The sequence below is a fragment of the Agromyces sp. ISL-38 genome (assembly GCF_018613935.1).
Classification (GTDB): Bacteria; Actinomycetota; Actinomycetes; order Actinomycetales; family Microbacteriaceae; genus Agromyces.
In genome coordinates this window covers 55,676-111,778 of the sequence record NZ_JAGGPF010000001.1, presented here as the reverse complement: position 1 = coordinate 111,778, position 56,103 = coordinate 55,676, and the positions used below count along the sequence as shown (strand labels likewise).

Annotated in this window: 51 protein-coding genes and 1 pseudogene (2 of these 52 only partly in view); 23 read left to right on the top strand and 29 right to left on the bottom strand. The window is 69.3% G+C overall.

The genetic code is table 11. The features are described 5' to 3' along the window. A protein-coding gene (locus tag J7E25_RS00525; protein WP_214866940.1) for a hypothetical protein crosses the window boundary here: on the bottom strand, positions 1-564 show its 5' portion. It extends 147 nt beyond the left edge of the window; only the first 564 of its 711 coding nucleotides appear in the window; the start codon lies at positions 562-564; the stop codon falls past the left edge of the window. Positions 565-695: 131 nt separating this feature from the next. On the opposite strand from J7E25_RS00525, the gene J7E25_RS00520 reads away from it, so the two are divergent. From J7E25_RS00520 to J7E25_RS00510, 3 genes are all read left to right on the top strand, one after another. Next, positions 696-1,835 carry a class I SAM-dependent methyltransferase gene (locus J7E25_RS00520; protein ID WP_214866938.1) on the top strand — a complete coding sequence of 380 codons (1,140 nt, stop codon included), beginning with the start codon at positions 696-698 and terminating at the stop codon, positions 1,833-1,835. Between the two features lie 91 nt (positions 1,836-1,926). Next, a complete protein-coding gene (clpS, locus tag J7E25_RS00515) occupies positions 1,927-2,217 on the top strand; it encodes an ATP-dependent Clp protease adapter ClpS (protein WP_214866936.1) in 291 nt (96 codons plus the stop codon). Then, on the top strand, positions 2,214-2,705 hold the full coding sequence (locus J7E25_RS00510) for a DUF2017 family protein (RefSeq protein WP_214866934.1): 492 nt from the start codon (positions 2,214-2,216) through the stop codon (positions 2,703-2,705). The genes clpS and J7E25_RS00510 overlap by 4 nt, the downstream gene beginning before the upstream one ends. A 19-nt stretch (positions 2,706-2,724) precedes the next feature. On the opposite strand, the gene J7E25_RS00505 is transcribed toward J7E25_RS00510, so the two are convergent. The 6 genes from J7E25_RS00505 to J7E25_RS00480 are packed head-to-tail and all read right to left on the bottom strand — an operon-like array spanning position 2,725 to position 10,775. After that, entirely contained in the window at positions 2,725-3,438 is a 714-nt protein-coding gene (locus J7E25_RS00505) for a M48 family metallopeptidase (RefSeq protein ID WP_214866932.1), read from the bottom strand. Further along, positions 3,435-6,659, bottom strand: a complete 3,225-nt coding sequence (locus J7E25_RS00500; RefSeq protein ID WP_214866929.1) for a type I restriction endonuclease subunit R — start codon at positions 6,657-6,659, stop codon at positions 3,435-3,437. Before J7E25_RS00500 ends, J7E25_RS00505 begins: the two co-directional genes overlap by 4 nt. Continuing rightward, positions 6,652-7,869, bottom strand: a complete 1,218-nt coding sequence (locus J7E25_RS00495) for a restriction endonuclease subunit S (protein ID WP_214866927.1) — start codon at positions 7,867-7,869, stop codon at positions 6,652-6,654. Before J7E25_RS00495 ends, J7E25_RS00500 begins: the two co-directional genes overlap by 8 nt. Continuing rightward, positions 7,866-8,894, bottom strand: coding sequence for a virulence RhuM family protein (locus tag J7E25_RS00490; protein ID WP_214866925.1), 1,029 nt, complete (start codon positions 8,892-8,894; stop codon positions 7,866-7,868). The genes J7E25_RS00495 and J7E25_RS00490 overlap by 4 nt, the downstream gene beginning before the upstream one ends. Next, entirely contained in the window at positions 8,887-10,404 is a 1,518-nt protein-coding gene (locus J7E25_RS00485) for a type I restriction-modification system subunit M (RefSeq protein ID WP_214866923.1), read from the bottom strand. Before J7E25_RS00485 ends, J7E25_RS00490 begins: the two co-directional genes overlap by 8 nt. Then, a complete protein-coding gene (locus J7E25_RS00480; RefSeq protein ID WP_214866921.1) occupies positions 10,401-10,775 on the bottom strand; it encodes a hypothetical protein in 375 nt (124 codons plus the stop codon). The genes J7E25_RS00485 and J7E25_RS00480 overlap by 4 nt, the downstream gene beginning before the upstream one ends. Positions 10,776-11,244: 469 nt before the next feature. On the opposite strand from J7E25_RS00480, the gene J7E25_RS00475 reads away from it, so the two are divergent. The 8 genes from J7E25_RS00475 (at position 11,245) to J7E25_RS00440 (ending at position 19,864) form a co-directional block, all read left to right on the top strand. Then, complete coding sequence (locus J7E25_RS00475; RefSeq protein ID WP_214866919.1) at positions 11,245-12,387, top strand: type III polyketide synthase; 1,143 nt, start codon at positions 11,245-11,247, stop codon at positions 12,385-12,387. Positions 12,388-12,391: 4 nt separating this feature from the next. Beyond that, positions 12,392-13,123 carry a methyltransferase domain-containing protein gene (locus tag J7E25_RS00470; RefSeq protein ID WP_214866917.1) on the top strand — a complete coding sequence of 244 codons (732 nt, stop codon included), beginning with the start codon at positions 12,392-12,394 and terminating at the stop codon, positions 13,121-13,123. After that, the gene (locus J7E25_RS00465; RefSeq protein WP_214866916.1) at positions 13,110-14,306 is read left to right on the top strand and encodes an NAD(P)/FAD-dependent oxidoreductase; all 1,197 of its coding nucleotides are present in this window, start codon (positions 13,110-13,112) and stop codon (positions 14,304-14,306) included. Before J7E25_RS00470 ends, J7E25_RS00465 begins: the two co-directional genes overlap by 14 nt. Before the next feature lie 163 nt (positions 14,307-14,469). Next, positions 14,470-15,525 (top strand): LacI family DNA-binding transcriptional regulator, encoded by a 1,056-nt coding sequence (locus tag J7E25_RS00460; RefSeq protein WP_214866914.1) that lies wholly within the window; start codon positions 14,470-14,472, stop codon positions 15,523-15,525. 78 nt (positions 15,526-15,603) lie between these two features. Then, positions 15,604-16,896 (top strand): extracellular solute-binding protein, encoded by a 1,293-nt coding sequence (locus tag J7E25_RS00455; RefSeq protein WP_214866912.1) that lies wholly within the window; start codon positions 15,604-15,606, stop codon positions 16,894-16,896. Positions 16,897-16,960: 64 nt separating this feature from the next. After that, the gene (locus J7E25_RS00450; protein WP_215007306.1) at positions 16,961-17,941 is read left to right on the top strand and encodes a carbohydrate ABC transporter permease; all 981 of its coding nucleotides are present in this window, start codon (positions 16,961-16,963) and stop codon (positions 17,939-17,941) included. A 3-nt stretch (positions 17,942-17,944) separates the two neighbouring features. Continuing rightward, complete coding sequence (locus J7E25_RS00445) at positions 17,945-18,883, top strand: carbohydrate ABC transporter permease (RefSeq protein ID WP_214866910.1); 939 nt, start codon at positions 17,945-17,947, stop codon at positions 18,881-18,883. Positions 18,884-18,886: 3 nt separating this feature from the next. After that, positions 18,887-19,864, top strand: a complete 978-nt coding sequence (locus J7E25_RS00440) for a glycoside hydrolase family 68 protein (RefSeq protein ID WP_214866908.1) — start codon at positions 18,887-18,889, stop codon at positions 19,862-19,864. Positions 19,865-19,900: 36 nt separating this feature from the next. Here J7E25_RS00440 and J7E25_RS00435 read toward each other — a convergent pair whose 3' ends face one another. The 3 genes from J7E25_RS00435 to J7E25_RS00425 form a co-directional block, all read right to left on the bottom strand. Then, a complete protein-coding gene (locus J7E25_RS00435) occupies positions 19,901-20,341 on the bottom strand; it encodes a nitroreductase family deazaflavin-dependent oxidoreductase (protein WP_214866906.1) in 441 nt (146 codons plus the stop codon). Between the two features lie 88 nt (positions 20,342-20,429). Beyond that, positions 20,430-21,125 (bottom strand): YceI family protein, encoded by a 696-nt coding sequence (locus J7E25_RS00430; RefSeq protein ID WP_214866904.1) that lies wholly within the window; start codon positions 21,123-21,125, stop codon positions 20,430-20,432. A gap of 220 nt (positions 21,126-21,345) precedes the next feature. Continuing rightward, positions 21,346-21,813: a helix-turn-helix domain-containing protein gene (locus J7E25_RS00425; RefSeq protein ID WP_215007312.1), complete on the bottom strand. Its 468-nt coding sequence runs from the start codon at positions 21,811-21,813 to the stop codon at positions 21,346-21,348. 88 nt (positions 21,814-21,901) lie between these two features. Here J7E25_RS00425 and J7E25_RS00420 point away from each other — a divergent pair, with 88 nt between their 5' ends. Both J7E25_RS00420 and J7E25_RS00415 read left to right on the top strand, forming a co-directional pair. Next, complete coding sequence (locus tag J7E25_RS00420; RefSeq protein ID WP_214866902.1) at positions 21,902-23,092, top strand: MFS transporter; 1,191 nt, start codon at positions 21,902-21,904, stop codon at positions 23,090-23,092. A 116-nt stretch (positions 23,093-23,208) separates the two neighbouring features. Continuing rightward, complete coding sequence (locus J7E25_RS00415) at positions 23,209-25,431, top strand: ATP-dependent Clp protease ATP-binding subunit (RefSeq protein ID WP_214867768.1); 2,223 nt, start codon at positions 23,209-23,211, stop codon at positions 25,429-25,431. A gap of 12 nt (positions 25,432-25,443) precedes the next feature. Here the strand turns inward: J7E25_RS00415 and J7E25_RS00410 are convergent, their stop codons facing one another. After that, positions 25,444-26,706 carry an MFS transporter gene (locus J7E25_RS00410; protein ID WP_308164275.1) on the bottom strand — a complete coding sequence of 421 codons (1,263 nt, stop codon included), beginning with the start codon at positions 26,704-26,706 and terminating at the stop codon, positions 25,444-25,446. Positions 26,707-26,796: 90 nt separating this feature from the next. Here J7E25_RS00410 and J7E25_RS00405 point away from each other — a divergent pair, with 90 nt between their 5' ends. Then, on the top strand, positions 26,797-28,179 hold the full coding sequence (locus J7E25_RS00405) for an NAD(P)-binding protein (protein WP_214866898.1): 1,383 nt from the start codon (positions 26,797-26,799) through the stop codon (positions 28,177-28,179). 114 nt (positions 28,180-28,293) lie between these two features. Here the strand turns inward: J7E25_RS00405 and J7E25_RS00400 are convergent, their stop codons facing one another. Further along, the gene (locus J7E25_RS00400) at positions 28,294-28,881 is read right to left on the bottom strand and encodes a hypothetical protein (RefSeq protein WP_214866896.1); all 588 of its coding nucleotides are present in this window, start codon (positions 28,879-28,881) and stop codon (positions 28,294-28,296) included. A gap of 114 nt (positions 28,882-28,995) precedes the next feature. On the opposite strand from J7E25_RS00400, the gene J7E25_RS00395 reads away from it, so the two are divergent. Continuing rightward, entirely contained in the window at positions 28,996-30,561 is a 1,566-nt protein-coding gene (locus J7E25_RS00395) for a carboxylesterase/lipase family protein (protein ID WP_214866894.1), read from the top strand. Between the two features lie 35 nt (positions 30,562-30,596). Here J7E25_RS00395 and J7E25_RS00390 read toward each other — a convergent pair whose 3' ends face one another. Further along, on the bottom strand, positions 30,597-31,184 hold the full coding sequence (locus J7E25_RS00390) for a hypothetical protein (protein ID WP_214866892.1): 588 nt from the start codon (positions 31,182-31,184) through the stop codon (positions 30,597-30,599). Positions 31,185-31,341: 157 nt separating this feature from the next. Here J7E25_RS00390 and J7E25_RS00385 point away from each other — a divergent pair, with 157 nt between their 5' ends. Then, on the top strand, positions 31,342-32,391 hold the full coding sequence (locus tag J7E25_RS00385) for a zinc-dependent alcohol dehydrogenase family protein (protein ID WP_214866890.1): 1,050 nt from the start codon (positions 31,342-31,344) through the stop codon (positions 32,389-32,391). A 185-nt stretch (positions 32,392-32,576) separates the two neighbouring features. Then, positions 32,577-34,340: a S8 family serine peptidase gene (locus J7E25_RS00380; RefSeq protein WP_214866888.1), complete on the top strand. Its 1,764-nt coding sequence runs from the start codon at positions 32,577-32,579 to the stop codon at positions 34,338-34,340. Between the two features lie 225 nt (positions 34,341-34,565). On the opposite strand, the gene J7E25_RS00375 is transcribed toward J7E25_RS00380, so the two are convergent. From J7E25_RS00375 to J7E25_RS00360, 4 genes are all read right to left on the bottom strand, one after another. Then, positions 34,566-35,159 (bottom strand): nitroreductase family protein, encoded by a 594-nt coding sequence (locus J7E25_RS00375; RefSeq protein ID WP_214866886.1) that lies wholly within the window; start codon positions 35,157-35,159, stop codon positions 34,566-34,568. Positions 35,160-35,300: 141 nt separating this feature from the next. Further along, positions 35,301-36,377 (bottom strand): low specificity L-threonine aldolase, encoded by a 1,077-nt coding sequence (locus tag J7E25_RS00370; RefSeq protein ID WP_214866884.1) that lies wholly within the window; start codon positions 36,375-36,377, stop codon positions 35,301-35,303. A 19-nt stretch (positions 36,378-36,396) separates the two neighbouring features. Then, entirely contained in the window at positions 36,397-37,041 is a 645-nt protein-coding gene (locus J7E25_RS00365; RefSeq protein ID WP_214866882.1) for a response regulator transcription factor, read from the bottom strand. Beyond that, on the bottom strand, positions 37,029-38,696 hold the full coding sequence (locus J7E25_RS00360) for a sensor histidine kinase (RefSeq protein ID WP_214866880.1): 1,668 nt from the start codon (positions 38,694-38,696) through the stop codon (positions 37,029-37,031). The genes J7E25_RS00365 and J7E25_RS00360 overlap by 13 nt, the downstream gene beginning before the upstream one ends. A gap of 139 nt (positions 38,697-38,835) precedes the next feature. Here J7E25_RS00360 and J7E25_RS00355 point away from each other — a divergent pair, with 139 nt between their 5' ends. Then, positions 38,836-40,359 (top strand): TRAP transporter substrate-binding protein, encoded by a 1,524-nt coding sequence (locus tag J7E25_RS00355; RefSeq protein ID WP_214866878.1) that lies wholly within the window; start codon positions 38,836-38,838, stop codon positions 40,357-40,359. Here J7E25_RS00355 and J7E25_RS00350 read toward each other — a convergent pair. Then, on the bottom strand, positions 40,331-41,926 hold the full coding sequence (locus tag J7E25_RS00350) for a sensor histidine kinase (protein ID WP_214866876.1): 1,596 nt from the start codon (positions 41,924-41,926) through the stop codon (positions 40,331-40,333). The genes J7E25_RS00355 and J7E25_RS00350 overlap by 29 nt on opposite strands. A gap of 237 nt (positions 41,927-42,163) precedes the next feature. Continuing rightward, a pseudogene (locus tag J7E25_RS00345) lies at positions 42,164-42,280 on the bottom strand (ABC transporter ATP-binding protein); the annotation flags it as partial. A gap of 205 nt (positions 42,281-42,485) precedes the next feature. Here J7E25_RS00345 and J7E25_RS00340 point away from each other — a divergent pair. Further along, entirely contained in the window at positions 42,486-43,910 is a 1,425-nt protein-coding gene (locus tag J7E25_RS00340) for an MFS transporter (RefSeq protein WP_214867766.1), read from the top strand. Here J7E25_RS00340 and J7E25_RS00335 read toward each other — a convergent pair. Genes J7E25_RS00335 through J7E25_RS00325 form a run of 3 tightly spaced genes read right to left on the bottom strand, consistent with a single transcriptional unit; the run spans position 43,895 to position 45,274 of the window. Then, on the bottom strand, positions 43,895-44,473 hold the full coding sequence (locus tag J7E25_RS00335; RefSeq protein WP_214866874.1) for a dihydrofolate reductase family protein: 579 nt from the start codon (positions 44,471-44,473) through the stop codon (positions 43,895-43,897). The genes J7E25_RS00340 and J7E25_RS00335 overlap by 16 nt on opposite strands. Beyond that, positions 44,473-44,940, bottom strand: coding sequence for an SRPBCC domain-containing protein (locus tag J7E25_RS00330; RefSeq protein ID WP_214866872.1), 468 nt, complete (start codon positions 44,938-44,940; stop codon positions 44,473-44,475). Before J7E25_RS00330 ends, J7E25_RS00335 begins: the two co-directional genes overlap by 1 nt. Beyond that, the gene (locus J7E25_RS00325; RefSeq protein ID WP_214866870.1) at positions 44,933-45,274 is read right to left on the bottom strand and encodes a helix-turn-helix transcriptional regulator; all 342 of its coding nucleotides are present in this window, start codon (positions 45,272-45,274) and stop codon (positions 44,933-44,935) included. The genes J7E25_RS00330 and J7E25_RS00325 overlap by 8 nt, the downstream gene beginning before the upstream one ends. Before the next feature lie 95 nt (positions 45,275-45,369). Between J7E25_RS00325 and J7E25_RS00320 the strand changes: the two genes are divergently transcribed. Beyond that, on the top strand, positions 45,370-45,741 hold the full coding sequence (locus J7E25_RS00320) for a cupin domain-containing protein (protein WP_214866868.1): 372 nt from the start codon (positions 45,370-45,372) through the stop codon (positions 45,739-45,741). Positions 45,742-45,920: 179 nt separating this feature from the next. Here the strand turns inward: J7E25_RS00320 and J7E25_RS00315 are convergent, their stop codons facing one another. Next, positions 45,921-46,316 (bottom strand): phage holin family protein, encoded by a 396-nt coding sequence (locus J7E25_RS00315; protein WP_214866866.1) that lies wholly within the window; start codon positions 46,314-46,316, stop codon positions 45,921-45,923. Positions 46,317-46,447: 131 nt separating this feature from the next. Between J7E25_RS00315 and J7E25_RS00310 the strand changes: the two genes are divergently transcribed. After that, complete coding sequence (locus J7E25_RS00310) at positions 46,448-47,821, top strand: MFS transporter (RefSeq protein WP_214866864.1); 1,374 nt, start codon at positions 46,448-46,450, stop codon at positions 47,819-47,821. 120 nt (positions 47,822-47,941) lie between these two features. Further along, on the top strand, positions 47,942-48,613 hold the full coding sequence (locus J7E25_RS00305) for a hypothetical protein (RefSeq protein WP_214866862.1): 672 nt from the start codon (positions 47,942-47,944) through the stop codon (positions 48,611-48,613). A 21-nt stretch (positions 48,614-48,634) separates the two neighbouring features. Here J7E25_RS00305 and J7E25_RS00300 read toward each other — a convergent pair whose 3' ends face one another. Both J7E25_RS00300 and J7E25_RS00295 read right to left on the bottom strand, forming a co-directional pair. Continuing rightward, the gene (locus tag J7E25_RS00300) at positions 48,635-49,306 is read right to left on the bottom strand and encodes an SDR family NAD(P)-dependent oxidoreductase (protein WP_214866860.1); all 672 of its coding nucleotides are present in this window, start codon (positions 49,304-49,306) and stop codon (positions 48,635-48,637) included. Further along, positions 49,299-50,756, bottom strand: coding sequence for a DUF6421 family protein (locus J7E25_RS00295; RefSeq protein ID WP_214866858.1), 1,458 nt, complete (start codon positions 50,754-50,756; stop codon positions 49,299-49,301). The genes J7E25_RS00300 and J7E25_RS00295 overlap by 8 nt, the downstream gene beginning before the upstream one ends. Before the next feature lie 341 nt (positions 50,757-51,097). On the opposite strand from J7E25_RS00295, the gene J7E25_RS00290 reads away from it, so the two are divergent. Beyond that, complete coding sequence (locus tag J7E25_RS00290; protein ID WP_214866856.1) at positions 51,098-51,718, top strand: hypothetical protein; 621 nt, start codon at positions 51,098-51,100, stop codon at positions 51,716-51,718. 111 nt (positions 51,719-51,829) lie between these two features. Here the strand turns inward: J7E25_RS00290 and J7E25_RS00285 are convergent, their stop codons facing one another. The 4 genes in view from J7E25_RS00285 to J7E25_RS00270 are tightly spaced (each overlapping or abutting the next) and all read right to left on the bottom strand, a layout consistent with a single transcriptional unit that may run on beyond the window. After that, positions 51,830-52,459, bottom strand: a complete 630-nt coding sequence (locus J7E25_RS00285; RefSeq protein ID WP_214866854.1) for a histidine phosphatase family protein — start codon at positions 52,457-52,459, stop codon at positions 51,830-51,832. After that, the gene (locus tag J7E25_RS00280) at positions 52,456-53,964 is read right to left on the bottom strand and encodes an FGGY-family carbohydrate kinase (RefSeq protein WP_214866852.1); all 1,509 of its coding nucleotides are present in this window, start codon (positions 53,962-53,964) and stop codon (positions 52,456-52,458) included. The genes J7E25_RS00285 and J7E25_RS00280 overlap by 4 nt, the downstream gene beginning before the upstream one ends. Continuing rightward, a complete protein-coding gene (locus J7E25_RS00275) occupies positions 53,961-55,463 on the bottom strand; it encodes an FGGY family carbohydrate kinase (protein WP_214866850.1) in 1,503 nt (500 codons plus the stop codon). The genes J7E25_RS00280 and J7E25_RS00275 overlap by 4 nt, the downstream gene beginning before the upstream one ends. Next, a protein-coding gene (locus J7E25_RS00270; protein WP_214866848.1) for a 2-hydroxyacid dehydrogenase crosses the window boundary here: on the bottom strand, positions 55,460-56,103 show its 3' portion. 424 nt of this gene lie beyond the right edge of the window; the window shows 644 of its 1,068 coding nt (coding positions 425-1,068); the start codon falls outside the window, past its right edge — the gene reads right to left on this strand; its stop codon occupies positions 55,460-55,462. The genes J7E25_RS00275 and J7E25_RS00270 overlap by 4 nt, the downstream gene beginning before the upstream one ends.

Here is a 56,103-nt window from a genome sequence, read left to right as displayed (position 1 = left end):
GATCGCGGTGTAGAACGAGCGCTTGAGCAGGTTGTCGGCGGCGTAGAACGCGGCGGTGTCGAGGCTGTCGTAGCTGCCGAGCCCGCTGCCGCCGCCCGATCCGTGGCCGTTGTTCAACGGGTTGTTGCGGTTCCACCAGTTGTCGGGGCCGTTCTCCTCGCGCATCCACTGCATGATCACGGCGACGTTCTCGTCGGTCACCGGCCAGTCGCCGTAGATGAGCACGAGCTTCGCCCAGTCCTCGTTGGTGCCGTTGGCGATGAGCGTCTCGGGGCCGGTCGCCGCGGTGTACGACTCGTGCGAGATCGGCGGCGCCGTGACATCCGGAGCGACGGTCACCGTCTGTGCCGTACCCCCGGCGATGCTGGTCTCAGCGGCCGATATCTCGATGCCGGCCGGCGTCACCGGCGCAAGCGCGAGCGTTGCGACGATCGCGATCACGGCGATCGCGGCGGCGGGGGCGGTCGAGCGGTGCTTCGAGGTGCGGGCTCGACCGCCGCGCGCTGCGGCCGAGTGCCTGGCCGCGCGCGATTCCGCTGGTTGTCGTTCGATTGCGCCCCGCATGCGGACCCGAGGGTAGCAAACGCGCCGGAGAAACGCATGCATTCGTACTCAGTTTCATCGTCACGAAGCTCGCAGCCGTCGCCCCGCCAACTCGGCCGGCCAGAACAGCCCGGCCCCGTACCCTTGGGGGCATGGCCTTCGACTTCGGCGCCCTGCGGCGTCATCCCGATGTCGAGGGCCACGGACTCGAGGCGTCGGATGCCGCAGACCGCCTGATCCTCGACGAAGCCGCCGCGCGCATCCGCGCAGCCGGCCCGGGCGAGCTCGTCATCATCGACGACGCGTTCGGCGCACTCGCGCTCGCCGCCGCGGCGGCCGGAGCCCGCGGCATCCGCTCGCATCAAGACCCGATCACCGGCGAACGCGCGCTCGCCGAGAACGCCGAACGCATCGGCCTCGCGGGCGCCGTGCGATCGATGCCGCTCGACCCCGAGCTCGTCGCGGGCGCACGACTCGTGCTGCTGCGCCTGCCGCGGTCGCTCGACCGGCTCGACGAGGTGGCGGGCCTCATCGCCGCGCACGCGGCCTCCGACGTCGCCGTGGTCGCCGGCGGGCGCATCAAGCACATGTCGCTCGCGATGAACGACGTGCTCGGCGCGTGGTTCGAGCGGCTCGACGTGAGCCACGCCAGGCAGAAGTCGCGCGTGCTCACCTCCACGGGGCCGCGCGCGTCGCGGCACCCGGCGGCCGAGCCATGGCCCCGCAGCGAGTGGCACGACGATCTCGACCTCGCGGTCGTCGCGCACGGCGGCGTGTTCGCGGGCACGGGCGTCGACATCGGCACGCGATTCCTGCTCGAGCAGCTCGGCGACGCGGTTCCGGATGCCGCAAGCGCCGTCGACCTCGCGTGCGGAACCGGGATCGTGGCCGCGTGGCTCGCGCGCGCGAGGTCGGCGCTTTCGGTGACGGCGAGCGATCGCTCGGCGGCGGCCGCGGCATCCGCTCGCCTGACGGCGGAGGCGAACGGCGTCGCCGATCGCGTGCACGTGCACCGGGCCGACGGACTCGAGCCGCTCGCCGACGCGAGTGAGCCGCTCGTCGTGCTGAATCCGCCATTCCACAGCGACGCCGCCGTGCACGCGGGAATCGCCGCCCATCTCTTCACGGATGCCGCGCGGGTGCTCGCCCCCGGCGGCGAACTGTGGTGCGTGTGGAACTCGCACCTGCGGTACCGGCCGCTGCTCGAGCGGCTCGTCGGCCCCACGCGCCAGGTCGCCCGCAATGCGAAGTTCACCGTGACGGCGTCGACGAAGCGCGACGACGCACCCTGACGTGCGCGGCGACACGCCGCGACACGCGGGTTTGCACGATCGCAACGACATCCGGGTTCCCTCGCGAGAGCGGTCGTGTCAGGCTTGTGGGATGACGGACACACTCGAGCAACTCGACACGGAAGGCCTCGCGCACACGGCGACCGACGTGCCGTGGAGCACGATCGTGTGGGACGACCCGGTCAACCTCATGACCTACGTGAGCTACGTGTTCCGCAGCTACTTCGGCTACCCGCGCGAGGAGGCCGAGCGGCTCATGTTGCGTGTGCACCAAGAGGGCCGTGCCATCGTCGCCACTGGCAGCCGCGAGGCGATGGAGCGGCACGCTGAGGCGATGCACGGCTACGGCCTGCAGGCGACGGTGTCGAAGGCCGCGCCATGATCGTCGCGGGCCGCGACGGCGGCGAGGGGGTGCGGCTCGTGCTCGAGACCGAGGAGGCGATGCTCCTCTCCGAGCTCGCCGACCAGGTCGACTCGGTGCTCCTGCTCGGCGAGGTCGACGACCCGGCGCTCGGCCGGCTGCTCCCGAACGCGTATCCCGACGACGTCACAGCTGCTCAGGACTTCACTCGCTACACGCGCGACAGCCTCGTCGACGGCAAGCGGCAGGCCGCCCAGCAGGTGCGCGACGCCACGGCCGTCGAAGACGACACCGGCCTCGTGCAGATCGAGCTCGACCAGGCCGAGGCGTGGAGCTGGCTCACCTTCCTCACCGACTTGCGGCTGATCCTCGCCGAGCGGGTCGGCATCGTCGAGGAGGGTAGCGACGAATCCGACGAGACCCGCGACGACTATCTCCGGGCCGCCTACGAGTGGGCGGGATTCGTGCAGGGGTCGATGCTCGAGGTGCTCGACCCCATCAAGGGCTGACCGCAGCGCCCCGACGCCGCTACGCCAAAGCTCGCTCGAGGCGTTGTTTGCGAGGCTCCCAGTCGGGCATGATCCGGCCGAGCAGTTCGAAGAATGCCCGCCCATGATGGGGCTCGATCATGTGGCAGAGCTCGTGCGTGATGACGTAGTCGATTGCGTCGACCGGGGCGTGCACCAGTTCGGGGTTCAGCGTGAGGCATCCGCCTGGCGACATGGATCCCCAGCGTGCCGGCATCGCGCGAAGCCGGATGCTCGTTGGCGTCGGGCGGGATGCCTCGGGGAACCGCGCGGCGCAGGCCTCGAGTCTGCGACGGAACTGCACGTCTGCGTGCTGGCGATACCACGTGCGAACTACCCGTTCGATGCTGTCGCGGTCGTCGAATGCGCAGCCGTCGATGAGGAGGAAACCGCGGATCAGTCGCACCCGCCGAACCTGCGCAGCTCGTTCGCCGATGCGCAGGCGATATTGCCGCCCGAGATAGAGATGCGTCTCCCCGGGCACCCATTCGCGCGGCGGAGTGCGCGGGAGGAACTGCACGAAGTAGCGCTGTTGCCGCAAGATCCACCGCGCTCGCCGCCTCACCCGTGCTTCGACGGCGTCGATGTGGGCATCGACAGGCGCGACGACCTCGACCACACCGTGGGGCGTGACGGTGATCTCGAGGGTGGCTCGTTCGCGTCGCTCGAGCGAGTACTCGATCGTGTGCTCGCCGTACGTGACGGCTGGATTCATCGGTGCCTGGCTTTGGTGATTCGGATGACCTCACCTCTGATCACGTCTTCATCGTCGGGCGTGAGGGAGAGGCCTCGTCGCCCTTCGAGCTCGTCCCAGAGGTAGTCGTCGATCGTGTTGAGTAGTTCGTTCTGTGCTTGGTCGTTCTGCCAGATGCCGACGATGAGGTGGGGCCGCACCAAATCGACGAGGGTCCGGGCGACTTCGGCGACCTGATCGTCGGGCAGGGCGTCTCCGTTCGCCGCGTGCACGAAGCGGGCGAGGATGGCTTCGAAGACGGATGCCGCGTGCTCGTCGTGTGCCACCGCGGCGGGCACTTCGCGCCGTCGTTCTCGCCCGGCCACTCCCTCGGCGATCGACACGATGTGCTTGAGGTACTCCAGCTCAGACATCCGATGGGCGCGGAACTCGTCGATCGTCTGCTGGAGCAGTTCTGAGAACCGGGCGTAGAGCGCCGGGTCTTGGTCCATTCGCTCGGTGATGCGATGCCGGGTCGCGGTCGCGATGCGGTCGGCTCGGGATGCGGCGGTGACGCCGGTTTCCTCGACGACTGCCTTCAAAGCGGCCGGGTCGTTCAGGTTGAGAGGGTCGATGATGACCTCGGCCGGGAGGGCCGAGAGGTGATCATCGAGGAGTTTCTGGATCTTCGGCTCGTAGTCACGCAGGTCGACTCGCTCCTGGTATCGGAGCTGCGCTGAGCGCCGGAGATTCGAGAAGAATTTCCAGTCGCTGCGGTAGCGCACGAGTCGTTCTCGCGGCACGATGTCGTCGACCTTGTCGCTCGAGAGTGCGATGTGCAGCGTGCGCGAGAAGTCAGCGAGCCGTTCGTAGAACTCGTGTCGCACCGGCTCGTCGATGAGGAACTGTTCGAGCGCCTCCATGTCGCGCGGTACGCCCTTGAAGAGATCCCACACCGCCGACCAGCGGGATGGAAGCAGCCGGATCTGCTCGCGGATGTCGATGACGGCGCCGATGAGCTCGTCGTCGTCGAACCCGTCGAGAGCCGAGTAGGTGGTGAGCGCAGCATCCAGTTCGCCGAGTAGGCCTTCGTAGTCGATGACGTAGCCGAACTCTTTGCGATCGGTCTCGTCGCCGTCGTCGAAGAGGCGGTTGACTCGGGCGATGGCTTGCAGCAGCGTGTGCTCGCGCAGGTTTCGGCAGAGGTAGAGCACGGTGTTTCGCGGTGCATCGAACCCGGTGAGGAGCTTCGAGACGACGATGAGGATCTCTGGGTGGCCGACACCCTTGAACCCGGCGATGATCTGCTTGTTGTACTCCGCTTCGCTACCCCACCGCTGCATCGCAGCTTCCCAGAACCGTTGCACGAGGTCGCGTGAGTCGCGGTCGACGGCTTCTCGGCCTTCGTCGTCTCCGGGCGCGGAGATCATCACCTCGCTGGTGACGTGACCGATTTCGTCGAGTTCTTGCTTGAAGCGGATCGCCGCCGCCTTGTTCGGCGCGACGAGCTGCGCCTTGAGCCCGGTGCCCTGCCAGTTCTGGCGGTAATGCTCGGAGATGTCGTACGCCTTGGCGCGCACCACCTGGCCGGCGCCGGCGAGCGCGTCGGCTCGCGAGAACTTGCGTTTGAGGTCGCGCTGCTGCTCGACCGTGAGCCCCTGACTGATCTTGTCGAACCAGGTATCGATCACGTTCTCGGCGATCTGTTGTTCGACCATGCGACCCTCGTAGAGCAGCGGGAGCACGGCCTCGTCATCGACGGCGTCGGCGATCGTGTAGCGGTGGATGAGTCCGCCGAACGTTCGGAAGGTGCTCTTCTCCCGTTTCAGCAGGGGAGTGCCAGTGAATCCGATGTAGTTCGCGCGAGGCAGCATCCGTCGCATCGCTTTCGCGAATGCGCCGTACTCGCCGACGCTCGCCGAGTGGCTGCGGTGGCTCTCATCGACGAGCACGAACACGTCGGGATCGTCGTCGCGGATGTCGCCCTGCTTCACTGCGTTCTCGAACTTGTTCACGATCGTGGTGATGAGACCAGCCCGCTCTGCGATGAGTTCGGCGAGGTGCTTGCCGCTCCGCGCGCGTTTGGGGTCTTGTTTGCACGCGCGGAACGTGTCGCGAATCTGCACATCGAGATCATCGCGATCGGTCACGAGGATGAGTCGAGGGTTCGTGATGCTCGCTTCGAACTCGAGTGCCTTGCCGAGCATCACCATCGTCAGCGACTTACCCGACCCCTGGGTGTGCCACACGACACCACCGGGGCGCTCTTCACCGGCGGCTCCCGATGTCACGCGCTCGAGAGCCCGCTTCACCGCAAAGAACTGCTGGTGGCGCGCAATCTTGCGCTTGCCCTCGTCGAACACCGTGAAGGTGCGCACGAGCTCCAGCAGGCGCTCAGGCCGGCAGAGGGCGTGCAGCATCCGGTCCTGTTCGCTCACCGCGCGCGGGCCGGCCCCCGCGAGTTCGTCGAAGTAGGCTCTCGCGCCGGCGAACTCGCCGCTGAAGAGCGCGTCGCGGGTCGCGTGATCGAGCGGATGGTTCGCCGCGTCGATGACGGATGCGTCGTCGTCGTCTTCTTCGCGCCAGGCGTGCCAGTATCGGCGGGGGGTACCGATGGTTGCGTATCGCGCGTCGCGTCGGTTGGTGGAGATCAGCAGCTGGGCGAAATGGAACAGCTGTGGAATCTCGCCGGCCCCCTGGTACTTGATGAGTTGGCTGTCGGCCTTCTTCACCTCGTCGGAGGGGCGCTTGTTCTCGATGACGATGAACGGGATTCCGTTGACGAACGCCACGATGTCGCAGCGCCGGGTCGCGCTGCTGCCCGTGCGCTCGACGCGGTACTCGGCGGTGACATGGAACACGTTGTTCGCCGGCACAGCCCAGTCGATGTAGCGCACCGAGTGGCTCTTGGTGTCGCCGTCGATCGCCTTGGCGAGGGTCGCGCCGCCGACGAGCTTGTTGAACACGTCGAGGCTCGTCGCCTGCAGCCCGCGCTGCTGCTCAGGCTCGGGCAGCAGTTTGCGAATGACCTCGCGCGCGTCTGCCGGGTCGAGCGGGTACTCCTTGCCGCGGAACTCGATCGTGTTGAGCCTGACGAGTTGCTCGGCCAGCACGTCTTCGAGCACAGCATTGCGTCGTCGGCCACCGCGAAGGGCGAGCGCTTCGGATGCCGCGAGCGGACGATACCCGAGCCCCGCGAGTAGTTGCAGCGCGGGCACTTGCGATTGGTATCGCTCGCTCGGGTCGATCGGCCCGTCAGTCATTGCCGGCCTCCTCGTTGCTGTTCACACGGATCTCGCCGGTCAGGAGCTTCTGCATGAGGCCGCGCTTCTGGGTGCGCAGCAGCTCGATCTCGCGGTCGAGCAGCGCGAGTTCGCGAGCACGTTCATCGAGTGCCGAAGCAATTTGCCGCTGTACGCGGATTGGTGGGAGTGGAGCCGTGAGCTCGAAGAAGTCGTCCTTGGCAATGTTCAGCAGACCGTGATTTCGCGCGCCTTCGTGCGTTATCAGGGCAAGCTGACGATCAAGGTACCCGCTTCGGAGGAGATGGTCCAAAAAATCCGCGTCCGCGAGTTCGTCGTTCGTGTGTCGAAAACATATGTAAAGCGTCGAGATGACGCCATGCGAATACTCGTTGAGTCGTCGAATCGCACCAAATGGTGAGTTGATCGATGAACTCCGGTTGTACGCGAAATCTCCGCGCTCGAGCAGGTAGTACCCAGAGAGGTCGACGCTCGCGATCCCCTTCTTGAAGTAGGCGCGCTGATCGACAAGACCTCGCGCTGCCGACGACGTCAAAACGCGCGTCTCGCTGATGGTGTTCTTCGCGGTGATCGGGCGCACAAACCGCGCGAGTGGTGTCGAGTGCGCATCATGTCCGGCGGCAATGAGTCGCGTAATGAGCGAGCGATTCCTCTCGCCCTTATGGTGCCGATGCCTCTCTGCCTTCTCGATCGCGTCGTCCCAGGAGCGGAGGATCTCGACAATCTTGCGTTGCTCGGACAGTGGCGGGAGCGGGACTCGGAACCCCTGAACGTCCGAGCGGGTGATATTAGGGTCCTTGCGACTACTCGCCGCGAATCGCTTCCAGTCCTCGACCGCGTGATTCAGATACTGCTGCACGAAGGCGGGAACCGCGATTGCAATGTCGAGCTGGACGGCGGAGATCGCCTGATTGACTGCGGCAGGGCTCGCGAGGAGACCAGTTCTGCCGATTTGCTTGTAACCGCCGTACATCGCGACGAGAAGCGTGCCTGCGGGGTAGAGGGTGCAATTCGCCTCGTACACGGCAGCATCCGTGATCTTCTCATTGGTCGTAAGAATGACCGAATTGTTGAGATCACCAGTCTTGACCCAAGCATGGCCCGCTTCACTGAAATAACGCGAAGCCTTCGCCCGAGCAGGCGTCGTTCCGGACCCGATTACTGCAATGTCCCCAATACGCCTGACGTCGAACCTGACCGACCCACTCACTCTGTCTCCCCCGAAAGGCGCTCGAGGGCTGCGAAGTCGGCGGCGTCGGCCGCCGCGGCATCCACTCGCTTGCGGTTCGCGTCGAACTCGGCGTAGCGGGTTTCGGCGAGGCGCTTTGCGACGGCCGACTGCACCTGGCCCGCATTCGTGAGCAGATCGCGCCCGTTGAACTGCAGGAACGCGTCGAGCTTGTCGCTCCATTCGGCCATCGCCACGACCTGGCGGCGTTTCGCCTGATCCTCTGCGAAGTCAAGGTACATCGTGACGATTCGGTTGAGCTCGGTGACCTCGTCGGCGGAGAGGTAGTTCTTGCCGGTCGTCACATCGCCCTTGCGCACGATCGGCCCGGCCCAGCTGGTCAGACCCATGTTCGGGGCATCCGCATCACTCCGCATCGCGATGAGTTCCGCCGCGGTACGACCGGTTACTGCCCAGAGCATCTTGTTCTGCACCTTCGCGAAGAACACCTGCGCCGCGTCGGACTTCGGGTCATAGTCGACTGCGGTCGTGTAGAGATCGCGCACCTTCTGGTAGAACCGCTTCTCTGAGGCGCGGATGTCGCGGATGCGCTCGAGCCACTCGTCGAAGTAGTCCCACTGCGGCGAATCCTTGAGCTTCGCGTCGTCCATCGCGAAGCCCTTGACGAGGTACTCGCGCAGCACGGTCGTCGCCCAACGGCGGAACTGGACGCCGCGGGGCGAACGCACGCGGTAGCCGATGGCGAGCATCATGTCGAGGTTGTAGAACGTGAGCTTGCGCCGCACCTCGCGATCGCCCTCGATCTGAACTGTCAAGGAATCCTTGACAGTTGATGCCTCGTCGACCTCGCGCTCGTCGAGGATATTCCGAATGTGGAGGCTGATGTTCTGCTTGGTCGAGTCGAACAGCTCAGCGATCTCGAGCTGTGTGAGCCACACCGTGCCGTCGATCGCCCGCAGTTGTACTGCTGCGAGCCCGTCGTCGGTCGTGTAGAGGATCACCTCGCCCGATGCGCCTGCGCCCGAGGCATCCGCTGGTTCAGTCATCGAGACCCAGCTCCTTCAGGTAGCCCTTCATGCGGGCGCGTACCTCGACGAGCTCGGCTTCGATCTGCTCGATCTCACGCTGCACCGCTGCGACATCGATCTCGGCCTCGGGCTCGAACGTGTCGACGTAGCGGGGGATGTTGAGGTTGTACTCGTTGTCGACGATCTCGTCGTGGGTGGCGAGGTGCGAGTAGCGTTCGAGCTCGGCGCGCAGCTCGTAGGTCTCGACGATCTTCGCGATGTGCGCCGCCTCGAGGAGGTTCTGCGACTTCGCCGGCGTGAACTCACGGCTCGCATCGATGAAGAGCACCTCGGTGCGGGACTCGTTCGCGCCACCGGCCTCTCGTGAGCGGTCGAAGACGAGAATCGCGACCGGGATGCCCGTAGTCGTGAAGAGGTTCGCGGGCAGCCCGATCACCGCGTCGAGCAGGTTCTCTTCGATGAGGGCCGAGCGGATGCGCCCCTCTGCAGCGCCTCGGAACAGCACGCCGTGCGGCACGACCACCGCGACGCGACCGGTCTGCCGCTTCGCCGTCTCGATCATGTGGGTGATGAAGGCGTAGTCGCCCTTGCTCTTCGGTGGCACGCCGCGCCAGAAGCGCTTGTGCTCGTCGCTCGCCGCCTCGTCGGCGCCCCACTTGTCGAGCGAGAACGGCGGGTTCGCCACCACGACGTCGAAGGTCTTGAGTCGGTCGTGTTCGAGCAGGGTCGGGCTCGTGAGTGTATTGCCCCACTGGATGTCGGCGGAGTCGATGGCGTGCATGAACATGTTCATGTTGGCGAGTGCCCAGGTCGCACCGTTCACCTCTTGACCGAAGAGCGCGAAGTCGCGCGAGCCGACCTCGTCGGCGGCTTGGATCAGCAACGAGCCCGAGCCGCAGGCCGGGTCGAAGATCGTGTTGCCCGCCTTGGGCTTCGCGAGTTTCGCGAGCAGGGTCGAGACCGACCGGGGCGTGTAGAACTCCCCGGCCTTCTTTCCAGCATCTGACGCGAAACGCCCGATGAGGTACATGTAGGTCTCACCGATGATGTCGCCGCTCACGCGAGAGGGGCGCAGGTCGAGGTCGGGCTTGTGGAAGTCCTCGAGGAGCAACTTGAGACGGCGGTTGCGTTCTTTCACCTCGCCGAGGTTCGCCTCGGAGTTGAAGTCGATGTTGCGGAAGACCCGGTCGAGCTTCGAACGGTTCGTGTCTTCGATCGCTTCGAGCGCCTTGTTTATGAGTTCGCCGATGTTGTCGGCCTTGCGGCTCTCATAGAGGTCGTAGAAGCCCGCCCCCTCAGGCAGGGGGAACCTCTCTCGTGCGAGACGTGCCTGGATCTTGCGGTCGTCGCCCTCGAAGCGCGCTTCGAGCTCTCGCGCGTGATCGACCCAGATGTCGGAGACGTACTTCAGGAACAGCATGACGAGGATGTAGTCCTTGTACTGCGTCGCGTCGACGACCCCCCGGAATGTGTCGCACGCCTCCCACGCGGCCCTGTTGATGCGTTCTTGGGTGACGGTGTGGTTCATCTGGGGTTCCTGTCGTACTGCTCGGTCGAGTGGGGAGAGGCTTCACTGGCTAGACCAACGAGTCGAATGTCATTGAGCGCATGGCGGAGTTCCGCGACGCGCACGACAAGGCTCTGTTCATGCGATGCGAGCCGAGCCGCCTCGGCAATGCGCCGCTGCAGCTGGATCGGTGGAACAGCCACGTCAAGTGTTTCGAGCACGGATTTCGTGATCATGCGGACGTTGCTGCCCATCGACTCCGTGGAGAAGTACCACTGGGCGGAGGACTGCATGAGGTACCAAGCGAGATACCCGGAGTCGAGAATGTCGGGGGTCGGACGCAGGATGAAGACCGGGGCAACTACCAGCAACGGCTCGCCGAGATCCGTCACTTCCCAAGCGGACCAGAAGGGTCCGCGCGAGCGGAACAGCACATCGGCCGGGGTGGCGACGTGGCGAGGAGAGAAAGTTGGAGCAGTGATGCGGAGTGCCCGATCCGGATCGTAGGTCCCTTCGGGAGAGAGGTCTCCCTGCTGCGCTGTCAGCAAACCTCGATCGCCCCCCGCTACAAGACCGCCTCGGGGAGTATGCCCCGAATGAACGCTGCAGATATCACCTAGCTTCATCGGCAAAATATCCAATTCCTCATACTGTCCACATTAGCACGAAGCAGCAATAAATAGGATATTGCAATGTCGGTGACTTTGGAGGGGTAGTGCGTGTACCCAAACACGACTGGTTCGACCTCGCGGCCCTCGCCATCGCGCACGGCGGGAGTTTCGACGCCATCGAGCCGTGAGTCGGCTGAAACGGGTGCCGACGGGGCTGTCGGTGCACGGCACGTCGTGTCTAGGGTGAGGCATGGCCATCGCGCTGAGGGGTATCTCGACCGCCGTTCCGTCCACCGTGCTCGTTCAGGAGGAGGTGCGAGACGTCTTCGCGGCGCAGCCGGGCCTCAATCGCCTCGCCCAGCGCATCGTCGCCACGTCGTTCAACGTGTCGGGCATCGAGACCCGGTACACCGTGCTCGACGAGCTGAGCTGGGACGCGCATCCCGAGGAGCCCGTGTTCTTCGACATCGCGAGTGGCGAGCTCCTGATGCCGGGCACGAAGGCGCGGAACGAGGTCTACGCGGCCGAAGCCACCAAGCTCTACGTCGAAGCCGGTCGCGCTGCACTCGATGAGGCCCAGGGCATCGAGGCATCCGATGTCACGCACGTCATCACGGTCTCGTGCACGGGCTTCTACGCGCCGGGCCCCGACTTCATGCTCGTGCGCGAGCTCGGGCTCGGCCCGGCCGTGCAGCGCTACCACCTCGGATTCATGGGCTGCTACGCGGCGATGCCCGCGCTGCGCACCGCGAAGCAGTTCTGCGAGGCCGACCCGAACGCCGTGGTGCTCGTGGTCAGCGTCGAGCTCTGCACGCTGCACTTGCGCTCGTCGAACGACCCCGACACGATCGTCGCCTCGTCGCTGTTCGCCGACGGTGCTGCCGCTGGCATCGTCTCGTCCCGACCGCTCGCGGCGGATGAGCGCGCACTCGACCTCGACCGGTTCGAGACCCGCATCACGCCCGTCGGCGAAGGCGACATGGCCTGGAAGATCGGCGACCACGGCTTCGAGATGGTGCTCTCAAACGCGGTGCCCGCGATCATCGACGAGCACATCACGGGCGCGATCGAGCCGCTCGTCGACCACGATCCCGAGCTTGCCGAGGCGCTCGCCACCGATGCCGCGGGCGACGCGATCGAGCACTGGGCGATCCACCCAGGCGGGCGCAGCATCCTCGACAAGGTCGAGTCCCGCCTGCGGCTCTCGGAGGCACAGCTCGTGCCCGCCCGCGAGACGCTCCGCGACTTCGGCAACATGTCGAGTGCGACGGTGCTCTTCGTGCTGAAGAACATCCTCGAGTCGGATGCCGCGGGCGACGGTGATCGCGTCGTGGCCATGGCGTTCGGGCCGGGCCTCACCGTCGAGTCCGCACTCATGACGGTTCGCACCTGACGTGATGACCCACCGCTCACGCTCCCTTCGGGAACGCGACGCCGAGGCGGCCGAGCTCATGGACGACCCGGCCGCCGATCCCGTGGCGCTCGAGCGCACCTACGATCGGTTCCGTCTCGTGAACGTCGTCGTCTCGAACATGCGCGCCGTCTACCGCCGCTGGATCCGGCCGCGGTTGTCGCCGACGCGCACCTGCCGGGTGCTCGACATCGGAACGGGCGCTGCCGACGTGCCGCGCGCGCTGCTCGCCTGGGCGCGGGCCGATGGGGTTCGGCTCGAGGTCGTGGCGATCGATCCCGATCCGCGCGCCCTCGATTGGGCGCTCCGCCAGCGCGCCGATCCCGGCCTCTCGCTGCGTCGCGTCTCGAGCCGCGAGCTCGCCGTCGCGGGCGAGCGCTTCGACGTCGTGATGTCGAACCACGTGCTGCACCACCTCGACGGACGCGAGTTCGGCGAGCTGCTCGCCGACTCCGAACGCCTCACGGCAGAGGGCGGCGTGGCGGTGCACTGCGACATCGAGCGCTCCCGGCTCGGGTATGCCGCGTTCGCCCTCGGCACGTGGCCGCTCGCCGGCAACCTGCTGGCGGGTTCGTATATCCGGGCCGACGGGCTGACCTCGATCCGGCGCAGCCACACCGCGGCCGAGCTCGCGGCGTCGCTGCCGCCCGGCTGGCGAGTGCGTCGCGGCTTCCCCTCGCGCCTCGAAGTGTTCTGGAGCGCGGATGCCGCCGGCTGACGCGCGCCGCGAGGCTGAAACCGAACCCGGCACGCCGAGTCCCTCTGCTGCGCAGCCACTCCACGACGTCGTCATCGTCGGCGCGGGCGCAGTCGGACTCCTGCTCGGATGCCTGCTCGCCCGCCGCGGGCTCGACGTCGTCGTGCTCGAGCGCCGCACCGAGCGCGGCGGGCGTTCGCGCGCGATCGGCATCCACCCGCCGGGGCTCCGTGCCCTCGGGCTCGTTGGACTCGAGTCGGCGGTGCGGTCGTACGCCGCGGAGATCCGCTTCGGCCGGGTCATGTGCGGCGGCCGTGTGCTCGGCGCCCTGTCGTTCGCGCGTGCCGGCTCGGTGCTGTCGCTGCCGCAGCTCCAGACGGAGGACCTGCTCGAGCGTCGCCTCGAGGAGCTGCGGCCCGGGAGTCTGCGCCGCGGCGTCGAGGTGATCGGGCTCCGCGACCGGGGCACGCACGTCGAGGTCTCGGGCACGGCCGGCGGCGAGCCGGTGCGCGTGAGTGCGCGCTACGCGGTCGGGGCCGACGGGGTGCGCAGCGGCATCCGGGACCTGCTCGGACTCGGCTGGACGCAGCGGCGCGGACGCGCGCATTACGTGATGTGCGACACGCGTGACGACACCGGCGAGCCGTCGACGGCGTTGCTGCACTTCGAGCCCGCCGGCGTGGTCGAGTCGTTCCCGCTGCCGGGCGGCGGGCGTCGATGGGTCGCGTGGGTGCGCCGGCCGCCGGCCGAGCCGTCGGCGCAGGAGCTCGAGACGATCGTGCGCTCGCGCACCGGCGCCGACTTCGACGTCGACGAAGCGGGGGTCGCGAGCGCCTTCGAGGCGCGCCAGCACCTCGCCGAGCGGATGTCGCGCGGCCGGGTCGCGCTCGCCGGCGACGCCGCGCACGAGATCAGCCCCATCGGCGGCCAGGGCATGAACCTCGGCTGGCTCGACGCGGTTCGCCTCGACCACGAGCTCGCCGCCGCGCTCTCGGCGGGCGCCCCGTTCGAGGCGTTCGAAGCCTACGACGTGGTGCGTCGGCGGGCCGCCACGCGCGCCATCCGGCAGGCCGCGTTCAACATGGCGATGGGGGCGCCGGCGCATGGCCTGCGTCTCACCGCACGCAATGCCGCGGTGCGCGTGCTCGCGATGCCGCCGTTGCGCGCCCTGCTCGCCAACGCGTTCACCATGCGCTGGCTCTGAGACGCCGCGCCTCCGCGCTCGTTGCCGGGGCGGATGTCGCCCCTGCATCCGCGGGCGAATCAAGGGATTTTCCGATCGGCTCTTGACAACGATGTCAGCGCGTGGTCAGAATGAGTCCGCTCAATCGTTTTAGCAACCACGACGTAGTGGAGGTGCCGTCGAAATGCCACGAGTTCGAATCTCGGATGTCGCTGCTGCAGCGGGCGTCTCCAACTCCACCGTGTCGCTCGTCATGAACGATCGCGACGCCCGGATCCCAGTCGAGACGCAAGAGCGCGTGCGGGCGGCCGCGGCGGCCACCGGGTATACGCCGAACTCCGTCGCCCGAGGCCTGCGGATGCAGACCACCCGCACCATCGGCCTCGTCTCCGACACGATCGCCACCACGCCCTATGCCGGTCGCATGCTCGCGGGCGCCCAGGATGTCGCACGGCAGCACGGCCACCTGGTGATCCTCGTCGACACCGGCGACGACCCCGAGGTCGAACGCGACGCGATCCGCGCCCTCGCCGACCACCAGATCGACGCGCTCATCTACGCGTGCATGTGGCACCGGGTCGTCGACGCGCCCGCTCACCTTCCGGCCCGCACGGTGTTCCTCGACTGCCGTCCGGTCGACGGCGGCCACCCCGCAGTCGTGCCCGACGACCGCGCGGGCGGCGCCACCGCCGTGCGAGAGCTCGTCGCGGCCGGCCACCGACGCATCGCCTTCGTCGACGTCGACGAGCCCAACCCGCCGATCGCCTCGGCGCTCCGCTTCGCGGGCTATCTCGAGGTGCTCCGCGAGGCGGGCATCGAACCCGACCCCGAGCTGCACGTGCACGGCGCCACCACCACCGCGGCCGGCGGCCGCAGTGCTACGGAGCTCCTGCTCGACCTGCCCGAGGCGAGCCGCCCGACGGCGTTGTTCTGCTTCAACGACCGCATGGCCGCGGGCGCGTACGTCGCCGCGCGCCACCGAGGTCTCGAGATCCCGCGCGACCTCTCGATCGTCGGCTTCGACGACCAGCAGCTCGTCGCGGCCGAACTCGACCCGCCGCTCACGACCGTTGCCCTGCCCCACTACGAGATGGGGCGATGGGCGACCGAGGTCGCGCTCGGCGTACGGACACCGGATGACCCCGGTGCCGTGCACCTCATGGAGTGCCCGATCATCCGACGGGGCTCCGTGAGCCCGCCGCCGGCAGCAGGTGGTGACCCCGACCGACGGCGGACCTGACGAAACCCAGAGACCGCAGAAGGCGGTCGCCGAGTGGTACCCGACCTGGACGTCGGGCACCGTGAAAGGAATCCAGCAATGAAGCGCAGATCCCTCCCCGTGATGGTATCGCTGTGCGCCGCGTCAGCCCTCGCGCTGACCGGGTGCGGCCAGGCCGGCCAGGGCGGCGGGTCCGGAGACGGGCCCATCGAACTGACGATGTGGACGCACTCGGCGGGCAACCCCGCCGAGCTCGAGGTCTACGAGAAGATCATCACCGAGTTCAACGCGTCGCAAGACGAGTACAAGGTCGTCGAGGAGTCGTTCCCGCAGGGTGCGTACAACGACGCGATCACCGCGGCCGCCGCCGCGGACGACCTGCCGTGCCTCCTCGACATGGACGGCCCGATCATGCCGAACTGGGCGTGGGCCGGATACCTGCAGCCGCTCGACCTGCCCACGAGCATCACCGACGAGCTCCTCCCGACCGCGGTGGGCACCTACGAGGGCGAGATCTACTCGGCCGGATACTGGGATGCCGCGCTGTCGATCTTCGCCCGCAAGTCGGTGCTCGACGCGAACGGGATCCGCATCCCGACCGTCGACGAGCCGTGGACGATCGACGAGTTCGACGCGGCGCTCGCCACCCTCCAGTCGGCCGGTTATGCCACGCCTCTCGACATCGGAGCCGAGGACGCGGGCGAGTGGTGGTCGTACGCATACTCGCCGATGCTGCAGAGCGCCGGCGGCGACGAGATCGACCGCGACACGATGCTCACCGCTGACGGAGCCCTGAACGGTCCCGAGGCCGTCGACTTCTTCACCTGGTTCCAGGAAGCCTTCGAGAAGGGCTGGGCGAGCAACGCCGGCACGATCGGCAACCAGGAGTTCGTCGACGATAAGGTCGCGCTGAGTTACACCGGTGTCTGGAATGCGCTGGCTTCGATCGAGGCGGTCGGCGACGACCTGCTGATCCTTCCCCCGCCGGACTTCGGCACCGGACCGAAGATCGGCGGCGGCTCCTGGCAATGGGGCATCTCGTCGAACTGCTCCGAGGAGCAGACCGAAGGTGCGCGCCAATACCTGGAGTTCAGCTTCCAAGACGAGTACATCGCCGAGTTCGCCGACAAGCAGGTCGTGATTCCCGCGACGGCGGGCGCCGAGGCGCTGACGGAGCACTTCAGCGAAGACGGCGCTCTCCGCCCCTTCGTCGAGCTCTCGCAGCAGTTCGCGCTGGCACGCCCGGAGACCCCGGCGTACCCGGTCATCTCGAGCACCTTCGAGAAGGCCGCGAAGGACATCATGAACGGCGCCGACGTCAAGTCGACGCTCGACGGTGCCGTCAAGGAGATCGACGCGAACATCGAATCGAACGACGGGTACGGCTTCTAACCGTCCGTCCTGAGCGGTGGGGGTGGCGCGAGCCGCCGCCCCCACCGGATCGGAATTATCAGCCATGCTCGACAACTCGACGCCGGCAACGGAGATCTCCGCCCTCCCGGCAACGAAACCCCCGAAGGCGACCGCACGTGCACAGCGTGGGAGCGGCCGCCGCAACAGCCTGGCCCGGCGACGCGAGTTCCGCGCCGGTCTGGCGATGTCGACGCCCGCGATCCTCCTGCTCACGTTCTTCCTCGTGATCCCGGTGCTGCTCGCGTTCGGGCTGTCGTTCACCAACGCCAGGCTCATCTCCCCGAACCCGCCGCGCCTCGTCGGCTTCGACAACTTCTTCCGCGCGTTCGAGGACCCGGTGTTCCTGCAGTCGCTCTGGAACACCTTCGCGTTCGCGCTCGTCATCGTGCCCGTGCAGTCCGGCCTCGGACTGCTGCTTGCCGTGCTCGTCAATCAGCGGATCCGCGGCGTCTTCCTCTTCCGGGTCATCTACTTCATCCCCGTCGTCACCTCGATCGTCGTGGTCTCCATCCTCTGGAAGCTCATGTACAGCGAGGACGGGCTCATCAACTCGTTCATCAACACGGTCACGTTCGGGGCTTGGAACGGTATCGACTGGCTCGGCGAGCAGAGCACCGCGATGCCGGCGATCATCGTGCTCTCGATCTGGCAGGCCGTCGGCTTCCACATGGTCATCTGGCTCTCGGGTTTGCAGACGATTCCCGGAGAGCTCTACGAGGCGGCGCGCGTGGACGGCGCGAGCACGTGGCGGCAGTTCACCAACGTCACCTGGCCCGGGCTGCGCCCGACGATGATCTTCGTGCTCATCACGATCACGATCGATGCACTCCGGCTGTTCGTCCAGGTCGACGTGATGACCCAGGGCGGGCCGAGAGACGCGACGACCACGCTCGTCTACCACGCGGTGCGTGCCGGCTACCGCCAGCAGGAAGTGGGCTACGGCGCGACGATCTCGCTCATCTTCTTCGTGCTGGTGCTCATCATCGCGCTCGTGCAGCGCCGGCTCACTCGAGAGAAGGACTGAACCATGGCCCTCACCACCACCAAGCCCGAGGTCCGGCCCGCGGGTCGCGACCGCGAGCCCGGCGAGGGGCGGCTGCGCCGCCGCCGCAAGCTCTGGGCGTACCTCGCCATGTCGGGCATCGGGATCTTCTTCCTCTTCCCGCTCGTGTTCATGTTCGTGTCGAGCCTCAAGCCATCCGGGCAGATCCTTTCCGACTCGGGGTCGCTCAACGCCTTCCTTCCCGTCGGCGACATCAGCCTCGACAACTACTTCGGCGTCTTCGAGCGGGTGCCGGTCGCGCAGTTCCTGGTCAACTCGGTATTCGTCACGGTCGCGACCGTCGCCCTCGGGCTCGTCGTGAACTCGATGGCCGGGTTCGCGCTCTCCCGCCTGGAGTGGCGCGGCCGCGGGCTGCTGCTCAGCGTCGTGATCGCGGCCCTCATCGTGCCGTTCGAGACGATCGCGGTGCCGATGGTCTACTGGGTCTCGAAGCTGCCGACGCTCGTCTTCGAGGGCGGCGTGCTGAAGTACGACTTCGGATGGCTCAACTCCTACCAGGTGCAGATCATCCCGTTCATCGCGCACGCGTTCTCGATCTTCCTGTTCACGCAGTACTTCTCGACGATCCCGAAGTCGCTCGACGAAGCCGCCCGCATCGACGGCGCCGGGTGGTTCACGATCTACCGCCGCATCATCGTGCCGCTGTCGGGACCGGCGTTCGCGACGGTCGCGATCCTCACCTTCCTGCCCGCTTGGAACCAGTACCTCTGGCCGCTCATGGTCGTCCAGCAGGAGGAGCTGCGCCCCGTCATGGTCGGCATGCAGTACTTCTTCCAGCTCAATCCGGCGTGGGGCGAGGTCATGGCGTACACGACGCTCATCACCCTGCCCGTGCTGATCGTGTTCCTGTCGTTCCAACGTGCGTTCGTCTCGAGCGTCGCCGCGAGCGGCGTGAAGGGCTAGCGGATGTTCGCGCTTCCCGACTCCTGGGTGTGGGACTTCTGGTTCGCCGACGACGGCGAGCGGTACCACCTGTTCTTCCTCTACGCGTCACGTGCGCTGCACGACCCCGACGCCCGGCACTACCGGGCGTCGATCGGACACGCGGTCTCCGACGATCTCAAGGAGTGGACCCGCGTCGCCGACGCGCTCGTGCGCGGCGACGCGCCCGCGTTCGACGACGTCGCGACGTGGACGGGCTCGGTGGTACGGCATCCCGACGGCACGTGGTTCATGTTCTACACGGGCACGAGCCTGACGCCCGACGGCAACATCCAGCGGGTCGGCTACGCGACCTCGGCCGATCTCATGGAGTGGCAGAAGTCGGCGGCGAACCCCGTGGCACAAGCCGACGCTCGCTGGTACGAGACGCTCGGCACGGGCGAGTGGCGCGAGGAGGCGTTCCGCGACCCATGGGTGTTCGCGGACCCGGCGGGCGACGGATGGCACATGCTCGTCACCGCGCGCGCGAACACCGGCCCCGCCGACGACCGCGGGGTCGTCGGCCATGCCTGGTCGCTGGACCTGCGGAACTGGGAGGTTCTTCCGCCGCTGAGCCAGCCGGGTCAGGGCTTCGGCCACCTCGAGGTGTTCCAGGTCGAGGTAGTCGATGGCCGGGCGGTGCTGCTCTTCTCGTGCACGGCGGCCGACTTCGCCGCGAGCCGGCTCGCGACGGGCACGACCGGCGGCGTCTGGGCGAGCCCCGCGGCATCCGTGCTCGGGCCGTATGATCTCGCGGGCGCGCAGCTCGTCACCGACGACTCGCTCTACGTCGGGCGCCTGCTGCGCCGTCGCGACGACGGCGAGTGGGTGATGTTCGCGTTCCACAACATCGCGGCCGACGGGTCGTTCATCGGCAGCATCAGCGATCCGATGCCCGTGCGGTGGGAGGGCCGCGACCTGCGCGTGACGCCGGCGGCCGTCCCCGGCCCGAGCGCGGGGTGAGCCCGCCGCGAGTGGGCTGCGGCAGGGCGAGCTTCGTCAGCCGTCGGTGCGCGTGAGCAGGAACACCGGGATGACCCGGTCGGTCTTCGTCTGGTAGTCGGCGTAGGCCGGCCAGGTCTCGAGGGACCGCGCCCACCAGGTCGCACGCTCGTCGCCTTCGAGCTCGCGCGCGACGTAGTCGTGCTTCTCGGCGCCGTCTTGCAGCTCGACGTGCGGGTTCTTCTTGAGGTTCCAGTACCAGGTCGGATGCTTGGGAGCGCCGCCCTGGGAAGCGACCACCGCGTACTCGCCGTCGTGCTCGACGCGCATGAGCGCGGTCTTGCGGAGCTTGCCCGACGTGGCGCCGACGGTGGTCAGCACGATCACCGGTCGGCCGCGCAGGGTGTTGGCCTTCTGTCCGCCCGAAGCCTCGAAGGTCTCGGCCTGCTCGCGAGCCCAGGCTGAGGTGCTCGGCGCGTATTCTCCCTTGAGTGGCATGTGTCTCCTCGATGATTCGGGTCTGCTCAGCTCAACGACGCCGCGCCGGCGGGAATTCCTTCCCGCCGGCGCGCTCGATCGTGAAACGTCACGCCTGCCGGATCACCAGCGAGAACTCCACGAAGCCGTCGGGCTCGACCGAGACGAACCCGAGGTTCGGCGCTTCGACGCCGTAGTCGGCGAAGGTGATGGGGATGCTGCCGGCGACCTGTCCGCCGGAGCCGTCGAACACGGCTTCGAGGTCGACGGTGATGGTCTTGGTGACGCCCGCGATGGTGAGGTCTCCCGTTGCGGTGAGCTTCTGCACCTCGCCGGCGACGGGAGGAGCCTCGGCCGTGACCGGCCCCGTCAGCTCGAACTTCGCGGTCGGGAACTCGGCGACGCGCAGCGCGGTGTCGCGGAAGTATGCGTCGCGGTTGTCGGAGTCGGTCGCGATGGAGGCGACGTCGACGGTGAACTCCGCATCGGTGAGCGTGAGATCGTCGACGGTGAGGGTGCCCGTGACCTGTTCGGTGCGGCCGGTGACCGTGACATCCGTTCCGTTCAGCACCTCGTCGACGCGGTAGCCCGCGTACGAGCCCTCGCCCACCGCCCACGAGCCCGAGAGCTCTGAGGGGTCGACCGCGGCATCCGTGGTCGCAGGCGCCGCCGTCACCGAGGGGGCGGCGTCGGCCGGGCCCACGATGAGGTCGCGGTAGACGATCGGGCCGGCCACGGCTGCCGTCGTGCCGAGGACGACGACCCCGGCGATGATCGAGACGATGACGGCAGTACGTTTGCGCATGGGCGGCTCCTCAGAGTTCGGGGAGCGGTGGGTGCTCCGCACTCGAGCCTGCCGAAACTCTATTTGAACTCTCTATGTGTTGCCTTCGGTGTCACTGGGAGGGAGTCGAGTGTCTCGGCGAGATGCCGAATACCGTTCGCCGCCGGAACCATCGCCGACGGCGCCACCATCACGATCGACTCGAGTCGACTGCGGACGCGCCTCGGGGCTGCGGGGCCGGTCAGGCGAGCGGCCTCGCGCCGGGACCGCGGACCACCGCGACCTCCGCAGCGCCCCGCTCGATGCCGTCGGCGTCGAGGAACGCGAGCCGTAGCGGTGCGCCCGTGTCGCGATCGGCGTAGAGCGCCGCGGGACCGAAGCCACTTGGCCGGTACTCGTCGCCCCAGGCGCTCATCGCAGCGAGTACGGGCAACAGCGCCCACCCGGCATCCGTCAGCACGTACTCCTCGCGCTCGCGCTCGCCGTCTTCGCGGTAGGGGCGCCGTTCGAGGATGCCGGCGTCGACGAGCCGGCCGAGGCGATCGGTGAGCACGTCGGGCGCGACGCCCAGGCGCGCGCGGAACTCGGCGAAGCGGGTGCGCCCCCACATCGCCTCGCGCACGATGAGCAGCGACCACTTCTGCCCGAGCACCTCGAGGCTGCGGGCGATCGAGCATCGCTCCGCGCCGGTTTCCACTGCGCGCTCCATACCTCGATCATACCAACTGAGTAGGAAAAACGAATCCAGCATGCTAAGTTGTGGATTCCAATTCAGGTGGACACGAGAGGCGGCACGCATGGCACTGTCGGAGCGCGCAGCATTCTGGACCGCGGCATCCGTCGCCGGACTCGCGCTGTGGGCGAGCGGAGCCCCGTCGGTCGTCTACCCGCTGTACGCGCAGGAGTGGCAGCTCCAGCCGTCGGTGACCACGGCGATCTTCGCGATCTACCCGATCGTGCTGGTGCCGGTGCTCATCGTCTTCGGCAACCTGTCCGACGTGATCGGACGCCGCGCCGTCATCCTCATGGGACTCGGCGCCCTGACCGCGGGCTCGATCGCGTTCGGCCTCGCCCCCGACCTCACCTGGGTGTTCATCGGGCGGGCGCTCATGGGCGTCGGCGTCGGACTCGCGCTCAGCCCCGCGACGGCGGCCATGGTCGAGCTCGGGGGCCGAGACGGCGCCCGTCGCGCGAGTTCGGCCACGACGGCCGCCACCGCGACAGGGCTCGCCCTCGCGACGATCGTCGGGGGAGCCCTCGTGCAGTACGCGCCGGCGCCGCTGCACCTCAGCTTCTGGGTGCTCACCGCGGTCACGGCGATCGTTGCCGGGTTCGCATTCTTCCTGCCCCGCCACACGCGTGATGAGGCCGCCGGTCCGTGGAGACCGCGACGGCCCCGGATGCCCCGGGAGGAGCGTGCCGCGTTCACGGCGGGCACGCTCGGCATCTCGGCGGCCTTCGCGATGGGTGCCATCTTCCTTGCGCTCGGCGCGCAGATCGCCCGCGACCTCGTGCGCAGTGACAACGCGTTCCTGGATGGCGCGATCATCTCGCTCTCCGCGGTGACGATCGGCGTGGTGGCCGTGCTCGCGAGACCGCTCCGCCCGCGCGCAGCTGTCACGTTGGGCCCGGTGCTCGCGATCGTCGGCCTCGGCCTGCTCATCGTCGCGGGACTCGACCACTCCCTGCCCGCGTTCATCGCATCGTCGCTCGTGGCCGGCGCCGGGTACAGCCTCATGTTCTCCGGCGGTCTCGGACTCGTCACCTCGAGCGCTCCCGCCCACCATCGCGCCGCCGTGATCTCAGCCGCATACGTCGTGGGGTACCTCGTGCAGGCGGTCGCCGCGCTCGGGCTCGGCGTGCTCGCCACGACGTCGGGCCTGCAGTTCGCGCTCGAGCTCGGGGCGCCCCTCATCCTGCTTCTCGGCGTGGCCGCGCTCGTCGTGGCGAACACGGCGCGGCGTCGCGCGCCGGTGGCGGCCATCTAGTCCACTCATCGAGGCGAAGGCGTCAGGCAGCAACGGGCGACTCCGGTACTCGCAGCTCTCCGAGAAACTTGACTCTAGTAGACTCAAGTTCGTCGAAGGGAACAACTGTGGCCAATATGCAGGGTGCGCCGGGCACGCAAGAGGAGCAGAAGTCCGCGCTCGAGCAGTTCGGCATCAATCTCACCGAGATCGCCAAGGCGGGCAAGCTCGATCCGGTGATCGGGCGCGACGCCGAGATCCGCCGTGTCAGCCAGGTGCTGACGCGCCGCACGAAGAACAATCCCGTGCTCATCGGCGAGCCCGGCGTGGGCAAGACGGCCGTTGTCGAGGGGCTCGCCCAGCGCATCGTCGCCGGCGACGTCGCCGACTCCCTGAAAGACAAGCAGCTCGTCGCGCTCGACATCTCGGCGCTCGTGGCCGGTGCGATGTATCGCGGCCAGTTCGAGGAGCGCCTGAAGGCCGTGCTCAGAGAGATCAATGACGCCGAGGGCCAGATCATCACGTTCGTCGACGAGCTGCACCTGCTCATGGGTGCAGGCGGCGGCGAAGGCTCGGTCGCCGCATCCAACATGCTGAAGCCCATGCTCGCGCGTGGCGAGCTGCGGCTCATCGGCGCCACGACCCTCAACGAGTACCGCGAGCACATCGAGAAGGACGGCGCGCTCGAGCGGCGGTTCCAGCAGGTGTACGTCGGCGAGCCGAACGTCGAAGACACGGTGGCGATCCTCCGCGGGCTCAAGGGGCGGTACGAGGCGCACCACGGAGTGACGATCTCGGATGCCGCGCTCGTCGCCGCGGCATCCCTCTCCAATCGCTACATTCCTGCACGCCAGCTGCCCGACAAGGCCATCGACCTCGTCGACGAGGCCATGTCGCGCCTCAAGATGGAGATCGACTCCTCCCCTGTCGAGATCGACCAGTTGAAGCGCCAGGTCGACCGCCTGAAGCTCGAGGAGCTCGCCCTCAAGAAGGAGAAGGACGAGGCGTCGAAGGAGCGGCTCGCGAAGCTGCGTGAGACGCTCGTCGACCAGGAACGGGAGCTCGCGTCGCTCGAGGAGCGGTGGGCACGCGAGCGCATGAGCCTGAACCGGGTGGGCGAGCTGAAGAAGCGACTCGACGAGGCGATCACCGAGCGCGACCGCGCGATGCGCGAGGCCGACTACCAGAAGGCGTCGAGGCTCGAGTACGAGACCATCAAGCAGCTCGAGCGCGACCTCGCTGAGGCCGAGCAGGCCGAGAACGCACCCGACGAGCCGCGCATGGTGAACGAGCAGGTAACCGAGGAGGACATCGCACAGGTCATCGCCGCATGGACTGGCATCCCCGTCGGCAAGCTCCTGCAAGGCGAGACCGAGAAGCTGCTGCAACTCGAGAGCGAGCTCGGCAAGCGGCTCATCGGCCAGAAGCGAGCGGTCATGGCCGTTGCCGACGCCGTGCGCCGCTCGCGGGCAGGACTCAGCGACCCGAACCGCCCCACCGGCTCGTTCCTCTTCCTCGGCCCCACGGGTGTCGGCAAGACCGAGCTTGCGAAGGCGCTCGCCGAGTTCCTCTTCGACGACGAGCATGCGATGGTGCGCATCGACATGTCGGAGTACGGCGAGAAGTTCTCGGTCTCACGGCTCGTAGGCGCGCCTCCCGGCTACATCGGCTACGAGCAGGGCGGCCAGCTCACCGAGGCCGTGCGTCGGCGACCCTATTCGGTACTCCTCCTCGACGAGGTCGAGAAGGCGCACCCCGAGGTGTTCGACGTGCTGCTGCAGGTGCTCGACGAGGGCCGATTGACCGACGGGCAGGGCCGCACGGTCGACTTCCGCAATGTCATCCTCGTGTTGACGTCGAACCTCGGCTCGCTGTACCTCATCGACCCCACGCTCAGCTGGGACGACAAGGAGCAGGCCGTGCTCGCCGCCGTTCGCGAGGCGTTCAAGCCCGAGTTCGTGAACCGGCTCGACGACATCGTCGTGTTCTCCTCGCTCTCCGAGGAGGAGCTCGGCGAGATCGTGAACCTCTATGTCGACCGGCTCTCGGCACGGCTGCACGAGCGGCGACTCGAACTCGGCGTCACGCCCGATGCGCGGGCCTGGCTCGCGGAGCGCGGCTACGACCCCCTCTACGGTGCTCGCCCGCTGCGCCGCCTCATGCAGCACGAGATCGACGACCGGCTCGCGCGGGCGCTCCTCACGGGCGAGATCCGCGATGGCGACACGGTCACGGTCGCGCTGGCCGACGACGGCGAGTCGCTCACGGTCGCCAAGGCGGAGGTGCTCGCCGACGCCGGTGATGCGGGTGCCGAAGGCGACGAGATCGTCGACGACGAGATCGTCGACGACGAGCTGTGACGATGCGCGGCGTCAGCCGCTGACGGTCTCGGGCGCCGGCACGCCGTTCGCGCTCGCCGGGATCCGGCGTTCGAGCGCGGTCGCCAGCACGCCGATGCCGAGGCAGCCGACGACCATGATGAGGATGTACACCGCGTCGAGGCCCCAGTCGAGCAGCAGGCCCGCGGCGATCGGCCCGGTGATCGCGCCACCTTGGAACGCCGCCGAGTTGATCGCGTTGTAGCGGCCGCGGTTGTGATCGGAGGCGAGGTCGTTGTAGATCGCGGGCACCGTCGGTTGCAGCAGGGTCTCGCCGAACGCGAAGACGCCCATGAACGCCAAGACGCCGATCGCGGCCGCCAGTGAATCGGGCAGCAGCCCGGCGATGCCCAAGACCAGCCACGAACACGCCCACACCGCCGCCATCACCCACATGACGCGAGTGCGACGGCGCCCGCTGATGCGCGTGAGCACGGTGAACTGCAACAGCACGATCACCGCGGTGTTGACGGCGAACGCGAGGCCGACCACCCGGGTCGAGACCTCGGCCACCTGCCGCGCGTAGGCCGGGAACCCTGCCTCGAACTGGCCGTAGCCGACGAAGACCGCGAGGAAGGTGAGCAGCGTCAGCCAGAGCACCGCGGGCTGCCGGAGGATCTCGCGATAGCCGCCGACCGGCGGGGCGTCGTCGGCGGGCTCGGTGTGGGTGCGGACGTGCCGGAGCGGGCCGAGCAGCAGCGCCACCGGCACGAGGCAGCTGATGGCGTCGACGAGGAAGATCACGGTGAAGGTGTCGGGGGCGTCGACATCGACGAAGAACCCGCCGATGACGCCGCCCACGCCGATGCCGAGGTTGACGAGCGCGAAGTTGACGCCGAAGTACTGCTGGCGCAGGTCGCCATTGACCACTGCTGCGATGAGCGCGTTGAAGCCCGGCCAGGAGACGCCGAAGTTCACGCCGATCAGCACGAGCGCGACGGCCGCGACCGCGGGGTGGGTCGCGAACGCCAGCAGGGTGCAACCGGCGATCATCGCAGCCAGCCCGGTGAGCAGTACCTTGCGGGCGCCGAACCGGTCGATGAGGGTGCCGCCCGGGCCGGTCACGACCAGCCCGACGATCGCGATGAGGCTCATCAGCCCGCCGGAGAGCCCGAGATCGAAGCCCCGCACCTCATGCAGGTAGATGATCGTGAACGGCAGGGTCAGCCCGCGGCCGAGCGTCTGGATCGCGACGGTCGACAGGAGCCATCTGCCCTCGACGGGGAGCGCGCCCCAGAACCTCCTGATGCCGATCACCACAGCATTCTGCCGTACCCCGCCGACATCGCATACGTGTACCCCCTGTTGGGTCTGGAGGTCCCGTCACCGGAGTGCCATCGTGGTTTGATGACGCGCCTCGTCGAAGCGGACTACCTCGTGGTCGGAGCCGGCGCCATGGGGATGGCCTTCACGGATGCCCTGACCGACCAGGCCGACGTCCGCGTCGCCCTCGTCGATCGCCGCCATGGCGTGAGCGGGCACTGGCTCGAGGCGTACCCCTTCGTGCGGCTGCACCAGGCGTCCGCCTTCTACGGCGTCGCCTCGACCATGCTCGGCGGCGGGCAGGTGCAGCAGCGCGGGCCCGAGAAGGGCCTGCAGGAGCGCGCCACCCAGTCCGAGATCTGCCTCTACTACGCGCGGGCGCTCGACCGGATGGTCGAGTCCGGCAAGGTCGAGTTCTTCGCCAACAGCGAGTACCTCGGCGGCCGCACCTTCGTCTCGCGCATCTCCGGCGATCGGTTCGAGGTTCCGGAGCACTGCCGGATCGTCGACGCCCGCTACCTGGCACCCAGCATCCCGGCGGAGAAGCCTCCGCCGTTCGGGGTTGCCGACGACGCACGCGTGCGGCCGGTCAACGATCTCGCCCGGCTCGAGGACCCGGCGAGCCAGTACGTCGTCGCCGGCGCAGGCAAGACGGCGACCGACGCCTGCATCTGGCTGCTCTCGCGCGGTGTCGACCCCGACGCGATCTGCTGGGTGCGGCCGCGCGAACCGTGGATGATCAACCGCGCGGTGGTGCAGCCCGACCCGGCCGTCTTCCTGGGCATGGCCGCCGACGTGATGGAGGTGGCAGCGGGCGCCGGCTCACTCGACGACCTGTTCCTCCGACTCGAGGACGCCGGCGTCATGCTCAGGATCGATCGCTCGAGAGTGCCGACCATGGCGAAGGCGCCCACCCTGGCGACGTGGGAGCTCGACCAGCTGCGGACCCTCGAGAACGTCGTGCGTCGCGGGCGCATCATGACCGTCGAACGGGGCAGGCTCGGGTTCGCCGAGGGATCGGTCGCCATCGCCGATGACGCGGTCGTGGTGCACTGCGCGGCCGACGGCTTGAAGTATCCGCCCCTGGTCCCCGTCTGGCGGCCCGAGGCGATCACCCTGCAACCGATCCGGGCCGGCTTCCCGTGCTTCGGCGCGGCGCTGATCGGGTACGTCGAGGCGACTCGCGACGACGACGCGGAGAAGAACCGGATCTGCGCGCCCTCGCCGTACCCCAACTCGCTCGCGGAATGGGCGCGGATGACCCTCGTCGGCACGCGGTCCTCGATGTCGTTCGGTGCCGAGCCGGACATCGCCGAGTGGTCTACTCGCGCGGCGATCAACCCGGCGCGGATCCCGCCGGGGCATCCCGGATCACCGGCGCTCGACGACGCGCGGGCGCGGCTGCAGCAGCATGTCCGGCCGGGGCTGGAGGGGCTCGCGAGGCTCAGCGGTGAGCCGGTCGCGTAGCTCCTGCCGCGCCTCGACCGTGACGCGTCAGACGCACTCCGCCGACATCCCTTCGACGAACGGCGGAGGACGTCGTAGTCGGCTAGCGGGGCGCAGCGCGGCGCGGCCTGCCGCTCACGGCCCGAGGAACGTGGCGATGTCCTCGCAGAAGTCGCGCTCGCCGGTGTCGAAGCGGCCGTGCAATTCGGCGTCCTCGACTATTCCGAGGAACGTGTCGTCCTCGGGATCCGACAGCGTGCCGTTGTAGTCGATGAGGAAGGCGCCCTCGACGAGCCCGGAATCATGGAACAGGAACTCGCCGTCAAGCCAGGTGCTTGTCTGCACCGAGTCCTTGAACCAGATGGTCAGGGTGCCGTCACCGTTGTCGACGATCTTGTGGTCTCGGGTGTTGCCGTGAGCCTCGGTCACCAGCGTCTTGTCGTTCGCGGTGTACGTGTCCACTCGTTCGAACGTGCCGGCGAAGCTCACGATGCCGTCGGGTCCGGTCGTGATGCGATCGATGCCGCTCGCCTCCCAACTCTGAACGACGTCGAAGTCGACGATTTCGGGCGGGCACCAGCCTTCCTGGCCGACCTCGACCACGACGGAGTCGCTGTCCTCCCAGGGAATGATCTGCACCGGGCCCGCGAAGGCCGGTGCGGGAGCGGCCATCGTCAGCGCGGCCGCGACGGCGATCCCTCCGATGAGTGCTGAGCGCTTCATTGTCGTCTCCGTCCAATATCGGGCCAACCTGAGCAATGCTCGGGAACAGAGTACGCGCCCTCGGGTCGAGCGTCCATGCTGCGATTCCTTCGGACCTCGCCGTAGGCTCGAAGCATGCTGCTGATCGGCGCGACTCGCACCGACGGCGCCCTGGTCGCGGATCTCGCGGAGGGCGCGGTGCGCGGCATCCGCCGGCGAGGGGTGCGCCTGTGGCGGGGCATCCCGTATGCGGCGGCGCCCGCAGGTGACCTTCGGTTCCGCGCACCGCGCCCGTCGCCCGGCTGGCACGGCGTGCGCGACGCCTCGGCGTTCGGCCCGGTCGCGCCCCAGAAGCGAAAGGGCCAGTTCATCGGCGCCGCCGACCATCTGCCGCGCAGCGAGGACTGCCTGAGCGTGAACGTCACCGCGCCCGACGACGGCGAGGCGCCGGGTCGGGGACGCCCGGTGATGGTGTTCGTCTACGGCGGTGCGTACGGCGTCGGGTCTTCGGGCGAGTATCCGCATCAGGGTGAACGCCTCGTGCGGCGGCACGGTGTCGTCTACGTGAGCCTCAACTATCGCCTCGGCGCGCTCGGATGGCTCGACTTCCGTGCCTATTCCACCGCCGATCGCCCCATCGAATGCAACCTGGGGCTCCGCGACCAGGTGGCCGCGCTCGAATGGGTGCGCCGCAACGTCCGTGCCTTCGGCGGCGATCCCGACAACGTCACCCTCTTCGGGGAGTCCGCAGGCGCCAACTCGGTCACGACGCTCATGACGGTGCCCTCCGCCGATGGACTGTTCACGCGGGCGATCGCCCAGAGCTCGCCCGCGAACGCGGTCTACCTCCCCGAGACTGCGGCGACCTGGGCGCGGGAGTACGTGGGCATCCTGAGCGGCATCGTCGATGACGACGACCTCGAGAGCGAGTCGACGGATGCCGCGGCGGCGATGCTCTGCGCCGCCGACCCGATGGTGCTCGCCGAGGCGACGACCGCCCTCACGATCCGCACGCCCGACGAGAATCCGGGCACGATCAGCCTGGCACCCGTCATCGACGGGGAATTCCTCCCGCACCGCCCGCTCGATGCATTCCGCGACGGACTCGCGCACCGCGTACCGCTCCTCATCGGCACGAACGACCGCGAGGGTTCGCTCTTCGAGGGACGCATCAACATCCTGCCGACGACGAAGCCGCGCATCCGTGCGATCTTCACGAACACGAGGAAGAAGTCGCGCAAGGCGATCAAGCGGCTGTATCCCGGCCTACCCGAACGCCGGCCCGCCGCCGACTTCGCCGGCGATTTCACGTTCTGGTTCCCGACGGTGAAGGCCGCCGAACGGCACTCCCGCTACGCACCCGTGTTCTTCTACCGGTTCGATGCCGCACCCCGGACCGCTCGGCTCATGGGTCTCGACGCAACCCACGGGCTCGAGCTCTTCGCCCTCTTCGAGAGGTTCGACACGATCGTCGGCACCGGGCTCACCCTGCTCGGCGGGCGGCGGATGTTCCGCGAGGTCGGGCTTCGGATGCAGCGGCACTGGACGCGATTCGCGGCATCCGGTTCGCCAGGGCCCGAGTGGCCGCGCTACGAGGAGGGCGAGCGGCGCACGCTCGTCTTCGATCGCGTCGATCGCGTGGAACTCGACCCACGCCGCGACCGGCGGCTCGCGTGGCAGGCGTTCGTGCCGCACGTCTGAGGGATGCGGCCCCGATCAGCCGGATTCGTCCCCATTCAGCCGATGAACTCCAGGATGTCGGCGCAGAAGTCGCGGTCCGCAGTCTCGAAGTGACCCGTGCTCTCGCCGGGGAGGAAGGAGACGAACTCGTCGTCCGAGGGGTCGCTCGGCGTCCCGCTGGTGTCGATGACGATCGTCGCGGTCGTGCGGCCGGCGTCGATGAAGAGCCGGTTTCCGGCATCGTCGTAGTACGTCGTCGGGCCGGTGAACTGGATTTCGAGGGTGACCGTGCCGTCGCCGTTGTCGGTCACGAGCAGATCCTTGTCGGCGCCGTGCCTGGTGGCGCTGAGCGTCGCGCCGGTCTCGACATTCGTCCACGAGAAGTCGCTCGTGACCGAGCTCCCACCGTAGTAGTTGCCGTCGCCGTGCTGCACGAAGCGGAACGTTCCGTGGGAATCCTCGGTGTACAGGACGTCGAACGGAACGTCCGGACACCAGTCGGGTGCGTGTTCGACCTGTTCGATGTGCTCGATGTGGTCGCTCCAGTGGTCGATGATCGGCGTGGCGGCGAACGCCGGCGCCGCAACCAGCAGAGCAAGGGCGGATGCCGCGGCGAATCCCGCGGCGATGGGTGTGCGGTTCATGAGGGCCTCCCGCCCGATCGGACGTCCACTCGGGTCGTGGGCGCACACCGCGCACGTTACTCCGATCCGACCCAAGATGAGAGTCCCTCATTTAAATTGCTGGTGTCCGGCGGCAGCCGTTGAATCCGCAGTTCACGGCGCGCGTAGGCTCGGAGACATGCTTGCGACCCTCATTCACGCCGAACGTGACATCCGCGTCGAGACCGTGCCCGACCCCGTGCTCTCCACGGGCCCCGATGCGATCGTGAAGGTCGTCGCCGCCTGTGTCTGCGGCTCCGACCTCTGGCCCTACCGCGGAGTCACGCCGACCCGCGAGCCGCACCGCATCGGGCACGAGTTCGTCGGGGTCGTGGAGGAGATCGGGCCGGATGTCGCGCACGTCGCGGTCGGCGACTTCGTGATCGCCCCCTTCTACGTGTGCGACAACACGTGCGCGAACTGCCGCAACGGCGTGAGCACCTCGTGCCTGGGCGGCGGCTGGTGGGGAGGCAACGACCGGCAGGGCGCCTTCGCCGACGCCGGCCAGGGCGAACGAGTGCGGGTGCCGCTCGCCGACGGCACGCTCGTGGTGGTGCCGGGCCCGATCCCCGATGAGCTGGTGCCGGGGCTGCTGACCCTCAGCGACGTGATGGGCACCGGCCACCATGCCGCGGTGTCGGCCGGCGTCGCCGAGGGAGACACGGTCGCCGTCGTCGGCGATGGTGCCGTCGGGCTGTGCGCGATCATCGCGGCGAAGCGGCTCGGGGCATCGACGATCATCGCGATGTCGCGGCATCCCGAGCGTCAGGCGCTCGCGCTCGCGTTCGGCGCGACCCACATCGTCGAGGAGCGCGGCGACGAGGGCATCGCCCGGGTGCGCGAGCTCACCGGCGGCATCGGCGCCGACCAGGTGCTCGAGTGCGTCGGCACGAAGGAGTCGATGGACCAGGCGATCCGCTCGACTCGCCCGGGTGGCATGGTGGGCTATGTCGGCGTGCCGAACGGAGGGCCCGAATTGCCGGTGCGCACCCTGTTCGATCGCAACGTCGGCGTCAACGGCGGCGTCGCGCCCGTGCGCGGCTACATCGAGGAGCTGCTGCCCGACGTGCTCTCGGGCGCGATCGAGCCCGGCCGGGTGTTCGACCTCGAACTGCCGCTCAGCGAGGCCGCCGAGGCGTACGCCGCGATGGACGAGCGCCGGGCGATCAAGGTGCTGCTGCGACCCTGACGCCCGATCGATCAGCGGCACGTCGAGCTGCGCCCGCGCGCGCAAGATTCGGTCATGCGGCGCAAGATCGCGCCGCTTCCACGCACGGCGGCGCGGATTCGACGGTGGCTTGCGAGCGTCCCTTGTCCCTCCTTCACGGGGCGTGGAAGGATCGCGCTCATTGACCGCCCACCGATTGGACACCGATGCCCAGATTCAGATCGATAGCCGCGACATCCACCCTCGCACTGGCCCTGACGGCGCTCGTCGCCGCGCCGGCCGGTGCGAGCACTTCAGCTGAAGGCGGGGTGACGGGCGAGCAGCAGTACGTCGTGCTCTTCGCCGAGGGCGCCTCCGCCTCGGCGACACGAGCCGCGGTCGAGGCCGCCGGCGGCACGATCGTCAGCGAGAACACCGAGGTGGGCGTCGCGACGGTCGTCACGACCGAGGCGGACTTCGCTGCCGAAGCAGCCGCCCAGTCCGTGATCGAGGGCACGGCCCTCAATCGCGTGATCGCCGACGTGCCCGAGGCGCAGAAGGGTGCAGGGGCCGCCGAGAAGTTCGACGCGGCGAAAGCCGACCTCCGCGGCGCGGAGGCAAGGGCATCCGCCGGCGCGAGCACTGCGACGGGACCGGCGAAGAAGCCGGTCGCCGAGCCGCTCGCCGGGCTCCAGTGGGACATGCAGGCGATCGGTGCGACGGTCGACGGCTCGTACCGCTACGACAAGACCGAAGGCGTGCTCGTCGGCATCCTCGACACGGGCGTCGACGGCTCGCACCCCGACATCGCGCCGAACTTCGACGCCGAGCTGAGCCGCAACTTCACGGTCGACGTCGAGGTGGACGCGAACGGCGACCCGATCGACGGCCCGTGCGCCGATGAGCCCGACCAGTCGTGCGAAGACGCCGCCGACGTCGATGAGAACGGGCACGGCACGCACGTCGCGTCGACCATCGGCTCACCCATCAACGGCATCGGCATCGCAGGCGTCGCGCCCGGCGTGACCCTCGTGAACCTGCGCGCCGGCCAGGACTCGGGCTACTTCTTCCTGCAGGCATCCGTCGACGCGCTCACCTACGCCGGTGACGTCGGCATCGACGTCGTGAACATGAGCTACTACGTCGACCCGTGGCTGTTCAACTGCGCGTCGCACCCCGCGGACTCGGCTGAGGACCAGGCCGAGCAGCAGGTGATCGTCACCGCCATGCAGCGCGCCCTCGACTACGCGCGCGGCCACGGCGTCACGCTCGTGTCGGCAGCCGGCAACGGCGCGTCGGACTACACGAAGGTGCTCTCCGACTCCTCGAGCCCCGACTTCGCGAGCGAGCCCGGCGAGGTCGCCTACACGCGCGACCTCCTCGACCCGGCTTCGTGCATCTCGATGCCGAGCGAGGGTGACGGAGTGATCTCGGTGAGCAGCACCGGCCAGAGCGGCCGCAAGGCGTACTACTCCGACTACGGCAACGGCTACGTGGATGTCGCCGCCCCGGGCGGCGATGTGTACGACAACGCGGAGGGCACGCGCCAGTACCCAGGCGGCATCCTCGCCGCGTTCCCGGCCGCGCTCGCCGCGGAAGAGGGCGCGATCGACGAGAACGGTGACGTCATCGTTCCGTGGGCCGTGAAGAGCTGCGACGCCTCGGGCGAGACGTGCGCGTACTACCAGTACCTGCAGGGAACGTCGATGGCCTCCCCGCACGCTGCCGGTGTCGCCGCGCTCATCGTGGGGCAGTACGGCAAGTCCGACAAGGTGCACGGCGGCAGGACCCTGTCGCCCGCGAAGACGGAGTCGATCCTGTTCTCGACGGCCGTCGACACGGCGTGCCCGGTTCCCGCGGAGTTCACCTACGTGCGGCACCTGCCGAGCGGCGCGACCGCGACGGCGACGCACACGTGCGAGGGCGGGCCGACGAAGAACGGCTTCTTCGGCGACGGCATCGTGAACGCGCTCACCGCGATCGGACGCTGATCCGCGGCATCCGCTGACGCACCCTGACGGGCCGGTCTCCTCGGAGGCCGGCCCCGTTGGGTTGTGCATGGGGGCCATGACGTGTCGTGGCGCCCGTGCACAAGTCCGGATGAGGGCGGCGACACGCCGCGCTCGCGGCGCGAAGGGACGGCGTGTCGCAGGGAGCTCCGGAGTTGTGCACGGGGTCAGGCGGGTGAGGGCGGGCGGTCAGAGCCCGCCCGGCGACTACTCGCCGGCGAGCACGAGCTCCCCGAGCGGCTTGCGCAGGCGCGGTGCGACCTCGCGCTCGCGCAGTGCGTCGGGCAGGGTGTCGACGTCGCCGAGCACGCCGATCGCGGTCATCGAGACGACCTCGAGGCTCGCGTCGAGGCCGAACGCGGTGTGGAGCCTCGCGGCGTCGAACCCGCCGAGCTGGTGGGTGTGCAGGCCCTCGTGCTGCGCCTGCACGGTGAGGTGGGCGACGGCCTGTCCGAGGTCGTACCGGGCCCACGGGCGCGCCTTGCCCTCGGGGTCGATGATCTCGGCGACGTTGACGATGAGCACGGCGGCCGAGTCGGCCCACGCCTTGTTGAAGCCCGCCATCGCGTCGTGCGCCGTGGCGAACGCGTCGGTGCCGCGCCGCGCGACGATGAAGCGCCACGGCTGGGTGTTGTTCGCCGACGGCGCCCAGCGGGCGGCCTCGAGGATCGTACGCAGCACATCGGTCGAGACCTCGGCGGTCGGGTCGTAGGCGCGCGGGCTCCAGCGCTCGACGAGCGGGGTGATGAGCGGGGCGTCGGTCTGGGCGTTCCGGGAGGTGACGTCGGTGATGAGGGTCATGCGAACACAGCTTTCATGGGGGATGAACGGATGCCGGGGCGCCGTCGTCCCGCGTGCTGCAACGCTGCGCGGCATCCGCTATTCCATGTATCTGCATACTCTCAGGCAAGGTGCCTGTTCGCGGGCTTTGCCCAAGCCGCCCTACGCGCGCGCGAGCTCCTCGCGGATGCCCGCGACGAACGCGTCGATGTCCGCCTCGCTCGTGTCGAACGAGCACATCCAGCGCACCTCGCCCTTCGCGGCATCCCAGTCGTAGAACCGGAAGCCACGGTCGCGAAGGCGGTCGGCAACCCCCGCCGGCAGCGTCGCGAACACGCCGTTCGACTGGGTCTCCTGCGTGAACCCGAGACCAGGCAGTTCGCCGGCGGCGATGCCCGCATCGAGCGCGTCGCGCAGGCGCCGCGCCATCGCGTTCGCGTGCCCGGCGCTCTCGAGCCAGAGGTCGCCCTCGAGCAGCGTGATGAGCTGCGCCGAGACGAAGCGCATCTTCGACGCGAGCTGCATGTTGAGCTTGCGCAGGAACTTCAGGCCCTCGGACGCCTCGGGGTTCAGCACCACGATCGCCTCGGCGCCGAGCGCCCCGTTCTTGGTGCCGCCGAAGCTCAGCACGTCGACGCCGGCGTCGCGCGTGAAGGCGCGCAGCGGCAGATCGAGGGATGCCGCGGCGTTCGACGCCCGGGCGCCGTCCATGTGCAGCTTCATGCCGCGCTCGTGCGCGTGGTCGGCGATCGTGCGGACCTCGTCGGCCGTGTAGGCCGTGCCGAGCTCGGTGGTCTGCGTGATCGACACGACGAGCGGCTGCGCACGGTGCTCGTCGCCCCAGCCCCACGCCTCACGGTCGATGAGCTCGGGGGTGAGCTTGCCGTCGGGGGTCGGCACGGTGAGCAGCTTGATGCCGCCGACCCGCTCGGGCGCCCCGCCCTCGTCGGAGTTGATGTGGGCGGTGGTCGCGCTGATGACCGCGCCCCAGCGGGGCAGCATCGACTGGAGTCCGGTGACGTTCGCGCCCGTGCCATTGAAGACGGGGAAGACCTCGACGCCCTCGCCGAAGTGCTGCGCGAACACCTCCTGCAGTCGGTCGGTGTAGACGTCTTCGCCGTAGGCCACCTGGTGCCCGCCGTTCGCCGTGGCGATCGCCGTGAGGATCTCGGGGTGCACGCCGGAGTAGTTGTCGGAGGCGAAGCCGCGCACGGCGGTGTCATGGAGCTGCTCGGTCACCGAACCATCCTCCCACCCGTCAGGAGCGCAATGCCTCCAGTACGGCGAGCACCCGGCGGTTGTCGTCGGCGGAAGGCGCGAGTCCGAGCTTGGAGAAGATCTGTGCGCACATGGACTCGACCGTCCGGTCGCTGATGAACAGGGCGTGCGCGATGCCGGCGTTCGAGCGGCCTTCGGCCATGGCCGCGAGCACCTCGCGCTCTCGGGTCGACAGCCGATCCAGCGGCGAGTCCTGCCGTCTCCGGCGCATCAGGCGCGACACGATCGAGGGGTCCAGCACGCACTCGCCGGCGATGACCCGGCGAAGGGCGTCCACGAGCACCGCGATGTCGGAGACGCGTTCCTTCAGCAGATAGCCGAGCCGCTCCGGTTGCTCGGTGAGCACTCGCTCGGCGTAGCGCGGCTCGAGATGCTGGCTGAGGAGCACGACCGCGGTAGCGGGGAACCGCTCGCGGATGCGTCGCGCGGCGACGAGGCCCTCGTCGGTGTGGGTCGGTGGCATGCGGATGTCGACGATCGCGACATCCGGATGTTCCCGCTCGACGAGCCGCATGAGCGATGCGGCATCCTCGGCCTCGCCGACGACGTCGACCCCTGCCGTGCCGAGGAGGAGGGCGAGGCCGCTGCGGACGAGCATCACGTCGTCGGCGATCACGACGCGCATGGCACCTCCATCGTGATTCGTGTGCCGACCTCGGTCTCGCTGACCGAGAGTCGCCCGCCGAGGGCGCCGATGCGATCGGCGGCGTCCGTGGTCTCCTCCGGTGCGAGCCGCGGCCCGGCCACGTCGACGACGGCGTACAGCGCGCCGTCGCGCACGCCGCCCGTGATGACCACGCGCTCCGCTGACGCTCGCGTCGCGAGGTCGACCGTCGTCGAGACGCCGAAGTGCAGCACGGCGCCGGCGTCGTCGTCGCCCGGCCGCTCGGTCGGTACGTGCAGTTCGACCGGGACCGACGCCCCGGCGGCGAGTTCTTCGACCGCCGCCCAGACCCCCTCGGTACGGAGAACCTCGGGGGCCAGCCCGTGGGCGATCGCCCGCAACTGCTCGAGCGCCGTACGGATCGCCCGTTCCGCCTCGGCGAGCTCGCCGAGTTCCGGGTCCGTCCTGCGGGCGACGGCCAAGTAGAGCATCGAACTCACGAGCCGCTGCTGTGCCCCGTCGTGGAGGTCGCGTTCGATTCGGCGGCCCTCGGCGTCGGCGATCTCCACGATCCGGCGTTGCGACGCCCGGAGTTCCGCCACGCGGGCTCGGGCAACGGCTGCGAGTTGCGCGTTGCGGAGCGCGAGCAGCCCCGACGCGCCGAACTGCGATGCCGCGTCGGACACGTCGCGGCCCGGTGCCGCGATCCGTGCGATCGGGACACCGCCGCTCTCGATGATGAGGGCGTCCTCACTGTCATGGACCGCTCGCCCGGTTGCGTCGACCCAGCGGCCCTCGCCGGGCACCGCGAAGTGCGCTGAGGTCAGCGGCGCCACGCCGGCATGGGTGAGACCCCGGGCGAGGCGCACGGCGGCAGCGCCCTTACGTGCCTCGACGAGAACCGCGGCGAGGACGGCGAGCCCGATTGCGAGCATTCCTGCAGTCGGGAGGTCGACCGGCGAGAGCTCCATCGGCCTGGCGTCCCAGCGCACGACGCGCCATGTCGCCGAGATCGCGATGGCGGCGGCGCAGGCACTCGCCCCCGCTAGGACCACGATCGGCGCCGCGCTCCGTCCGCGTCGAATCGCGACGATGGCGAGGCCGACGACCGCGGCGCTGGTGAGGATGCTGGCAGCAGCGAGCGCGAAGCGGGTCGAGAGGAGATCGGCGAGCAGGGCCGGCGCGTCGACGCAGCCGTGAAGGCAGCGTGGTTCGCGGAGGGGGTCGAATCCCAGGGCGAGGATCCCTGCCGCAGCGAGCGATGGCACGGCAACCAGCCACCACGCGCGTCCCACAGGGCCCCGCCAGCCGAGGGCGACGCTGCCGGCTCCCGCAACCGCGACCGGCAGGGTGCTCGCGAGGATCGCCTGCAGCCGATCGGGGAACGCGAGCACTGATGCGCACGCGGTGGCTGTGCCGACCGCAGCGACGATCGCGACGCCGGCTGCGGCGACGGACCGGCGAGCGGAGAGCAGCCACGCGTCGATCGCCAACAGCACCACCGCCGAGAAGTGCGCGGCGACCATCACCGGCTCATCCACGCGGACGGCCACGCCGAGGCCGCTCAGCACCGAGACGGCCGCGGTCGAGACTGCTGCGATCGTCGCGACAACCGCGGCGGCTCGACCTTGCGTCACCGCGGCGAACGAGTGAGGGACCCCGAGAGCTTGGGTCATGGCAGCGATCGTACCGGGGTGGTGACCGGACGGGACCGGACACCCGTGTTTTCCCCGGGCGCATACCGTGGAAACCCGCTGCCGCAGTGGCAGTTCGAGGCCGACACTGGTCGCATCACGCGGGACAATGGAGGTCATCATGTCGAAGACAGCGCGCGGTTCGGCTGTGCTCGCAGTGGCGATGCTGCTGGCGGGATGTGCTGCCGGTGCCGACAAGGCGGGCTCGGAGACGCTGGTGCTCCGTCTTGCCACGATTGACGGCGGACTCGATCCGACCGGCATCCAGCACGGACAGGCGGCATTCGTCGAGGCGCTCAGCGAGGTCTCCGACGGCCGGATCGAGGTCGAGATCGCGTGGGAGTACGGCGAGGGCCGCGCAGACGCGGAGTCCGACCTCGTTCGGGCGATCGCCGACGGCGATCTCGATGGTGGTTGGCCGTCGACCCGGGCGTTCGCGGCCGCCGGCTTCACCGGGATGAAGGCGATCGAGGCACCGCTGACACTGACGAACTACGAGGCGCTGGGCGCCGTCATCGACGGTCCGGCGGGTGAACAGCTTCTGGCTACGCTCGACAGCACCCCGATCATCGGGCTCGGCACGACGATCAGCGAGCTGCGCAGGCCGTTCTCCACAGAGCCGCTGGCCGAGCCATCCGACTGGGAAGGTGTGCGCTTCCGCTCGTACAACTCTCCGGTCCAGTCCGAAGCGATCACCGCGCTCGGAGGTGAACCGGTCTCAGCCGGGCTCGACTGGCGCGAGCGCGTCGAAGCAGGCGAGCTCGACGGCGCCGAACTGGGTCTTGGCATCGGCTCGCTCGTCGGAGGGGATGCACTTCCCAATGTCACGGCGAACGTCGTCCTCTGGCCGAAGCTCGTGGTGTTGTCGCTGAATCGGGAGCGCTTCGAGTCGCTCTCCGACGAGCAGCGAGGGTGGATCGAGCAGGCGGCACGCATCGGCGTGGGTGCCGCCGTCGCCGGCGACTACGACGAGTCCGAGTTCGCGGAGGTGGCGTGCAGTGCAGGCGTGCGTTTCGTAGCGGCTTCCGACGACGCCATCGCAGCGCTTCGCGAACGGGTGCAGCCGGTGATCGACGCGATTGCCGCCGACCCCGCCGAGCGTGCGCTGCTCGATGAGGTCAGGAAGGTGGCGCAACAGCATCCCGCACCGTATATTCCGGTGATTCCAGCCGGCTGTGGCGAAGGAGGCAGCGGCGCCTTGTCCGATGACGATGTCGCGTTCGCGTTGATTCCCGACGGCATCTACCGCACCGATGTGACCCTTGATGATCTGAACGCCGCCGGCGTGAGCAACTCGAACGGGTATACCGGCACCTGGACGATCACCGTCGACGCTGGCACATACGCATACACGTGCCAGCCGAACGCGCTCCCGGGCACGGACTGCGGGCACTCCACGTACGCGTCTGAAGCCGAGTACGCCAATGTGCTCGAAGCGGGGTACCTGCGCGGCGACGAGCGGATCGTGCGGTTCGTCTACGACGCCGCCGTGCACGATCGCCTCGCCGGGTGCGGGTCGTGCCATTCTCATCCGACGAAGACGGTCGGCTGGCAGCTCCAAGGCGAGACGCTCACGTTCACGGATGTCGGTGAACCGGTGATCGACGAACTGCTGGTCATCGAGCCGTGGGCGAAGGTCGGCTGACCGGTATCGATGCCGTTGCCGTCGTGCCGGCTCCCGCGGGGCTGTTCACGATCAGGCGCCCGCCTCGCGACCGGACACGGCCGGCGAGGCCGGTGAGCCCCGATCCATCCGGATCGGCGCCGCCGGCGCCGTCGTCCGAAACAGTCAGCACGAGTTGCCCGTCGAGGAGCGCCAGACGCACCAATACCCGTTGAGCGGACGCGTGCTTGAGCGCATTCGTCACAAGCTCGGAGGCGACGAATCGAAGCGCCGCCTCCGTCTCGGCGTCGCCGATCGCGTCGGGACCGACGAACAGCTCTACCGTCGCGTGCCGGGCAGCAAGCGATCGCAGCACGCCGTGGAGGCGTCCACCGCCCAGTTCCCGTAGCGAGCCGTCGACGATCCCGCGGACCTCGCGCTCCGTGCCGGCGAGCTGCTCGGCGACGACTGCGAGCGCGCTCTTCGAGTCCTCAGAACCGGCGCGGCGCCTCGCGCTCGCCACTGCAGCTCGGGCCTCGTCGAGCGGCGCCAGGACCCCGCCGCGCAATCGCGACGCGAGGTCGTGCCGACGCCGCTCGGCCGCCACGCCGATACGCTCCTGGGCGGCGGCGAGTGCGGCCCGCTGGCGTTCGAGCTCGACCGTCGTCCGTTCGTGGACGACGGTCAGGCGTGCGGCCTCGAGGATCGACCTGGCAGTGCGTTCGTCAGGGATGCTGCCCGGTCGGTGCACAAGCGTGCCGATCCGCTCCACGCCGTCCCGCACCTCGATCCGCTCGAGCCTGGCCGGCTTCGGCGCGTCGGGATCGAGCTCGGCTGGATCGGCTTCTCCATCCACCGCCATGATCCGCAGATCCGGATCGCGCAGCACGTGGCGGAGGATCGAAGAGAGCCCCGCGACGCCGACCCCGCCGGTCGCGAGGAGCACATCCGGGAGGTCGGCAGTCCGGAACTGTCGCAGGCGAGTGGACGTGACGAGCGCTGTGGCGACGCTCAGCAACGCGGCCTCATACAGGAGGAGCACGGTGACCGAGTCGAGTGGTCGCGGCACGATCGACGCCGCTGCCGCAGAGAGGGCGATCGCGATCGCTCCGCCGACCGATGCCGTGGTCGGCCCGCTGAGTCCGCGGCGACGTCCGCGCTGCCCGGGGGGTTCCCCATAAGCGATCCTGGTCGCTGCGACCGCCGCGAAGACGCCGGCGACCAGGAGTTGGGGCACGAGACCGGTCGCGATCGGAAGCGAGAGCGCGACGAGCGCCCACGGGATCACCCCTGAGATCCGCGCGGCAGGAAAGACGAGCAGGCAGATGGCGAGTGCGGTGCGGTGCGCGGCGCCGAGGTCCGGCGCGATCGACCCGAGGAGCCAGAGCACGCCGACCGCCGCTGCCAGCAGGCGCGGCAGCGGCGGGGCGATCGCCGTGGCTGCGGCGAGGAGGAAAGCGAAACCGACTCCGAGGTCGATGACGATCGCCCATGGCGGCGATCCGGAGGCGGCGCCTGAGATGCCCGCCGCGACCGTGAGCGCCACAGATCCTGTGATCGCGGAAACCGCGAGCACAACACGCCCGCCGTGTGGCAGCTTTCCGGCCATGACCCGCATCCTGCCAGTGGCCGGGCGCCGCCGCCAGCATGCGGGTACGGCTCTGTGCCGGATCGGGCGGGCGGATGCCGCGAGCACCCGCCGGCATCCGCACCGAGCGCGTCACATTCCGACCGCCCGAGCGCCCATGGGCGCCCGACGTGGCGGGAAGTGACGCGTTCGCAGCGGCCGGGCGCCGCCGCGGCATCCGCTCAGCCGCGCAGCGCCTCGGCCAGCTTCACCCGCGAACCCGGCGCCGTTGCCGCCGACGAATCCCGTGAGGCGACCGTCGCCGACGGTGAAGCTCACCGCATCGAGGGCCGGCCGGTCGCCGTAGCGCTTGCTGACGTCATGGAGTTCGAGCATGGCTCCACGCTACGGATGCCGCATGGCCGAGGCATCCGTCGCACGACGGGTTCTCGTGCTCCGTCGTGCGGCGGAGGGGCTTTCGGATGTCGCCGCCGCTGGGTACGATCGCACGGTGACGAACGGATTCGACGGATCCGAGGCGGGGGAAGTGCCGACATCGAAGCCGACGCCGACTGTCGGCGTGTCGCCACCGCCGGGCGGCATGCGGATGTTCCTCCACGTGCTCGCGAACACGATGATCGCGAACGTCACGACGAGCTTCCTCTGGTTCGCGCTCACGTTCTGGGTGTACCTCGAGACCCGCTCGGTGCTCGCGACGGGCATCATCGGCGGCGCGTACATGCTCCTCATCGCCGTCTTCTCGATCCTCTTCGGCACCATCGTCGACCGCCACCGCAAGCATCGGGTCATGGTGCTCTCGAGCGTGATCACCCTCATCGCGTTCGTCGCGGCCGGCCTCCTGTACCTCGCGCAGCCCGAGTCCGCCCTCGTCGATCTGGGCGGGCCCTGGTTCTGGGTGTTCGCCGGCGTCATCCTGTTCGGCTCGGTCGTCGAGAACATGCGCAACATCGCGCTGTCGACGACGGTCACGCTGCTCGTGCCCGAGGAGCGGCACGCGAACGCGAACGGCATGGTCGGCACGGTGCAGGGGCTCGCGTTCATCGTCACGAGCGTGTTCAGCGGGCTCGCGATCGGCTTCGTCGGCATGGGCTGGACCCTCGCGATCGCGATCGCGGCGACCCTGGTGGCGCTCGTGCACCTGCTGTTCGTGCGCATTCCCGAGGAACATCCGGTCGCCGAAGGCGGGCGGCCCCCGGCGGTGGACCTGCGGGGCAGCATCTCCGCGATCCGCTCTGCGCCGGGGCTCTTCGCCCTCATCCTGTTCTCCACGTTCAACAACCTCATCGGCGGCGCCTACATCGCGCTCATGGACCCGTACGGCTTGACGCTCTTCCCGGTCGAGGCGTGGGGCGTCGTGTTCGGCGTCGCCTCCACGGGGTTCATCCTCGGCGGCATCGCGATCGCGAAATGGGGCCTCGGACGAAACCCGATCCGCACGATGCTGCTCGTGGTCGTCGCCATGGGATTGATCGGTGCGCTCTTCACGATCCGCGAATGGTGGCTGCTCTACGCGATCGGGATCTGGGCCTACATGGCCCTCATCCCTGCGGTGGAGGCCGCCGAGCAGACCGTCATCCAGAAGGTCGTGCCGTTCCGTCGCCAGGGTCGTGTCTTCGGCTTCGCGCAGGCCTTCGAGGCGGCGGCCGCGCCGATCACGGCGTTCCTGATCGCCCCCATCGCGCAGTTCTGGATCATCCCCTACATGGAGTCGGAGGGCGGGCAGGCGACGTGGGGACGGCTCCTCGGCGAAGGTGACGCTCGCGGCATCGCGCTGGTGTTCCTCTTCGCCGGACTCGCCCTCGTCGCCTTCGCCCTCATCGCCTTCCGCACGCGCTCCTACCGGCTCCTGTCGGCGGAGTACCAGGGCGAGGCGCCGTCGGATGCCGCGACCGAGGCATCCGGCACCGAGGCATCCGGCATCGAGGCATCCGGCATCGAGGCTTCCGGCACCGAGGCATCCGACACCGAGGCATCCGGCACCGAGGCAGCTCAGCGCACGAGGTAGCGGAGGCTGACGACGCCGCCCGGCCTCGCCTCGACGTGGTCGAGCTCGAGCCGGCGGTCGCCGACGTCGGCCGGGGTGAACGAGCGGCCGTCGCCGAGCAGCGCCGGCACGATGCGCAGGTGCAGCTCGTCGACGAGTCCCGCGCGAAGCAGCGCGTCGGCGAGCGTGAGGCTTCCCCACACGATGACGGCGTCGTAGCGCTCCTTCAGGGCTCTGGCCGCGTCGGCACCGTCGCCGCGGAGGATCTCGATCTGCCCATCGCCCCATGGTGCTTCCGCCAGCGTGTTCGAGACCACGAGCTTCGGCAGCCGGCTGATGAGCTCGGCGACCTGCTCGACCTTCGGGTCGACCTCCGGCCAGTAGTCGGCGAACATCCGGTAGGTCGTGGCGCCGAAGAGGATCGCGTCGGCCTGCGAGACGTAGTCGAGCTGCTCCGCGTCGTTGAGGTCGACCTCGCCGTTCTCGCCGGGGCGCACGAGCGCCTCGAAGAACTCGATGCCGCCCTCGGGGTCGGCCGCGTAGCCGTCGGCGGTGACCACCTGCTCGACGATGAGGCGGCCCATCAGCGCTGCCCTCCAGCGCCGAGTCGCTCGTCGAGCACGTCGAAGGCGCTCGCCCAGCCGTCGTAGACGTTGTCGTCGCCGGGCACGCCCGCGATGCCGTCGAGGTGGAAGGTCATCTCCGTTCGGTCGCCGAGGTCGGCGAGCGTCACCGTGATGAGCGGTGCCGCATCGTCGGCATCGCCGGGGGAGCCCCAGGTGAAGACGAGTCGCTCGGGCTCGACGACCTCGCGGTAGACCCCGGCGGTCGGGTACTCGGTGCCGTCGGGCGCGATCATCGTGTAGCGGTAGCGGCCTCCGGGGCGCACATCGATCTCGACCGACTCGCGCGGAGTGGTGACCCCCCGAGGGTGCCACCAGGTTGCGGCCTCGTCGGGGTCTGTCCATGCGCGCCAGATGGTCTCGCGGGGCGCATCGAACACACGCGTGATGGTGAACTGCTTCTCGCCGGTGGCGGTCTGCTCAGGCATCCGTCTTCCCTTTCAGTTCGCGGAGTCGCTCGTCGAGCAGGTCGAAGCGCTCGGTCCACTCGCCACGGTGGCGATCGACCCAGGCGGATGCCTCGTCGAGCGGCTCAGTGCGGATGGTGCACGTGCGCCACTGCGCCGAGGCGGTGCGCTCGATGAGGCCCGCCCGCTCGAGCACGTTGAGGTGCTGCGAGATCGCGGGCCGGCTCATCGCGAAGGGCTCGGCGAGTGCGCCGACGGTCATCGATCCGTCGCGGAGGCGCGAGAGGATCTCGCGCCTCGTCGGGTCGGCGAGCGCCTGGAACACGCGACTGAGCTCGTCGGGCGAATCGACCAAGGTAAGCAACTCCTTACGTAAGGATTTCCTTAAACATACGTCGGGATGCCGGCGCCGTCAACCCCCACCGTCAACGCTCGACGCAGAATGGGAGCATGACGTCCGACGTGCGAAACCTCACTGCCGCCCTCGACTCATTCACCGAGCACTGGGCTCCGCGCCGGCTCGTGACCGTGAACGACTACGACGTGAAGGTCTTCAAGGCGCAGGGCGAGTTCACCTGGCACACGCATCCCGACACCGACGAGCTCTTCCTCGTGATCTCGGGCCGCCTCACCATCCAGCTTCGCGACGGCGACGTCGAGCTCGGACCGAACGACGTGTACGTCGTGCCGCGCGGCGTCGAGCACTGCCCGCGAGCCGACGGCGAGGTCTCGGCGATGCTCATCGAGCCGCAGGGCACCGTCAACACGGGCGATACCCCGAGCGAGCGCACTTCGCCCGTGCAGGACATCGGCCTCGACTAGCAGGCACGTAACGGCACGCACAGTGCGTGTCAGCTTGCCGGGGCGTGCAGGCAGCACGAACAGCAGGAGCAGCGCGCGTCAGCTCGCCGCGCGACGGTCTCGGTCATCTCTCCACGCGATCGAGAGGGGGGCTCGGCCCGGATCCGTCGCGCGGCGGAGATCGGCGGCATCCGCTCGGTTCAGGCTCGCGCCCTGCGTTGCTCCCGCGGCCGGTCCTTCAGGAAGATCAGCGGCAGCAGCCAGGTGCCGAGCGCCGTGACGAGCCAGACGATGACGGTGGCGAGCACCCATGTGAGCAGCCCGTCGATGCGCAGCCCGTTCGCGATGACCGTCGCGAGCAACAGGGAGATGAACGTCGAGATGAGCCCGACGCCGCCGAGCACGGCCGGCGCGTGCCGCGCGGCGAGCTTCGAGACGAGGGGACTCAGCAGCGACTGCGCGATCGCGAACACGATCATCGCGACGAGGAAGCCCGCCCACTCGATGTCGAAGCCGGGCAGGAGGATCCATGCGACGAGGAGTCCGAGGGCGGCGGTTCCGAGGAAGATCGCCACGCGGATCAGGAAGCGCACCATGCCCGGAGAATATCGGTGCCCGTGCGGCCCGCTGGGCGCAACACTCGGCGTTCGTGTGATGGGCGCGAACGTTGGCAGCGCCGCGCGCCGTGTCTCTTGGCATGGGGCGCCGAGTCGAGGAAGATGAACCCATGAGTCGTCGGGGGCAGCGCACGAGCCGGTCCGTCACGCCTGTCGCACCCAACCCGGCCGCCCGCCGCGTGCAGACGATCTACTTCACGCTGCTCGTCGGCAACACCCTCGCGGCATCCTTCATCTGGGGAATCAACACGCTGTTCCTCCTCGATGCCGGCCTCACGAATCTCGAGGCGTTCGCCGCCAATGCGTTCTTCACCGCCGGCATGGTGCTCTTCGAGGTGCCGACGGGCGTGGTCGCCGACACCTGGGGCCGGCGCGTGTCGTACCTGCTCGGCACCGTGACCCTCTCCGTCACGACCTTCCTGTACTACCTGATGTGGGTTGTGTCGGCGCCGTTCTGGGCCTGGGCGGTCGTCTCGGTGCTGCTCGGGCTCGGCTTCACGTTCTTCTCGGGCGCGGTCGAGGCGTGGCTCGTCGACGCGCTGCACGCGACCGGTTACCGCGGCAGCCTCGAGCAGGTGTTCGGACGCGGCCAGGCGGCATCCGGGGCGGCCATGCTCGGCGGCTCGGTGCTCGGCGGCGTGCTCGCGCAGTTGACCGACCTCGGGGTGCCGTTCCTCGTGCGCGCGGGCATTCTCATCGTGATGTTCATCGTCGCCGCCGTCGTCATGAGAGACCTCGGATTCACGCCCGCCGGGCGGGCCCATCCGCTGCAGGCGACTCGCCAGGTGTTCAACGCATCCGTCAGGTACGGGCTCGGCAACCCGCCCGTGCGCTACGTGATGCTCGCCTCGTGCTTCAGCGCGGGTGTCGGCATCTACGTGTTCTACGCACTTCAGCCGTACCTGCTCGAGCTCTGGGGAGACAAGGACGCCTACTCGATCGCCGGCCTCGCCGCCGCGATCGTCGCCGGCGCGCAGATCGCGGGCGGATGGCTCGCACCGAGCGTGCGCCGGTTGTTCCGCAAGCGCACCACGACGATCATCATCGCCACCATGTCGAGCGCGACGATCCTCGTGGTGCTGGGCCTGAACCGCAGCTTCTGGGTCGCGATCGTGCTGCTCGCCCTGTGGGGCCTCGTGTTCGCCGCAGCCGGCCCGGTGCGGCAGGCCTACCTGAACGACATGATCCCGTCGACCCAGCGCGCGACGGTGCTCTCGTTCGACTCGCTGCTCGGCAGCGCGGGCGGTGTCGTGATCCAGCCTGCGCTGGGGCGCTCCGCCGACGTCTACGGCTACCCGGGATCGCTCCTGATCGGCGGCCTCGTCGACGTGCTCGCGGTGCCGTTCCTGATCGCGAGCCGGCGACAGGGGTCGGCGTCGGATGTCTCGACCGGCGTCGCGCCCGAGCCCGAAGCCGATGCCGCACCCGAACCGGATGCCGCACCCGATGCCGCTCCAGGGGTGCCGCCCGCGTCACCCTCCTGACCGTCGCCGTTCACCTCCGCGTCATCGTCAAGGCCCCCGTTCGCGGGTCGGACGTGTAACATGACCGGACACGCCGGAAGGCCGAGGGGCTGAGCGGTGCAGGCGAGCTGGGGGTGCGCGGTGCGAAAGGTCATGCTGGCGAGCGTCGCCTCGGTGGCCCTGCTCATCGGCGCGGTGTTCATGGGCGTCGCCGCCGCCACGACGGGCGCCCCGATCCGTGAAGACGCCCGCTACGTGCAGCCGCCTCCCGGGGGGCCCGACAGGTTCGGCGTCGTCGAGGGCGATGACGGCGGGGCTGCTCCCGGCGCGCCTGCGCCCGTCGACGAGGCGGGCTCCGACGCGAACACACCGCCGAGCCCCGCGCCGGCTCCGGAGCCGACGCCGGCCCCGGCCCCGACTCCCGAGCCGACTCCCACTCCGACGCCGGAGCCGACTCCCACCCCGACTCCCACTCCGACTCCCACGCCCGGTCCCGACGGCGCGCCGAGCCCCGATGCCACCCCCGATGCCACCGCGGCACCGACCGCGGCCGAACAGGAGGCGTGGCGCGCGTTCCAGCAGGTCGTGCGCGACTGCATGGCCGAAGCCGGCCAGGGCTACGTGATGTGGGAATGGTGGAACAACGACCCGTCGGCCGGCACCCACCCCGGCATGCCGGCCGGCCTCACCGACGCGCAGGCCGCCGCTTGGGAGCTCGCGCTCGACGGCAATACCGGAACGGGCGCCGACTACCGCTGGGAGGACGCCGGCTGCTGGGGCTACGCCGTGCACGTTGCGGCCGGCGCGAGCTGAGCCGCCGCGACGACTCCCGGGTCAGGCGGTGAGCTCCGTCACGGTTCCGTTGAGCGTCGCGGCATCCGCTCGCCACAGGTCGACGACGGATGCCGCGAGCCGGCCTTCGAGCCCCGCGAGCGCGCGCACGCGGAACGTGACCGCCGCGGCCGTCGCACCTGCCGTGGCCCCCGCCGTCGTGAACCCGTGAGCGAGCGACCGCATCCACGTCTCGCTCGCGGCCTTGACGGCGGCGTAGTTCGCCCCGCCCGCGGTGGGAGCGGCGACCGTCGTCGAGGAGACCATCGCGATGCGACCCGCGTGGGAGGCGAGCAGGTCGTCCCAGAAAGCGCGGCTCACGTGCCGCAGCGCCGCGAACGAGCGCTCGAGGAACCGGTAGTCCTCGTCGCTCTGGCCGGGGATGCCACCTCCGCCGCGCCAGCCGCCGACGAGATGGATGACTCCGTCGATGTCGCCGACCCTGGCGTGCACGCGCATCGCGAGCTCGAGCACGTCGTCGCCGTCGGCGAGGTCGGCGCGCTCGCCGACGGCGCCGGGCAGCTCGGCCTCGAGGGCGTCGAGGCGGTCTTCGTCGCTGCCGACGGCGACCACGCGAGCGCCCGCTTCGAGCAAGGCGCGAACGACGACGCGGCCGGCCGATCCGGTCGCACCGGTGACGAGCACCGTGCGGCCGGCCACACCCGGCTCAGCCATCGCCCTGCGAGCCCGTGATGCCGACGGTCGACTCGATGACGGGCTTCATCTTCTTGTCGAGCGCCTCGTAGAACATCGAGAGCGGGAACTCGTCGTCCATCACGAGGTCGGTGTAGCCCTTCGGCGGGCCGGCGAGCACCTCGCGAGGCAGGCCGGCGGCCCACACCGACGCCGGGTTCGGCGTGAGTACGCCGCGCACCAGTTCGTACGCCGCGAGCCAGTGCGCGGTCTTCGGACGGTCGATCGACTTCCAGTACAGCTCGTCGATCGCATCGCCGAGCGCCACGACGGCGTCGGGCACGGCGTCCCAGTCGAAGCTCAGCGAGACATCCGTCCACTCGAGCACGCCCTTCTGGTGCAGCCATGCGAAGAGCAGCTGCCCGCCGAGCCCGTCGTAGTTGCGCACGCGCGAGCCCGTGATCGCGAACCGGAAGATGCGATCGAAGATCACCGCATACTGCACGAGCGTCGCGTGGTGCAGCGTCTCGGTCTCGAGGGCACTGAGCGTCTCGCCCGCGGCGGCGCCGGCGCGCAGGGCCCGGGTGATCTTCACCGACTCGCGGAACGCGGTGAGGTCGCACCGCAGCTCCTCGAGCGAGTAGAGGAAGAACGGCATGCGCTGCTTGATCATGAACGGGTCGAACGGCAGGTCGCCGCGCATGTGGGTGCGGTCGTGGATGATGTCCCACATCACGAACGTGCGCTCGGCGAGCTCCTGGTCGTCGAGCAGGCGCGCAGCGTCGTCGGGCAGGTCGAGCTTGGTGATGCCGGATGCCGCGCGCACGACGGTACGGTACCGCGCGGCCTCGCGATCCTGGAAGATCGCCCCCCACGTGAACGACGGGACCTCGCGCATCGCGACGGTCTCGGGGAAGAGCACCGCCGAGTTCGTGTCGTATCCCGGCGTGAAGTCCACGAAGCGCAGGCTCACGAACAGCTTGTTCGAGTAGTCGCCCGCCTCGAGCGCGGCGATGAACTCGGGCCAGATCGTCTCGACCACGAGCGCCTCGACGTGCCGGTCGGTCGACCCGTTCTGCGTGTACATGGGGAAGACCACGAGATGACGGATGCCGTCGACGCGATGCCGTTGCGGCTGGAACTCCTGGAGCGAGTCGAGGAAGTCGGGTACGCCGAGATCCTCTGCCTGCCAGCGCCGGAAGTCATGAACGGATGCCGCGAGGTACGCCGCCTCGTGCGGGAACCGCGGCGCGAGCGCCTCGATCGATTCGACGATGGCGTCGACGAGATCGGATGCCGCGGGCCGGTCGCCGGGCTCGGGGACCGAACCGTCTTTCGCCTGCAGCGACTGGAGCTTCGTCGCCGACTCCTTGAGGCGGAGCCACGCCGGGTCGTGCTCGACGCCGTCGGCGAGGGCGAGCTGCGCGGACGTGATCTCGTCTTCGAGAACCTCGGGTTCGCCGATGATGGCGTCGACGCTGGTGTTCGACATGTGAACCTCCGTTCCTCGGGATCGGTGCCGATCGGCACGCTGCCGGCAGCGGGAAATCGCCGCTCGCATCAAGGCTACGAGGCAAGTGTCCGCGATTGCTTGCAGTCCTGCGCGAGATTCCCGCGTCCGCGCGCGATATCGCAGCGAACTTCGCCGCACTCCCCCGACCCGTGCGAGTGGGGCCGATTCGTGCGGCGAGCCTCCGTTCGGAGCATCCGCGGAGCGAACTTCACTGAGGAATTCTCAGGACTATTCCGAGGGCGAGGGCGTGGAGGTACTGATCCGGCGCCGCTGCGCGCCGCATACCTTCAGGGCATCCCCACTCGGAAAGGAATGGAGCCATGAACAGAAAGACAGCGGCCGCGGCGGTCATCACCGCGTCGCTTGCAGTACTCCTGAGCGGTTGCGCCGGTGCGGCGGCGCAGAGCCAGGTCAACGACGATCTCAAGCCGTTGGCCAACTCCGTTGCGATCGGTCTCGCCCGCGGCCGCGTCATCGTCAAGGACGACCTCTCGCCGACGCGCCCGCAGACGATCGCGCAGCAGGCGGACGCATCCCGCCCCTGGAGCGCTGACGAGCGACGTGAGTTCCACGCGCAGTCGGTGCTGTCGGTCACGGTCGAGCAGCCGTTCAGCGCCGAGGTATGGCGCGAGCTGAAGGGCACCGCGCCGGCCACGGTCGAGCACCCGTTCAGCGATGCCGCGAAGCGCGAGCTGAAGGGCACCGCGCCGGCCACGGTCGAGCACCCGTTCAGCGATGCCGCGAAGCGCGAGCTGAAGGGAAGCGCACCGGTCGCCGTGAGTGCTGCAGACATGCAGGGCACGCGCCTCAGCGCGTTCGCCGAGGCATACGCGGCCGTCGCCGTTCACGACGACCTCTCGCCGCTTCGCGACGGAACACGCCCCGCCCCCACCCCTGACACGGTCGACGACGACCTCTCGCCACTGGGAGGCGACCGCTGACCGGCCACCGGGAATCTCCCCTCACGGGCGCGATGAGTCGACAACGACCATCGCGCCCGTTCACGTGCCGTGCGATCCGTCGTATCGCCGAGCGGCGGTTCCCGGCTCGCCTCACAGGGCCGCGTTGAACCGGATGAGCGCCCCTCGCTCGACCAGCGCGGCAGCATCTGCGGCCGACGGAAGCTCGACCGTGGTCACTGCGGTGTTCGCGAGCCCGGGAAAACGGCGCCGGTACTCGTCGAGCGGCAGCCCGAGCACCCGGCACAGCACGAGCCGGATGAGCGTCGAGTGCGCCACCACGAGCACGGTGCCGTCGGCTCCGGCGACTCGCGTGAGGTCGGCGAGGGACTCGAGCCCGCGCGCGACCGCCGTCGTGCCGGGTTCGCCGCCCGGGAGCGGCGACGAGGCCGGCGTGGCGACGAACGCTGCGAGCTGCTCGGGGAAGATCGCGGCCATCTCGGCGCGGGTGCGGCCCTCGCCCGAACCGAAGTCGACCTCGCGCAAGCGGGCATCGATCACGAGCTCGACGCCGAGCAGCTTCGCCGCCGCGTCCCCCGTCTCGACCGCTCGCGAGAGGTCTGAGGTCGCCACCACGTCGACGCCCGCTCCCGCGGCCCACCGGGCGAGGGCGTTCCCCTGCTCCCGGCCGCGGGCGGTGAGCGGCACGTCGCTCGAGCCCGCGTAGCGGTTCTCCGCGTGCCATGTGGTCTCGCCGTGGCGAGCGAGGTGCACGGTCGTCATCGGGTGCTCCGTTCCCGAGCGGATGCCGCGAGCCCGGCGCCGATCCAGCCGCGCTCGTCGAGCTCGTCGACGAACCGGACGTACGTGGGCATCAGGCGCTCGTGCCGCTCTGCATCGGCGGGCACGATGCGTGGCGCAGGGAGCATCCGCGCCGCTGCCGTCGCGAGCGGGTCGACGTTGGCCGCACCCGCCGCCGCGCCAACGCCCGCGCCCGCACCGGCGGCTGCGAGCACGGCCATTCCGGCAGCCCCCTCGCCGTGCTCGGGCACATGCACGGGCCGGCCGAGCACGTCGGCGCGGAGCTGCGTCCACACGGGATTGCGTGCGCCCCCGCCCGTGACGAGCACGGGCCCGCTGACGTCGTAGCCCGTTGCGGCGAGGAGATCGAAGGCGAGGCGCTCGACGTACGCGACGCCGTGCAGGATCGCGGCGAACATCGAGGCGTCGTCGCCGGCACCCGGCAGGAACGCCTCGGCGTCGGAGGAGACGAACGGGAACCGCTCGCCGCGCCCGACGAGCGGGTAGGCGACCGGCGGCGGAGCAGCGGCGTCGAAGCCGCGGGTCAGCGCGTCGAGGTCCCGGCCGGGCAGCCACGCCGAGATCGCTCCCGCGCCCGTGCTCGACGCGCCGCCCGGGTACCACCCGGTGCCGAACGGGGCGCGGTGCGAGTACACGGCACCGCTCGGGTCGACCCGGCGCTCGTGCGCCACGCCCTTCAGCACGAGCGTCGTTCCGAGCACGGAGTTCCAGGCGCCCGGCCCGAGTGCTCCGGCCGCGATCTGGGCGGCGCAGCCGTCGGTCATGCCGGCCACGATCGCGCACCCGGCGGGCAGGCCGGTCTCGCGCGAGGCGGCGTCGCTCACCTCGCCGATCAGCGCTCCCGAGGGCGCGAGCTGCGGCATCCGCTCGCCCGCGAGGCCGAGCTCCTCGAACACGGCGACCGGCCAGGAGACCGTGTCGAGATCGGCGCCCGACTTCAGCGCCGAGCTGAGATCGCTCGGCATGCGGCGCCCGGCGAGCCGACTCGTGATCACGTCGGGCTGGTGGGCGACCGCGCTCGCCGACGGCAGCACGCCCTCGTCGAGCAGTGACAGGAGCTTGGGGAGTGCCCACGACGCCTGCATGCGGTAGCCGAGTCGTGTCCAGACCGCGGATCCCGCGGCGGCGACCCGCTCGAGGTGCGCTGCACCCCGGCGGTCATCGTACATCACCGCAGGCCCGGTCGCCCGGCCGGAGGCGGCGTCGACGGGGACGACGGTGCCCGAGGTTCCCGAGACGGCGAGCGCCCGCACCTCCACCCCGGGCGGCAATTGCGAGGTCACGTCGCGGAGCACCGCCACTGCGGCCGACCACCACTCCCCAGGGTCTTGCTCATGCCGGTCGCCGTGCCTCGAACTGTGCAGTGGCGACGACGCCATGGCGAGGCTGCGACCGTGGTCGTCGAGTGCGATCGCGCGCACGCTCTGCGTGCCGAGGTCGATGCCCACCCAGGCCGGCTCGCTCACCGGCGCGGCTCCGCGGCCCATGCGGTCCACCGCTCAGCCAGTGCGGTGCGGGTTGCGAGGAAGTCCTGGTGGCGCTCGTCGAAGAACGCCCGGCGGGAGGCATCCGGCTCGAAGGTGCCGCTCGTCGCGACGAGCCCATCCGCCGCCTCGGCGAGCGAAGAGTAGCGGCCCGAGGCGACGAGCGCGGCGAGCAGCGCCCCCTTCGCGCCCACCTGGGTGCCGTCGACGCGCCTCGTCGTCACGCCCGTGATGTCGGCGATGCTCCGGCACCACAGTTCGCTCGCCGAGCCTCCGCCCGAGAGCACGAGCTCCGACGGCGATGCTCCGGATGCCGCGAGGCAATCGCGGATCACGTGGCCGAGCCCCTCCACCGTGGCGCGCGCGAGGTCCGCCCTGGTGTGTTCGAACGACATGCCCGCGATGACGCCGCGCGCCGCCGGGTCGAGGAAGGGTGCGCGCTCGCCGGCCGGGGAGAAGTACGGCCAGACGCGCACGCCGGATGCCCCGGGCTCCGCCTCGCCCGCCAGGGCGGTGAGCTCTGCGGCATCCGCGAGACCGAGGAGCGCGCGCATCCACTCGATGACGCCCGTGCCGGCGAGCGTCGGGAATGCGCGCACGACGGCGCCGTCGCGACCGCCGAGGAGGGTGAGCCCCGAGGGTTCGACCGTCGTGTCGGGGGCGTCGAGGAGGATGCCGGTGCAGAGCGTCGTGCCGAGGATGCAGAACGCCGAGCCGGGTGCCACCGAGCCGCCGCCGAAGGCCGTCGAGACCACGTCGTAGGCGGCAAGGGTGACGGGAATGCCCGCGGGGAGGCCGAGTCGCTCGGCGACGTCGGGCCGGAGCGGCTGGGTGAGTTCGTCGTCGTGCATCACGGCGGGCACGAGCGATCGCAGGTCGGAGAGTCCGTAGCGTTCGAGGAGGTCGTCGGAGATCGTTCCGGTGGTGATGTCGAGCCAGGGCGCGGATGCCTCCGACGCGTGCAGCCCGTGGGTGCCGGTGAGGGAACCGAAGATCCAGCTGCCGCACGTCGTGACCTCGGCGACGCCGTCGAGCGCGGAGGGATCGTTCGCGCGGGTCCACGCGAGGATCGCGTGCGGCAGTCCGAGGTTGCCGAGTGAGCCGTTGAGGCGGAACGCCGCCTCCAGCACGCCGTCGCGAGTCCATCGATCGATGACCTCGTGGGCGCGCGCGTCGTTCCACAGCACGGCGTTCCCGACGGGGCGACCGTCGGCATCGAGCATCCAGGCGCCGTCGCCCTGGGCGGTGAGGGCGAGCGCGCCGATAGGCAGGGGCGACTGGTCGGCGGCTTCGGCGACGCACCCGAGCACCGCGGCCAGCACCTCGTGCATGTCCTGCTCCGACCAGCCCGGGTGCGGGGAGCGGATCGCGGTGGTGCGGCGCGTGACGACGAGCTCCCGGCCGGCATCGTCGAAGACCACTGCCTTGATGAGCGTGGTGCCCGCGTCGACGCAGAGGGTGGCCGTGGTTCCGGTGGTCATCGCGCGACTCCGGGCCGCAGCCGCTCGAGCACCGCGGGATTGGCGAGGTGCTCGGGAGTGCGGCCTGCGAGGAAGTCGGCGACGTCGCCGGCGACGATGTCGGCCGCGCGCATGGCCGTCTGGCGGGTGGCGCCGGCGAGGTGCGGCGACACGACCACGTTGGGTGCGCCGAAGAGCGGCCAGTCCGCGGGGGGCGGCTCGACGTCGTACACGTCGAGGGCGAGCGCTCCGAGGCGCCCGGATCGCAGCAGGTCGGGGAGTGGGGCGTAGTCGAGCAGGCCGCCGCGGGCCGAGTTCACGAGCACGGCGCCCTCGGGCATCAGGTCGAGTGCGCGCCGGTCGATGAGGTGGCGGGTCTCTTCGGTGAGCCGGGCGTGCAGGCTCACGACCGAGCTGCGCCGGAGCAGATCATCGAGCTCGACGGTCGCCACGCCGTCGGCCGCGAGGGCCGCCGGGTCGGCGTACGGATCGAACGCGAGCACGTGGGCGCCGAACGCGCGGAGGATCCGGGCCACGATGCGTCCGATCGCGCCGTACCCCACGAGCCCCACGGTGGCACCGCCGAGCTCCCCGCCGACGTTCTCCCACGCGTAGTGGTCGCCGCGCCAGTCGCCCTGCTTCAGCGCGGCATCCGTCATCG

Bases quoted from the DNA above. Each gene is read 5' to 3' on its own strand.
- J7E25_RS00520 (WP_214866938.1), top strand. From the start codon at position 696: ATGGCCTTCGACTTCGGCGCCCTGCGGCGTCATCCCGATGTCGAGGGC.
- clpS (WP_214866936.1), top strand. From the start codon at position 1,927: ATGACGGACACACTCGAGCAACTCGACACGGAAGGCCTCGCGCACACG.
- J7E25_RS00510 (WP_214866934.1), top strand. From the start codon at position 2,214: ATGATCGTCGCGGGCCGCGACGGCGGCGAGGGGGTGCGGCTCGTGCTC.
- J7E25_RS00505 (WP_214866932.1), bottom strand. From the start codon at position 3,438: ATGAATCCAGCCGTCACGTACGGCGAGCACACGATCGAGTACTCGCTC.
- J7E25_RS00500 (WP_214866929.1), bottom strand. From the start codon at position 6,659: ATGACTGACGGGCCGATCGACCCGAGCGAGCGATACCAATCGCAAGTG.
- J7E25_RS00490 (WP_214866925.1), bottom strand. From the start codon at position 8,894: ATGACTGAACCAGCGGATGCCTCGGGCGCAGGCGCATCGGGCGAGGTG.
- J7E25_RS00485 (WP_214866923.1), bottom strand. From the start codon at position 10,404: ATGAACCACACCGTCACCCAAGAACGCATCAACAGGGCCGCGTGGGAG.
- J7E25_RS00475 (WP_214866919.1), top strand. From the start codon at position 11,245: ATGGCCATCGCGCTGAGGGGTATCTCGACCGCCGTTCCGTCCACCGTG.
- J7E25_RS00470 (WP_214866917.1), top strand. From the start codon at position 12,392: ATGACCCACCGCTCACGCTCCCTTCGGGAACGCGACGCCGAGGCGGCC.
- J7E25_RS00465 (WP_214866916.1), top strand. From the start codon at position 13,110: ATGCCGCCGGCTGACGCGCGCCGCGAGGCTGAAACCGAACCCGGCACG.
- J7E25_RS00460 (WP_214866914.1), top strand. From the start codon at position 14,470: ATGCCACGAGTTCGAATCTCGGATGTCGCTGCTGCAGCGGGCGTCTCC.
- J7E25_RS00455 (WP_214866912.1), top strand. From the start codon at position 15,604: ATGAAGCGCAGATCCCTCCCCGTGATGGTATCGCTGTGCGCCGCGTCA.
- J7E25_RS00450 (WP_215007306.1), top strand. From the start codon at position 16,961: ATGCTCGACAACTCGACGCCGGCAACGGAGATCTCCGCCCTCCCGGCA.
- J7E25_RS00445 (WP_214866910.1), top strand. From the start codon at position 17,945: ATGGCCCTCACCACCACCAAGCCCGAGGTCCGGCCCGCGGGTCGCGAC.
- J7E25_RS00440 (WP_214866908.1), top strand. From the start codon at position 18,887: ATGTTCGCGCTTCCCGACTCCTGGGTGTGGGACTTCTGGTTCGCCGAC.
- J7E25_RS00435 (WP_214866906.1), bottom strand. From the start codon at position 20,341: ATGCCACTCAAGGGAGAATACGCGCCGAGCACCTCAGCCTGGGCTCGC.
- J7E25_RS00430 (WP_214866904.1), bottom strand. From the start codon at position 21,125: ATGCGCAAACGTACTGCCGTCATCGTCTCGATCATCGCCGGGGTCGTC.
- J7E25_RS00425 (WP_215007312.1), bottom strand. From the start codon at position 21,813: ATGGAGCGCGCAGTGGAAACCGGCGCGGAGCGATGCTCGATCGCCCGC.
- J7E25_RS00420 (WP_214866902.1), top strand. From the start codon at position 21,902: ATGGCACTGTCGGAGCGCGCAGCATTCTGGACCGCGGCATCCGTCGCC.
- J7E25_RS00415 (WP_214867768.1), top strand. From the start codon at position 23,209: ATGCAGGGTGCGCCGGGCACGCAAGAGGAGCAGAAGTCCGCGCTCGAG.
- J7E25_RS00405 (WP_214866898.1), top strand. From the start codon at position 26,797: ATGACGCGCCTCGTCGAAGCGGACTACCTCGTGGTCGGAGCCGGCGCC.
- J7E25_RS00400 (WP_214866896.1), bottom strand. From the start codon at position 28,881: ATGAAGCGCTCAGCACTCATCGGAGGGATCGCCGTCGCGGCCGCGCTG.
- J7E25_RS00395 (WP_214866894.1), top strand. From the start codon at position 28,996: ATGCTGCTGATCGGCGCGACTCGCACCGACGGCGCCCTGGTCGCGGAT.
- J7E25_RS00390 (WP_214866892.1), bottom strand. From the start codon at position 31,184: ATGAACCGCACACCCATCGCCGCGGGATTCGCCGCGGCATCCGCCCTT.
- J7E25_RS00385 (WP_214866890.1), top strand. From the start codon at position 31,342: ATGCTTGCGACCCTCATTCACGCCGAACGTGACATCCGCGTCGAGACC.
- J7E25_RS00380 (WP_214866888.1), top strand. From the start codon at position 32,577: ATGCCCAGATTCAGATCGATAGCCGCGACATCCACCCTCGCACTGGCC.
- J7E25_RS00375 (WP_214866886.1), bottom strand. From the start codon at position 35,159: ATGACCCTCATCACCGACGTCACCTCCCGGAACGCCCAGACCGACGCC.
- J7E25_RS00365 (WP_214866882.1), bottom strand. From the start codon at position 37,041: ATGCGCGTCGTGATCGCCGACGACGTGATGCTCGTCCGCAGCGGCCTC.
- J7E25_RS00360 (WP_214866880.1), bottom strand. From the start codon at position 38,696: ATGACCCAAGCTCTCGGGGTCCCTCACTCGTTCGCCGCGGTGACGCAA.
- J7E25_RS00355 (WP_214866878.1), top strand. From the start codon at position 38,836: ATGTCGAAGACAGCGCGCGGTTCGGCTGTGCTCGCAGTGGCGATGCTG.
- J7E25_RS00350 (WP_214866876.1), bottom strand. From the start codon at position 41,926: ATGGCCGGAAAGCTGCCACACGGCGGGCGTGTTGTGCTCGCGGTTTCC.
- J7E25_RS00340 (WP_214867766.1), top strand. From the start codon at position 42,486: ATGCGGATGTTCCTCCACGTGCTCGCGAACACGATGATCGCGAACGTC.
- J7E25_RS00335 (WP_214866874.1), bottom strand. From the start codon at position 44,473: ATGGGCCGCCTCATCGTCGAGCAGGTGGTCACCGCCGACGGCTACGCG.
- J7E25_RS00330 (WP_214866872.1), bottom strand. From the start codon at position 44,940: ATGCCTGAGCAGACCGCCACCGGCGAGAAGCAGTTCACCATCACGCGT.
- J7E25_RS00320 (WP_214866868.1), top strand. From the start codon at position 45,370: ATGACGTCCGACGTGCGAAACCTCACTGCCGCCCTCGACTCATTCACC.
- J7E25_RS00315 (WP_214866866.1), bottom strand. From the start codon at position 46,316: ATGGTGCGCTTCCTGATCCGCGTGGCGATCTTCCTCGGAACCGCCGCC.
- J7E25_RS00310 (WP_214866864.1), top strand. From the start codon at position 46,448: ATGAGTCGTCGGGGGCAGCGCACGAGCCGGTCCGTCACGCCTGTCGCA.
- J7E25_RS00300 (WP_214866860.1), bottom strand. From the start codon at position 49,306: ATGGCTGAGCCGGGTGTGGCCGGCCGCACGGTGCTCGTCACCGGTGCG.
- J7E25_RS00295 (WP_214866858.1), bottom strand. From the start codon at position 50,756: ATGTCGAACACCAGCGTCGACGCCATCATCGGCGAACCCGAGGTTCTC.
- J7E25_RS00290 (WP_214866856.1), top strand. From the start codon at position 51,098: ATGAACAGAAAGACAGCGGCCGCGGCGGTCATCACCGCGTCGCTTGCA.
- J7E25_RS00285 (WP_214866854.1), bottom strand. From the start codon at position 52,459: ATGACGACCGTGCACCTCGCTCGCCACGGCGAGACCACATGGCACGCG.
- J7E25_RS00275 (WP_214866850.1), bottom strand. From the start codon at position 55,463: ATGACCACCGGAACCACGGCCACCCTCTGCGTCGACGCGGGCACCACG.